The sequence below is a fragment of the Pseudonocardia yuanmonensis genome, assembly GCF_039542425.1.
GTDB classification, from domain to species: domain Bacteria; phylum Actinomycetota; class Actinomycetes; order Mycobacteriales; family Pseudonocardiaceae; genus Pseudonocardia; species Pseudonocardia yuanmonensis.
On record NZ_BAABIC010000001.1, the window covers coordinates 399,966 to 456,925 of the forward strand.

A 56,960-nucleotide genomic window follows, 5' to 3' on the forward strand; every position below is an offset into this window, starting at 1 on the left:
CAACCTGGTGAGCATCGCCGAGGAGGCGATGCACGTCGTCGTGGTCACGGACGAGCAGGGCATCGTGCTGTGGCGTGAGGGCGCCAACGCCGTCCTGCGTCCCGCGGACCGAGTGGGCCTGGTCGAGGGTTCCTGCTGGTCCGAGGAGGCCATCGGGACCAATGCGATGGGCACGACCCTCGCCGTCGGCAAGCCCGTGCAGATCCACTCGACCGAGCACCTCGTGCGCGCCGTGCACGCCTGGACCTGCGTGGCCGCGCCCGTCACGGACCCGGACACCGGCCGGATCGTCGGCGCCATCGACATCACCGGGCCGCGGCGCACCATCCACCCGGCGATGCTCGCGCTCGTCACGGCCACCGCGCAGCTCGCCGAGAACCAGATGCGGATGCAGCTGGCGATCGCCGACGAGCGGCTGCGCGCCCGCAACCAGCCCCACCTGCAGAGCCTGCGCGGCACACCGGGTGCGCTCGTCACCCCGACCGGCCGGATCATCGCCGGCGAGCCGTTCGGCGAGTGGCCCGAGCGGGTGGACCTGGAGCAGATCGCCGCCGGTGCCGACCGGGTCCGGCTGGCCGACGGGCGGGAGATGCACGTCGAGCCGCTGGCCGAGGGCTACCTGCTGCGCGCCGCCCGGCGCGGCGGCCGCACGACCGTCGTCGACGCGCCGCGGCACGCGCTGTCCCTGCGCTTCCTCGGCGACGGCAGCCCCACGGTGGTGCTCGACGGCGAGAGCCACGCACTCACCCTCCGCCCCGCCGAGATCCTCACCGCGCTGGCGCTGCACCCGGAGGGCCTGACCGCCGAGCGGCTCGCCTTCCTCCTCTACGGCGACGACGGCAACCAGACCACCGTCCGCGGCGAGATCCACCGGCTGCGCGCGCTGATCGGCACGGACGTGCTCAAGACCCGCCCGTACCGGCTCGACGCGGTGGTGGACACGGACTTCGGTACGGTTCGCCGCGCGCTGCGCGAGGGCCGGGTCGCCGACGCGCTGCGGGCCTGCGCGGGCCCGCTCCTCCCGCGGTCGGACGCGCCGGAGGTCCGTGGCGCGCGGGACGAGCTGGAGGTCGGGCTGCGCCGGGCCGTCCTGGAGTCGGACGACGTCGAGCTCGTCCACGCCTACGCCACCCACCGGCTCGGGCGGGACGATCTCGAGGCGCACGAGCTGCTCGTCGACATGCTGCCCGCCGGCGACCCGCGGCGCGCGGTCGCCGAGTCCCGGGCCGCGCGGCTGCTGGCGGAGTAGCGGCGACTGAGCGAGCGGCGCGTTCGTGCACTAGGTATGAGCGAGAGTGCCGCTCGCGCACCGGCCGCCCGCGACTCCACGTGTTGAGCGAGCGGCGCGTTCGGGCGCTAGGTATGAGCGAGGGTGCCGTTCGTGCGGGTGAGTTCCGCGTAGATCCCCGCGTGCACCTCGGCCGAGTGCTCCCAGGTGAACCGCGCGGCCGTGCGCGCGCCCCCCTCGACGAGTGACGCTCGCAGCTCCGGCTCCGTGATCACCCGGCGCAGGGCGGCGGCCAGCGCCTCGTCCTCGCCGACGGCCGGCAGCAGGGCGTCGACCCCGTCCGTGAGGTGCTCGCGGAAGACGGGCAGGTCACTGGCCACGACCGGCAGTCCGAGCGCCATCGCCTCGATCGCGACGAGCCCGAACCCCTCCGCGGTCGACGGGTAGCAGAGGGCGTCCGCCGCGGCGTACCAGCCGGCCAGCTCCGCGTCCGTGAGCGTGCCGAGCTCGACGACGTCCCGGCCGAGCTCCAGCCCCAGCCCGGGCAGCTCCGCGAGCGCCGCCGCGCGGTACGGGGCGAAGTCCTGGAAGGAGTGCCCACCGACGACGGCGAGCACCGGGTCGAGCCCCTCGCGGCGCAGCCGGGCGAGCGCGCGGAAGGCGTGCACCATGCCCTTGCGCGGCTCGATCCCGCCCACCGCGAGCAGGAGGAACCGCCCGTCCGCGGGCCGCGGCACGGGTACCGGGTCCGCGAACCGGTGCCGGTCCACGCCGTTGGGCACGATCGTCGTCCCGACACCGAAGTCCCGGGCGAGGATGCCGCGCCACTGGTCCGACACCACGAGCACCCTGTCCGGCTCGGTGATCGCCCGGCGCTGGCAGTCCACGAGGATCGGGGTGGTGAAGTCGTCGACGTGGTGGGCCGTGCGCAGCACCGTCAGGTCGGCCCCGGTGCGGGCCCGGGCGGCGAGCGCGGCCCGCGCGGCGATGCAGTCCTGCGCGTGCAGGACGTCGAACTCCCCGATCCGTTCCGCCAGCGCGGCCGCGAGCCGCTCGATGCCGTCGAGGGTTCGTCCGGTGAGCGTGGTCCCCTCGCGGCGCGGCCCCGGGACGATCGTGTGCGGCAGGTCGACGGGCCGGTAGAGCCCCTTCGCCGGGTCGCCGAGCGCGAACAGGTGCACCGGCAGGCCGGCGCGGTGCAGCGCCTCGCCCAGCCCGAGCGTGTGGACGTGCCCGCCGCGGGGCGACGTCGAGTGGGTCAGCAGGGCGACCCTCGTGATCCGGGACCCAGTCGCGTTGACCATGTTGCGCACTCGTTCACCATAGTGAATTCTCTGATGCGAGACGACCATGTCCGATAGTGGAGGAGCTCTCGCATGACCGTGACCGACGAGCGCAGCCCCGGCGAGGTCGTCGAGGCGCCTCCGGTCGACACCGCGGCCCTGATCATGGACCTGCAGAGCGTCGGACTGCGGGTCGAGACCGAGCTGGAGAACTCCCGCACGGGCGGCGCCGGCCCGTCGGACTCCGGGATGCTGTGGATCGAGGGCGTCCCGGTCACGGTGCCGCCCAACACGACCTCCCCGTACGCGCTCCGCGCCGAGGACGAGGGCCAGGGCATCTACCGCGACGGCGTGAAGGTCGCCTCGGTCTCCGGGACGCGGCGCCCGCGCTTCTACGACCTCGAGACCGCCGACGGCGTCCCCTACCACCAGATCGCCCTGCTGCACCTGGACTCGCTCGCGTCGACCGTCGTGCAGGCGTGCAACTACTGGGGCAACTCGGACCAGTGCGGGTTCTGCGGCATCGGCGTCTCGCTCGCCGCCGGCGCCACGATCGCGAGGAAGACGCCCGAGATGCTGGCCGAGGTCGCCGTCGCGGCCCGGGACCTCGACGGCGCCGTCGACGCGACGCTGACCACCGGCTCGTCGGTCGCGCCCGACCGTGGCGCGCTGTACGTCGCCCGCTGCGGACAGGCGGTCAAGGAGGCCGCGGGCCTGCCCGTCGAGGTGCAGTTCGAGCCGCCGCGGTCGCTGGACGTACTGCACCAGGTGCACGACATGGGCATCGACTCCGTCGGCATCCACATCGAGTCCTTCGACCCGGCGGTGCTCGCGAGGGTCGCGCCCGGCAAGTTCCGCACCGGCGTCGACACCTACTTCCGCACGTGGGAGCGGGCGGTGCACCTGTTCGGCGAGGGCCGGGTGTCGACCTACGTCATCCTCGGCATGGGCGAGGACCCGGATCTGACGGTGGAGATGTGCCGGCGAGCCGTGGACATCGGCGTCTACCCGTTCGTGGTGCCGCTGCGGCCGGTCGCGGGCTCGCTGATGGAGGACGTCCCGGCGCCCGCCCGCGAGTACACCGAGCCGATCTACCGCAAGGTCGCCGGGTTCCTCGCCGAGCGCGGGCTGGGTGCGCACACCGCTGTCGCCGGGTGCGCCCGCTGCCAGGCCTGCTCCTCGCTCGACCTGGTCCAGCAGTCGGGCGGGGCGACGCCGTGCGGGTCCGGCGGCTCCGTTGGCGGCGCACCGCTGCTGCAGATCGGGAAGCGCCCGGGCGCATGATGGCCGTGCTGCCGGAGCGGGCCCGGCCGGGCGTGGGCGACGCGGAGCGGGCCCACGTTCCGGGCGTGCGCGAAGCGGAACGGGCCGGGTCCCTCCCGGGCAACGGGGAGCCCGCCGGGTCCCTGCCGGGCGGCGCGCGGAGGCCGGTCCGGATCCGGCCCGTGCGGCCGGTCAACGTGCTCGTCGGCGTCGATCCCGTCGTCTGCCGGCCCGCCGCCGATCCGGCCGCCCGCGCCGCCCACCACGCGATCCGGCACGCGGTGTTCGTGGACGAGCAGGGCGTGTTCGCCTACTCCGACCTCGACGCGCACGACGCCCGCGACGACGTCGTCCACGTCCTGGCCACCCACCTCGGCCGCCCGGCGGGCACCGTCCGCCTCTACCCCACCGGCCGCCCCGGCGAGTGGCTCGGCGACCGCCTCGCGGTACTGCCCGGGTTCCGCTCCGCCGCGATCGGCGGCCCCCTCGTCCGCTTCGCCGTCGAGACCGCCGGTGCCCGCGACGGCCGGCGGATGCGCGCCCACGTCCAGCTGCCCAACGAGCGCTTCTTCCACCGCCTCGGCTGGACCACGGACGGGCCGGTCGAGACGTACGTCGGCCACCCGCACGTCCCGATGAGCATCACGCTCTCGGGCCCGGTGACCCCCTGGCTCGCGGGTCCCCGGGTCGCCTGACGCCCTCCCGGGAGAGAGCGGCGAACGACCTCCGATCCCGGCGGCGCGTCGCGACGCGCGGAATCGACGATGGACGAGAGAGCGATCTCATTGCCGCCCGCGCAACGCCCGCTCACCGCCCGGGCTCGACGGAGCCGGTGCTGCGGCACGGCGGACGGCTGAACGGCTGCTCGTCGAGGTGGTGCCGAACGCGCCCGCAGGACGGCCTGCTCACAGATGGCGGTCGAGGAACCCGAAGACCTCGGCCATGCACTCGTCACCCTCGGGGAGCCCCGGCACGCTCTCGAACGCGTGCCACATCCCCTCCCACACCCGCAGCCGGACCGGCACACCGGCCTGACGCAGCACACGGGTGAACCGGACGGCGTCGCTCTGCAGCAGGTCCCGCGTTCCGGTCGTGATCGTCGTCGGGACGAAGCCGCCGCTGAAGTCGGCGAGGAGGGGCGAGACCTGCGGGTCGACCGCGGACGCGGTGCCACGGTAGGCGGCCCACAGCTTCTCGGCGGTGTCCCGGGTGAGCAGGGGGTCACGGCCGTCGTTGGACACGTAGCTGTCGCCGATCCCGCGGAGGTCGGCGGCAGGGGCGAAGAATCCTGCGGCCGCGGGCCGACGCCCTCGGGCAGCGGCCCTCACCGTCCCGATCAGGAGGTTCGCACCCGCCGAGGACCCCGCCACCACCACGGTCCGGTGCCGCCTCGTCACCGCCTGGTAGGCCCGCTGCGTCTCCTCGAACGCCACCGGGAACCGGGCCTTCGGACTGAGGCTGTAGTCCACGGAGTAGACGACGATCCCGAGATCGTGCGCCATCCGGTACGCGTTGTAGTCGTGCCCGCTCAGCAGTGCGAACCCGCCGCCATGGGCGAAGACGCCGGCGACACCCTTCCGGTTCCGCCGGACCTTGCGCGGCTCGATCACCACGATCCGGGTCCCGCCGATCGTCTCCTCCCGCACTGCCAGGTCCAACTGTGCGCGGAGGCCGTCCAGGAACGGTCGGATCCGCGCCGCGAGCAGGTCGTTGACAGCAGCGGCGTACTCCTCCGTCAGCACGGCGTCGGGAACGACGAGCGGGGCGTTCGTCCGCAGGTGGGCCGCGGCGGCGGCGCTGATGGTCTGTGCCTGGATGTCGCTGACCTGGACCACGACCCCTCCGTCCCCTCGACTCCTCCGGGCTCGTTCGCCGTCCTCGAGGTGTTACCGACCGTCGCCGGAACGCGACGGAAGGTGCGTCCTTGTTCGCGAGCCGTGAAGGGGTTATAAGTGGGGTTATAACCCCACAGAGGGAGCAGCCCGTGCCGAAGATCAACGTCTACCTGCCCGACGACCTGGCCGCCGCCGTGAAGGAGGCCGGGATCCCGGTGTCGTCGGTGTGCCAGCAGGCGCTGGCGGAGGCGGTCGCGGCGGCGGGTGGCGCTCCCCCGGCCGGAGGAGCGGACATGAGCGGAACGCCGGGCTGGAACAGGTTCACCGCGCGGGCACGCACGGTGGTGCGGACCGCGCTGGAGAAGGACCGGCCGACCACGGTCGACCTGCTCGCCGCCGTCGTCGAGGAGGGCGGGAACCTCGCCCTGACCGTGCTGGCGACCCTCGACGTCGAGCCGCCGGACGTCCTCGCCGAGGCCCGCGGTCTCGGTGAGGGCACCGACCTGGCCGCCGCGCTCGAGCGGTCGACCACCGAGGCGCTCCGCCTCGAGCACGACTACATCGGCTGCGAGCACCTGCTCCTCGGCCTGGCCGCCGGCCCGGAGGACGACGCCGTCCGCCGCGCCCTCGGGTCGACCGGTGCGAACCTCGAGCGGCTGCGGATCGCGGTCGCGTCGGCCGTGGCCGGGGTGGCGTTCACGAGGAGCCAGCAGGCGACGTCGGGGCTGTCGGCGCCGGTCCGGACGATCCTCGAGGACATCCGAGCCCGGCTCAGCCGGCTGGAGCGGGGCACCACCCCCTGGGCGCCGCGGGGCACCGCCCCCTGAGCGCCGCGGGGCACCGCCCCCTGAGCGCCGCGGGGCACCGCCCCCTGAGCGCCGCGGGGCACCGCCCCCTGAGCGCCGCGGACTCTTCCCCGCACGCGGATGCGCGAGCATTGCAGAGGTCCCGCCACGACACTCCTGTCGGAGCGAGGGCCGGCGGGCAGGTTGACCACGATCGTCGTGTCTGGCCGGCGGGCAGGCTTACCAAGATCGTCGTGTGTGGCCGCCGAGCCACCGGAATCGTCGAGAACCGGCCACGAACAGCGATCATGAGGATGGGCGAACCCCCGACCACGCTCGCGCACGCGAATCCGCAAGCATTGCAAAGGTGCCGCCACAACAGCCCTGACCTGCGCACGTATGACGGCGGCAGATCCACGAGACGACAGTGCGCCCCGCTCGACGACCGAGCGGGGCGCACGTGAAGCGAGCGACTACTCCACCGTCACGGACTTCGCGAGGTTGCGCGGGCGGTCGACGTCCCGCTCCAGCGCCACCGCCGCGTGGTAGGCGAGGAGCTGGAGCGGCACCGACATCAGGATCGGGTCGAGCTCGGGCTCGCTGCGGGGCAGCACGACGGTGCGGTCGGCGAGCTCGGTGGCGAGCTCGCGGTGCGCCAGCGCGATCACCGGACCCTTGCGGGCGCGGATCTCGGCGAGGGTCGAGACGTTCTTCTCGTACAGGTCGTCGTCCGGCACGCAGGCGACGGTCGGCAGCTCCGGGCTGACCAGGGCGAGCGGGCCGTGCTTGAGCTCGGCGCTGGCGTAGGCCTCCGCGTGCACGTAGGAGACCTCCTTGAGCTTCTGCGCGCCCTCCTTCGCGACCGGCCAGCCGCGGCGGCGGCCGATGAACAGCACGCTGTGGTGTTGCGCGATCTCCCGCGCGACCGCCTCGATCGTGCCCGTGCGCTTCTCCGTGTCGAGGATCTCCTCGATCTGGCCGGGCAGGGCGACGAGCCCGTCGAGGATCCGACGGCCCTCGGTCGGCGCGAGGTCCCGCATGCGGCCCAGGTGCACCGCGAGCAGCGCGAACGCCACGACCGTCGAGGTGAAGGACTTGGTCGCGGCGACCGACATCTCCGGGCCGGCGTGGATGTAGATGCCGCCGTCGACCTGGCGCGCGATCGTCGAGCCGACGACGTTGACGATGCCGATCACCCGGCCGCCCTTGCGCTGCAGCTCCTGCACCGCGGCGAGGGTGTCGACGGTCTCGCCGGACTGGCTGACCGCGACGTAGAGCGTGTCCGGCTCGACGACCGGGTTGCGGTACCGGAACTCCGACGCCGACTCCGACGTCGCGGGCATCCGGGCGAGGTCCTCGATCAACTGAGCGCCGAGGTCGCCGGCGTAGCAGGCCGAGCCGCAGCCGAGGATCTTGACGCGGCGGAACTCGCGGGCCTCGCGGACGGTGAGGTTGAGCCCGCCGAGGTGAGCGGTGTTGAAGCGCTCGTCGAGGCGCCCGCGGAGCGCCCGCTCGATCGAGCGCGGCTGCTCGGCGATCTCCTTGACCAGGAAGTGGGCGTGGTCGCCGATCTCGGCGCCGACGACGTCCCAGTCCACCTCCGACGGGGTCTTCGCGGTGGAGCGGGCGTCGAGGGTGAAGGTCCGGTAGCCGCCGGCGGTGATGGTGGCGAGCTCGCCGTCGTCGAGGTAGACGACCTGGCGGGTGTGCCCGACCAGCGCGGCGACGTCGCTCGCAACGAACATCTCCTTCTCGCCGATGCCGAGCAGCACGGGCGAGCCGTTGCGCGCGACGACGATCCGGTCGGCGTGCTCGGTGTCGACGACGGCGATGCCGTAGGCCCCGACGACCTGGCGCAGGGCGATGCAGACGGCCTGCTCGAGGTCCTCGGCGCCACCGGTCGCGAAGGCCGCGGCGACCAGGTGGGCGACGGTCTCGGTGTCGGTCTGCGAGACGAACTCGACGCCGTTGGCCTGCAGCTTGGCCCGCAGCTCCTCGGCGTTCTCGATGATCCCGTTGTGCACCACGGCGATGCGGCCCGCGGTGTCGACGTGCGGGTGGGCGTTCTCGACGGTGGGCTCGCCGTGCGTGGCCCAGCGCGTGTGCCCGATGCCCGGGGCGCCCTTGAAGCGCGCGGGCAGCTCCGCCTGCAGGTCGGCGACCCGGCCGCTGACCTTGCGCACCTTGAGCTGGCCGCGCTGGATCACGGCGACGCCCGCCGAGTCGTAGCCGCGGTACTCGAGCCGGTTGAGGCCCTCGATCAGGATGGGCGCCGCGTCCTGCGCGCCCACGTAACCCACGATGCCGCACACAGTGGTGTTCCTCCTCGCTTCTCGCCGACGGCTCAGCCGTAGACCAGCCGCCGGAGCTGACGCGCGGACAGCGGCGGGGGCGCCACGCGTCGCGCGTCGAGCTCGTCCCGGATCTCGGTGAAGATCCGGTCGTTGCGGAGCCCGCGGGTGCGGAGCTCGGCGTGCCGCCGCCGCACGAAGTCCTCGGTCGACTCCGCGAAGTAGGCGAGCACCTCGTCGACGACGCGGGCGGCCTCGCCCGGGCCGAGCGCGGTGCTGCGGACCAGGTGGTCCACGAGGTCCGGGTGCGGGCCGGCGTACGCGTCGGGGCGCGTCGAACGGTCCGGGGCGGCGGGCACGGCCGAAACTGTGCCCGATCGACCCTCGGAACGCCAAATTCCTGCCCGATTTCGGGCAGGAAAGCGGCGAACCGCGTACCGAGCGCGCCGCAGGACTCACCCACCGTGGGAATCGGACGGCGAGGGGCCGTCCGTTACGCGTGCCGCACGGTCCCTCAGGCCGAGCGGACGGCGGACAGGTCCTCGATCTCGGCGTCGGCCGCGGGCTCCAGCTCCCCGGCACGCCACAGCGCGGCGTACCGACCGTCCGCCGCGAGCAGCTCGGCGTGCGGCCCCTCCTCGACGATCCGCCCGCCGTGCAGCACGACGATCCGGTCCGACGCCGCCGCCGTGGCCAGCCGGTGCGCCACGACGAACGCGGTGCGACGCGCGGTCAGCCGGTCGCCGGCCGCGAGCACCGCCGCCTCCGTGGCCGGGTCGAGCGCCGCGGTGGCCTCGTCGAAGATCAGCAGGTCCGGGTCGACGAGCTCGGCGCGGGCGAGCGCGACGAGCTGGCGCTGCCCCGCGGACAGCCCCTGCCCGCGCTCGCCCACGGCGGTCCGGAACCCGTTCGGCAACGCGCGGATCATCTCCAGCGCGCCGACGGCCCGGGCCGCCGCCTCGATCTCCGCCTCGGTGGCGTCCGGCCGGCCGTAGGCGATGTTGGCCGCGACGTCCCCGGTGAACAGGTGCGGCTCCTGCGGCACGAACCCGAGCCGGCGGCGGTACCCCTCGAGCGGGTAGCGCCGCACGTCGACCCCGTCGACGAGCAGGGCGCCCTCGCCGACGTCGTAGAACCGCGCGAGCAGCTTGACCATGGTCGACTTGCCCGCGCCGGTGGCGCCGACCAGCGCGATCGTCTCGCCGGGGCGCACCCGCAGGTCCACCTCGGCGAGCGCCGGCCGCTCGACGCCCGGGTAGCGGAAGGTGACCCCGCGCAGCTCCACCTCGCCCCCCAGCCGCCCGGGGACTGCGGCCGCGTCCGACTCGGGCGCGGCCGGCACCGAGGTCGGGGTGCGCAGCAGGTCCGCGATGCGCAGCAGGCCGATGCGGGCCTGCTGGTAGCCGTCGAACACCTGGGACAGCTGCTGCACCGGGGAGAAGAACAGCCCGAGGTAGAGCAGGAACGCGGTGAGCACGCCGGGCGTGAGGTCGCCCGCGGCCACCCGTGCGGCGCCGACGCCGAGCACCGCGGCCTGCGCGACGTCCGACAGGAAGGCGACGCCGGGGAAGTAGGTCGCGATGTAGCGCTGGGCACGGATGCGGGTGCGCCGGTAGGCGTCGCTGCGCGCGCCGAACGCCTCGGCGCTGCGCTCCTCCCGGACGAACGCCTGCGCCACCCGCACGCCGGTCACGTTCTCCTGCATGTCCGCGTTGACGACGCTGACCCGCTCCCGCGCCTCCGCGTACGCCCGGGACGACAACCGCCGGAACACCACGGTGGCCACGAGCAGGACCGGCAGCACCGCGAGCGCCACCAGGGCCAGCTCCGCGTCGGTGACCAGCAGCGCGACCGCCACGCCGACGAGGGTGAGCAGGCTGACCACGGCCTGGGCGAGCCCGGTCTGCAGGAACGTCGACAACGCGTCGACGTCCGTGGTCATCCGGGTCATGATCCGCCCGGACAGCTCCCGCTCGTAGTAGTCCAGCCCGAGCCGCTGCAGGTGCGCGTAGCTGCGGGTGCGCAGCAGGTAGAGCAGGCTCTCGCCGGCCCGCGCGGTGACGACGGTCTGGAACGCGACCACCACGGCGTCGGCCAGCACGATCCCGATCCCGATCAGCGTCGCGATCAGCAGGATCCGCGTGGAGCCCGCGGTGATGCCGCCGTCGACCGCGAACCGGGCGACGGACGGGAAGGCCAGGGTGGCCAGCGCGTCGAGTGCGACGAGGGTCATGCCCAGCGCGAGCGTCCACCGCACCGGCCCGAGCAGGCGGGCCAGGCGGAAGCCCGGGTCCGGCGCGGTCGGGTCCACCCCGCCCAGCCGCGGGGTCTCGGTCGCGGGTCTCAGCTTCGCGACGGCCTCGAGGAGCTCCGGGGTGGCGGCGATCCCGCCGACCATGCCCGACGCGCCCGGCCCCGACCGGCCGGGCGGGCCGCCCGAGCCCGTGCCCGCCTGCGCCGCCGCGGCGCGCACCGCCCGGTCCGACTCCACCTCGGTGACCGGGGCCGCCGCCCACAGCTCGGGGGTGACGCCGCCGGTCGGCACCGCCACCGCCGGCGCGGCCGCCGGCAGGGGGACCGCCTCGAGCTCCGGATCCGGGGCGGCGAGGCCGTCCGCGGCCGGGTCCCCGTCGACGTCGGCGGCCGCCTCCGCCCCCGTGGCCAGCAGCTCGCGGAACAGCGCGCACCGCCCGCGCAGCTCGTCCTCGGTGCCGACGTCGACGACCCGGCCGGCCTCGAGCACCGCGATCCGGTCGGCGAGGGCGAGGGTGGAGCGCCGGTGGGCGACGAGGATCGTGGTCCGCCCCGCGGTGAGCTCGCGCAGGGCCTCGTGGATCGCCGACTCGGTGGTGGTGTCGACGGCGGAGGTCGCGTCGTCGAGCACCAGGACGCGGGGATCGGTGAGCAGCGCGCGGGCCAGCGCGATCCGCTGCCGCTGGCCGCCGGAGAGCGTGAGCCCGCGCTCGCCGACCTGCGTGTCGTAGCCCTCGGGCAGCGCCTCGACGAACGCGGCGACCTGCGCCGCCGCCGCGGCGGCCCGGATCTCCTCCTCGCTCGCGTCCGGCCGGCCGTAGGCGATGTTGGCGCGGATGGTGTCGGAGAAGAGGAAGGCCTCCTCGAACACCACGCCCAGCTCGGCGCGCAGGTCCCGCAGCCGCAGCTCCCGGACGTCGACGCCGCCGATCCGCACCGCCCCGTCCCACGGGTCGTAGAAGCGCGGCAGCAGCAACGCGACCGTGGACTTGCCGGAGCCCGCGGTGCCGACCACGGCGAGGGTCTCCCCCGGCTCGGCGCGCAGGGACACCCCGTCGAGCACCGGCCGGCCGGGCTCGTAGCCGAACCGCACCCCGTCGAGCTCCACCCCGACCGGGCCGGCGGGCAGCGCCTTCGGTGCGGGCGGGTCCTGCACGTCCGGCTCCGCGTCGACCAGGTCGTACACCCGCTCGACGCCGGCCCGCGCCAGCTGCGCGCTGACGACCAGCGAGCCGACCAGCCGGGCCGGCCCGACGAGCTGGGCGACGTAGGTGGTGAAGGCCAGGAAGGTGCCCAGCGAGATCGATCCGCGCAACGCCATCAGGCCGCCGATGCCGATCACCGCGACCTGGCCGAGCGTGGGCAGCGCGAGGAGCACCGGGTTGAGCCGGGCCGTCATCCGCGCGGCACGCATCCGCTCGCCGAACAGCCGCCGGGCCAGCCCCTCGAGGGTGCCGACCTCGCGGGTCTCCTGGCCGAAGCCCTTGACCACGCGGACGCCGGTGACGGTCTCCTCGACCTGCTGCGCCACGTCCGCCGCGCGCTGCTGCGCCGACCAGGTGGCCGGGAAGAGCGAGCGCCGCGTGCGGCTGGTGATGTAGGCCGCGAGCGGCAGCATGATCAGCGACACGACGGTGAGCAGCGGGGACAGCCACAGCATCGCGGCGACCGAGGCGACCACCAGCGCGACCGTGCCCGCGGCGAGCGGCACCATCGACAGCAGCGACTGCACCTGCTGCAGGTCGGTGATCGCCCGCGAGGCGACCTGGCCGGTGCGCAGCGCGTCCTGCCGGCGCCCGTCGAGCCGCTGGACGGCGGCGAACACCTGGCGGCGCAGGTCGTGCTGCACGTCGAGCGCCATCCGCCCGGCCAGGTAGCGGCGCAGGAAGGAGGCGGTGAAGCGGACGACCGCCAGCCCCAGGATCGCCAGCACGATCGGGAGCAGCACGTCCGTGACGCCCCGCACCGCGTCGTCGACCGCGACCCGGGTGAGCAGCGGACCCGCCGCGTCGAGGCTGACCCCGAGCACCGACGCGACGAGCGCGCCGATCGTGACCCCGCGGTGCCGCAGGCACTCGCGGGTGAGCCGGCGCAGCCATCCGGTGGGCCGGGTGCCCTGGTCGGGCGGGGTGGTGGGGAGCGGGTCGGGCACGGATCCAGGTTAGGACGCGGGTCCGACACTCCGCCGCCCGACGACGTCCGCCCTGGTCGGCGTGGGTCTCAGGTCACGTCGCGGCGCCCGCCGACCACCCACGCGACCGCCAGGCCCGCCCCGGTCCACACGACGAGCACGAGCAGCGCGCCCCAGCCCGGCGGCGGCGCGGCGACTCCGGCGAGCCCCTCCACGACCGACGGCGCGTACCGGCCGCCGAGCTCGCGGGCGGGCAGGTCGTAGAGGGCGACGTCCCCGGCGTTGGCCGGCAGGAGCGAGGTGACCCGGGCGGCCGCGCCCGGCGCCTCCCCCTCCTCGGTGCCCGACCGCAGGACCAGCGAGACCAGGTTCTCGGCCGCCAGCACGTAGACGAGCAGCGCCACGACCGCGCCCGCCTGGTTGACGACCAGGGTCCCGAGCGCGACCCCGAGGACCGACCACAACGCGCACACGAGGATCCCGGCGCCGCTCAGCGACACGATCCCGCCGACGGACGGCAGCGGCGCCGCCCCCTGCCCCAGCAGCCCGGCCAGCAGCCCGAGCACGATCGCGAGCAGCGCGTACGCGGCCCCGACGCCGGCCGCCACGGCGGCCTTCGCCAGCAGGGTCGGCACCCGCCCGGCCAGCAGGTAGGTCGTGCTCACGGTGCGGTGCCGGAACTCCGCGGTGGCCAGGACCACGCCGTGCAGCGCGGCGAAGACCGTGCTCAGCGACAGCGCGTAGGCCAGCGAGGCCAGCAGGATCCCGGGGATGCCGTCGTCGCCGGCGACCCCGGCGACGGCCGAGCTGAACAGCCCGCCGAAGAGGTTGACCATCACCGCGAGCAGGCCCACCGGGATCGCGAGCGCCCACCAGGTGCGCACCGACAGCGCCTTGAGCGCCTCGGCCCGCAGGACGCCGGTGCCGGGCAGCAGGTCGGCCCTCATGCCACGCCTCCCCCGGTCAGCCGCAGGAACATCGCCTCGAGGTCCGCGCGCTCCTCGGTCAGCCCGTAGACCGCGACCCCGGCGGCGAGCGCGGTGTCGCCGACGAGCACCGCGTCGGCGGCGACGGCGAGCCCGCCGTCGGCGACGTGGTCGATCTCCAGCACCCCCCGGGCGGCGAGCGCCTCGGCCAGCCGGACGGGATCGGAGCAGCGGACCCGGACCGCGGGCCGGCCCTGCAGCCCGTCGGCCGCGCCCTGGTAGACGCAGGTGCCCGAGGAGATCACCACGAGCCGGTCCGCGGTCTGCGCGATCTCCGCGAGCTGGTGGCTGGACACGAGCACGGTCCGCCCGGAGCGCGCGAAGCCGCGCAGGAACTCCCGCAGCCAGGCGATGCCCTGCGGGTCGAGGCCGTTGCCCGGCTCGTCGAGGACGAGGATCCGCGGGTCGCCGAGCAGCGCGGCGGCCAGGGCGAGCCGCTGGGCCATCCCGAGCGAGAAGCCGCCCGCGGGCCGGTCGGCGGCGTCGACGAGCCCGACGAGCGCGAGCACCTCGCCGACCCGCTCCTCCCCGACCCCGATCGCCGAGGCGCACACCTGCAGGTGCCGGCGGGCGCTGCGGCCGGGGTGGACGCCCTGCGCCTCCAGCATCGCGCCGACCACCCGGCCCGGCGCCGCCAGCTCGGCGTACGGCGCACCCTCGACCACCGCCGAGCCGGCGGTCGGGGTGACCAGCCCGAGGATCGCGCGCAGCGTCGTCGTCTTGCCCGAGCCGTTGGGGCCCAGGAAGCCGGTCACCGCGCCCGGCCCGACCGTGAACGACAGCCCGCGCACGGCCTCGACCGTGCCGAACCGCTTGGCCAGGCCGGTCACCTCGATCCGGCCGCTGCCGTCGGGTTCGCGTCCCACACCTCTCCTCACGCCTGCCGGACCCCATCCTGCCCCCGGTTCCCGCACGTCGGGCCCTGGGGTGCGGCCGTACCGTTCGTCCCTCGATTCCGGGTTGTCCCGACGCTAGAGTGACGGCCGCCGTGATCCACCTCACGCCCCGCAACCCCGTCCCGCAGGAGCACCGATGACGCTGTCCCCCGACCGACCCGCCGCCCCCGCAGGAGCCCCGACGGACGTCCCGGGCCTGCTCGCGCGCTGGGCCGCCGAGCGGCCCGACGCCGAGGCGCTGCGGTTCGCCGAGGTGCGCCGGACCTGGGCCGAGCTCGACGAGCGGGTGCGCCGGCTGGCCGCCGCGCTGCGGGCCGAGGGCGTCGGCGCCGGCGACCGGGTCGCCGTGCTCGACCTGAACCACCCCTCCTGCCTGGAGATGACCCTGGCCTGCGCGCGGATCGGGGCGGCCAACGCCGTCGTCAACTTCCGGCTGGCGCCGCCGGAGATCGTCTACGTGCTCAACGACGCCGGCGCCGCGTTGCTGCTGGTCGGGCCGGAGTTCGCGCAGGCGGCCGAGGCGGTGCGGGACAAGGCGCCGACGCTGCGCCGCCTGGTGCGGGTCGGCGGGCCGGACGACGAGTACGAGGCCTGGCTCGCCGCCCACGAACCCGAGCAGGGCCCGGCCGAGGTCGATCCGGACGCCTGCTTCGTACAGCTCTACACGTCCGGCACGACCGGGTTCCCGAAGGGCGTGATGCTCACCCACCGGGCGATGCTGGCCCACTCGTCGAACGTGGCCGAGACCTTCGAGGTGGACCACGACGCCGTCGTCCAGGTGGCGATGCCGCTGTTCCACGTCGGCGGCACGAGCTACGCGCTGCTCGCGATCCACTTCGGCGCCCGGATGGTGATGCTGCGCGTCCCCGACCCGGCCGCGGTCGTCGAGCAACTGGAGGGCGAGCGGATCACGCACACCTTCCTGGTCCCCGCGCTGCTCGCCGCGGTCGCCCAGGTACCGGGCGTCGCCGAGCGGGACCTCTCCGCGATCGAGGTGCTCTCCTACGGGGCGTCGCCGATACCGCTGCCGGTCATGCGGGCCTGCCTGCCGCTGTTCCCCGGCCGGATGCACCAGGTCTACGGCATGACCGAGGCGTGCGGCGTGGTCACCGCGCTCGGAGCCGCCGACCACGAGGACCCGTCCGTGGCGCACCGGCTGGTGTCGGCCGGCACGCCGATCCACGGCGTCGAGATCGAGGTCCGCGACCCCGCCACCGGCGAGCCGGTGCCGACCGGCGAGCCCGGCGAGATCTGGGTCCGCACCGCACAGCTGATGAAGGGGTACTGGCAGCAGCCCGAGGCCACCGCGGCCGCGATCACGCCCGACGGCTGGCTGCGCTCCGGCGACGGCGGCCACCTCGACGCCGACGGCTACGTCTACGTGACCGACCGGGTCAAGGACATGATCGTCAGCGGCGGGGAGAACGTGTACCCGGCCGAGATCGAGCGCGTGCTGGCCGAGTACCCGGGGATCGCCGACGTGGCGGTGATCGGCGTGCCGGACGAGCGGTGGGGCGAGGTGCCCCGGGCGGTCGTCGTCGCGGCGGCCGGGACGGAGCTCGACGAGGAGGCCGTGCTCGCGTACTGCCGCGAGCACCTGGCCTCGTACAAGTGCCCCAAGGGCTTGGACGTCGTGACGGAGCTGCCCCGCAACCCCACCGGCAAGATCCTCAAGAAGGACCTGCGGGCCCCCTTCTGGGCGGGACGGGAGCGCCGGACGGTGTGAACCCGGGCGCTGATGTGACAGTCTCACTGTCGTGAAGCTCTCGACCCAGCTGCCGTACAGCGACGACCCGGTGGCGGGCGCGGCCCGCATCGTCGAGCTCGAGAAGGTCGGGCTCGACGTCGTGTGGGTCGCCGAGGCCTACAGCTTCGACGCGGTGTCCCTCATGGGCTACCTCGCCGCCCGCACGGAGCGGATCGAGATCGGCTCGGGGATCCTGCCGATCTACAGCCGCACCCCGACGCTCACGGCGATGACCGCCGCGGGCCTCGACGCGCTGTCCGGCGGCCGGGCGATCCTCGGGCTCGGCACCTCGGGGCCGCAGGTGATCGAGGGCTTCCACGGCGTGCCGTTCGACAAGCCGATCGGGCGGACCCGGGAGGTCATCGAGATCTGCCGGGCCGTCTGGCGGCGCGAGCGCATCGAGCACGAGGGCATCTACACGATCCCGGTCCCCGAGGGCCGGGGCACCGGGCTCGGCAAGCCGCTCAAGCTGATCAACCACCCGCGGCGGCCGGACATCCCGATCTGGATCGCGGCGCTGGGCGACAAGAACGTCGAGATGACGGCCGAGCTCGCCGAGGGCTGGCTGCCGCACGCCGTCGTCCCCGAGCGGATGCAGCAGGCGTTCGGCGAGCCGCTGGCCGCAGGTCTGGCCAAGCGCTCGCCCGAGCTCGGGCCGCTGCAGATGACCGGCGGCGGCTTCCTCGCGATCGAGGAGGAGATGTGGGAGCCGGCCCGGCAGGCTGCGCGGGCGATGTTCGCGCTCTACGTCGGCGGCATGGGCGCGCGCGGGAAGAACTTCTACAACACCGTGATGCAGCGCCAGGGCTGGCCGGACGCGGCGCGGCTCGTCCAGGACCTGTACCTCGACGGGCGCAAGGAGGAGGCGGCGGCCGCGCTGCCCGACGAGTTCATCGACCGGTCGACGCTCATCGGCCCGCCCTCGTTCGTCAAGGAGCGGATCGCGGCGCTGCACGAGGTCGGCGTCACGCACCTGCAGGTCAACCCGATCACGAACGACGCACCCAAGATCCTCGCCCAGGTGCGGGAGTGGCTGCCCTGAGCCACCGCTGACCAGCCCGCGGTCACGCGAACCGGGGGTGGCGTCACGGGCCGTGTCGGGCCCGTTCCACAATGCCGGGTGAACCTGCCGACCCCCGGGAGCTGCGTGGTGCCCGACCTGCCCGTGCGCACGTCCGACGAACCGATGGAACCGGACCAGTACCGGTACATCGCGACGCACGCGTGGTGGATGGGCACGTTCATGGGCCCCGACCCGGCCGAGCCGGTGCACGTGCACCTGTCCGAGCACCTGCTCCAGCAGTGGACGCCGGCCGTCCAGGACGCGGACTGGCTGCTCGACCGGGAGCTCACCGGGCGGATCACCTGGCTCGCCGGCTCCGGCGAGAAGGCCGACGAGGCCGGGTTCGACCTGCGGGACGCCTGGCCCACCGGCCGGTTCCGCGCCAAGTACGGCGACTTCTACGCCGAGCTGCACGACACCACCCCGACCCGGCCCGCGGGGAACTGGGCCACGCCCACCCCGGAGTTCCTGGCCCTGCTGCCCCGCGAGCCCGGCGAGCTGCTCGCCCGGCTGCTGGCGGACGCGCCGCCGCGGCGCACCTACACCGGCCCCTTCCGCAGCGCCGTCGACGCGCTGCGCACGTGCTCGGTCCCGGCCGACCTGCGCGCGCCGCTCTACGCCGCGCTGCTCGAGCTCCCGGCCGTCTCGCTCGTCGACGAGGTCAAGGACCTCGACGGCAACCTCTGCCTCGCCCTGGTGCACGACGCCGGGCCCACCCGCACCGAGCTGCTCGTCGACCCGGTCGACGGGCAGTACGCCGGCGAGCGGGACACCCTGCGGCGCGACTCCTCGTGCGGGCTGGTCGAGGGCACGGTGATCGCGGAGACCTCCGTGCGCACCGCCGTGGTGCCCGCGATCGGCGCCCTCCCGGTTTTCTGACCGGGCCGGACGGGCACCCGTCGGACGGACGTCACAGCGCCGTACCGGCACCCTCCCCGGGAGGACTACCCTGGGAGGGCGGTCATCGGCGACTGAAGAGCTTCAAGCGAACCAAGGCGGTTGAGAGCGCGTGTCCACCAGCAGTACGACCGGCCATACCGGCGAATTCGGGGCCAACCAGTTCGGCCCGAACGAGTGGCTCGTCGAAGAGATGTACCAGCGGTTCCTCGAGGACCCCTCGACCGTCGACCCGGCCTGGCACGACTTCTTCGCCGACTACAAGACCGGCGGCTCGCTGTCCGGCGCCGCGCCCGCCGAGGACAGCCCGACCGCGCAGGGCGAGGCCGAGCGCGCGGAGGCCCAGCAGGCCGACCGCGACGCCGCCGCCGCGGCGAGGACCGCCACCACCACCGACTCCTCGCCGGGCGCCACGGACGCCGACCCCGCCGCGGCCCCCGACCGCACCGCCCCCACCACCAACGGCTCCTCTCGCACCGGAAAGCAGGACGTGCCCCCCGCCAGCACACCCACCACCAGTCCCGCCGAGCCGACCGAGGTCCGCCGCGCCGGCGACCGCGCCGCGAGCAACGGCTCCGCCACCGCCGCCAAGCCGGCCGCCGGCACCACCTCGAAGGCCGCCAAGCCCGCCGCCGAGAGCCGGGACGAGGTCCTGCCGATCCGCGGCGCGGCCAACGCCGTCGTCAAGAACATGAACGCCTCGCTCGCCGTGCCCACGGCGACGAGCGTGCGCGCGGTCCCGGCGAAGCTGCTCGCCGACAACCGCATCGTCATCAACAACCAGCTCAAGCGCACCCGCGGCGGCAAGATCTCCTTCACCCACCTCATCGGCTACGCCCTGGTGAAGGCGCTGGCGGACTTCCCGGTGATGAACCGGCACTTCGCCGAGACGGACGGCAAGCCCACCGTCGTCCAGCCCGAGCACGTCAACCTCGGCCTGGCGATCGACCTGCCCGGCCGCAACGGGCAGCGCTCGCTCGTCGTGGTGTCGATCAAGGGCTGCGAGCGGATGTCCTTCGCGCAGTTCTGGTCCGCCTACGAGGGCATGGTCCACAAGGCCCGCACCGGCAGCCTGCAGGCCGAGGACTTCCAGGGCACCACGATCTCGCTGACCAACCCGGGCACCCTCGGCACCAACCACTCGGTGCCGCGGTTGATGCAGGGGCAGGGCGCGATCATCGGCGTGGGAGCCATGGAGTACCCGGCCGAGTTCCAGGGCGCCTCCGAGGAGCGGCTCGCGCAGATCGGCGTCAGCAAGATCATCACGTTGACCTCGACCTACGACCACCGGATCATCCAGGGCGCCGAGTCCGGCGACTTCCTCCGCCGGGTGCACCGCCTGCTGCTGGGCGACGACGGCTTCTACGACGACGTCTTCACCTCGCTGCGGGTGCCGTACGAGCCGGTCCGCTGGGTGCAGGACTTCCCCGAGGGCGAGGTCGACAAGACCGCGCGCGTCCTCGAGCTGATCGAGTCCTACCGCACCCGCGGCCACCTGATGGCCGACACGGACCCGCTGAACTACCGCCAGCGCCGGCACCCCGACCTCGACGTGCTGTCCCACGGCCTGACCCTGTGGGACCTCGACCGCGACTTCGCCGTCGGCGGGTTCGGCGGCGAGGCGCACATGAAGCTGCGGGACGTCCTCGGCCTGCTGCGGGACTCCTACTGCCGCACCGTCGGCACGGAGTACATGCACATCGCCGACCCCGAGCAGCGCGCCTGGCTGCAGGAGCGCATCGAGGTGCCGCACCAGAAGCCCTCGGTCGTCGAGCAGAAGTACATCCTCTCGAAGCTCAACGCCGCCGAGGCGTTCGAGACCTTCCTGCAGACCAAGTACGTCGGGCAGAAGCGGTTCTCGCTGGAGGGCGGCGAGACCGTCATCCCGCTGCTCGACGCCGTGCTGGACAAGGCCGCCGAGAACGAGCTCGACGAGGTCGTCATCGGCATGCCGCACCGCGGCCGGCTCAACGTGCTGGCCAACATCGTCGGCAAGCCGATCAGCCAGATCTTCCGCGAGTTCGAGGGCAACCTCGACCCGGGCCAGGCGCACGGCTCCGGCGACGTCAAGTACCACCTGGGCGCCGAGGGCAAGTACTTCCGGATGTTCGGCGACGGCGAGACGGTCGTGTCGCTGGCCTCGAACCCGTCGCACCTGGAGGCCGTGGACCCGGTCCTCGAGGGCATCGTCCGCGCCAAGCAGGACCTGCTCGACAAGGGCGACGGCGGCTTCACCGTCCTGCCGATCATGATGCACGGCGACGCGGCCTTCGCCGGCCAGGGCGTCGTGGCGGAGACCCTGAACCTCGCCCTGCTGCGCGGCTACCGCACCGGCGGCACCGTGCACGTCGTGGTGAACAACCAGGTCGGGTTCACCACCGCGCCCGAGCACTCGCGCTCGTCGCAGTACTGCACGGACGTGGCGAAGATGATCGGCGCGCCGGTCTTCCATGTGAACGGCGACGACCCCGAGGCCTGCGTCTGGGTGGCCAAGCTGGCCGTCGAGTACCGGCAGCGGTGGAACAACGACGTCGTGATCGACATGATCTGCTACCGCCGCCGCGGCCACAACGAGGGCGACGACCCCTCGATGACCCAGCCGGCGATGTACGACGTGATCGACGCCAAGCGCTCGGTGCGCAAGATCTACACCGAGTCCCTGATCGGCCGGGGCGACATCACCATGGAGGAGGCCGAGCACGCGCTCAAGGACTTCTCCAACCAGCTCGAGCACGTGTTCAACGAGGTCCGCGAGCTGGAGAAGACCCCGCCGGCCGTCTCCACCTCGGTCGAGAAGGAACAGCTCGTGCCGACCGGCCTGGACACCTCGATCCCGCTCGAGGTCGTGCACCGGGTCGGCGACGTGCACGACCAGCTGCCCGAGGGCTTCACCCCGCACCAGCGCGTCAAGCCGGTGCTGGCCAAGCGCAAGAAGATGTCCCGCGAGGGCGACATCGACTGGGCCTTCGGCGAGCTGCTCGCCTTCGGCTCGCTGGCGATGGACGGCAAGCTGATCCGGCTCTCCGGCCAGGACTCGCGGCGCGGCACGTTCGTGCAGCGGCACTCGGTGCTCATCGACCGGAAGACCGGCGAGGAGTACTACCCGCTGCGCAACCTGGCCGAGGGCCAGGGCCGGTTCCTGCCCTACGACTCGGCGCTGTCGGAGTTCGCGGCGGTCGGCTTCGAGTACGGCTACTCGGTCGCCAACCCGGACGCGCTGGTCATGTGGGAGGCGCAGTTCGGCGACTTCGTCAACGGCGCCCAGTCGATCATCGATGAGTTCATCTCGTCCGGTGAGGCGAAGTGGGGCCAGTTCTCGGACGTCGTGCTGCTGCTGCCGCACGGCCTCGAGGGCCAGGGCCCGGACCACAGCTCCGGCCGCATCGAGCGGTTCCTGCAGCTGTGCGCCGAGGGCTCGATGACGGTCGCGCTGCCCTCCGAGCCGGCGAACTACTTCCACCTGCTGCGCCGGCACGCGCTCGACGGCGTCCGCCGCCCGCTCGTCGTCTTCACCCCGAAGTCGATGCTGCGGAACAAGGCCGTGGTCTCGCCGATCTCGGACTTCACCGGCGGCCGCTTCCGCCCGGTGATCGACGACCCGGAGTTCCGCTCCGCGGACGGCGCCGCCACCTCGGTCAAGAAGGTCCTGCTGTGCAGCGGCAAGATCTTCTGGGAGCTGCACCAGCAGCGGCAGAAGCGCGAGATCACCGACACGGCGATCGTGCGCGTCGAGCAGCTGTACCCGGTGCCGGACCGCCAGCTGGCCTCGATCCTGGAGCGCTACCCGAACGCCCGGGACATCCGCTGGGTCCAGGAGGAGCCGGCCAACCAGGGCGCCTGGCCGCACATGGGCCTCGAGCTGCCGGACAAGCTGCCGGAGCGGCTCTCGCGCCTCAAGCGGGTCAGCCGCCGCCGGATGGCCGCGCCGGCCGCCGGGTCGTCGAAGGTGCACGAGGTCGAGCAGCGCGAGCTGATCGACAAGGCCTTCGCCTGATCCCGTAGGGCGATGTACTTCACCGACCGGGGCATCGAGGAACTGGTCGAACGCCGAGGGGACGAGGCGGTCAGCGTCGAGTGGCTGGCCGCCCGTCTCCGGGCCTTCGTCGACTCCCACCCGGCCTACGAGGACGCCGTCGAACGCCTCGCCACCTTCCTCGCCCGGGACGACGAGGACGACTGACCTCAGCGGCGGAAGCCGAAGCGGCGGCGGGCGACCAGGTCCAGGAGCTCCGTGTAGGTCTGCTCGACCTCGCGCAGGTAGCGGTCGAGCCGCGCGGGGTCGGCGTCGAGGTCCGGGCGGGGGAAGGGGCGGACCGTCATCCACGGCTCCGCCCACAGCGCCTCGAGCACCGACTCCCAGTGCAGTTCCACGGAGAACCGGGTCAGGGCGGCACGCTCCCCGGCCCGCTGCATGCGGTCGTCGAAGCGGCCCAGGGCCTCCTCCAGGCGGGTCGCGCGGACCTCGTCCTGCCGGCGGACGGCGCCGACCACGGAGTCGATCCCGCTCGCGATCCGGCGGTACGCGACGGCCGGGGACTCCGGCTCCTCCGCGGTGCTCATGCACCCTCCTCCAGCGGTCCCGGCACGATCACGACCTCGGGCCGCGCGTGCGTGGCGCGGTCGAAGAACAGGCCCCGGCCCGGGCGCGGCGCCCAGGTCGTGCCCAGCCCCGGCGCGAGGGCCCCCAGTTCGGAGCCCTGGACGTCCAGCCCGATCCAGGCACCGACGTCGTCGACCCCGGCCGACAGGGTCAGCAGCTGCCGCAGCCGGGTCGCCGAGCGCCACCACCCCACCACGTGCAGGCCCACCTCCGGCCCGAACCGCAGGACCGTGCGCAGCGCCTCCGTGCCGGACCGCTCGAGCAGCGGATCGGCGGTGTCGGCGCCGAGCAGCAGCACGAACACCGGCCGCCGGTCCCCGCTCGCGACCCGCTCCTTCACCTCGCGCGCCAGGTCCTCGATCCGGGCGCGGATCCCGTCGAGCCCGACCGTCTCGACCTCGCGCCCCGCCAGGGCCGCGGCCGGCAGCCCCCCGACCAGCGGCGCGACGACGAACCGGGCCTCCGGCGGCGCCGTCGCGGCCAGCGAGGCCGCCGCGGCGCCCATGACCCGCAACCCCTCGCCCGACGCCGACGCGAGGACGGCGACGTTGCGGCCCGGCGCGTCCGGCAGCTCGACGGCGGCGGCGCTGCCCGCCATGTCGATCACCTGCCCGAGCAGGGCCCGGGGCGTTCCACCCGCGGGCAGCCCGGCGAGCAGGTCCCGGACCGCGGGTGACCGGGCGCCGTCGAACAGCCGGGGCGGCGGGCCGGCGTAGCGCTCGTACGCCGCACGCTGCACCTCGTCGAGGTCCGACCCCGCGCCGGCGTCGGGGATCCGCGCGATCTCGTTGCCGTGCCCGATCCCCGACTCGTGGTTGACGATCGCGTGCCAGCGGGGCAGGGCGAGCGCGGCGTCGTTGAGGTTGGCCAGCACGCGCCGCGCCCGGGGCAGCGCGATCCGCAGCACGAACTGCTCGAAGATCGCGGGACGACCCCAGAACGCCTCGATGCCGGAGACGTCCTGGCTGGCGAACACGAGGTGGATGCCCTGCGAGCGGCCACGCCGGGCGACGTCCTCGAGCAGCGCCGTGGCCTGCCTGGTGACCTGGTCCTTCTCCGCGAACAGGTACTGGAACTCGTCGACCACCGCGACGATCCGCGGCCAGTGCCCCTGCGGATCCGCCCGGCGCAGCTCCTCGAGCTTGGTCACCTCGAAGGACTTGGCCGCCTCGGCGCGCCGGCGCATCTCGTCGGCGAGGAACTGCAGCAGCGCCAGCCCGAACTCGCGGTCGGTGTTGACGTTGATCCCGATCAGCCGGGCGTGCGGCAGCCAGCTCGCGTCCCGCCGGCCGGGCGCGAACTGGGCGAAGGACACGCCCTCCTTGAAGTCCAGCAGGTAGAAGTGCAGCTCGTCCGGCCCGTACCGCGCGGCCATCGACCCGATCATGGCGAGCAGCAGGTTGGTCTTGCCCGAGCCGCTCGGACCGCCGATCAACGCGTGCGGGGAGGCGTCGTCGAGCGCCAGCTCCACGTGCATGCCGTCCGTGAAGCCGATCGGGGCACGGACCCCGGACCGCGACGACTGCGTCCCCTCCCGGTCCTGCGGCAGCAAGTCGGCGAAGGTGGAGACCTTGGCCCGCCAGGCCTCGTGCGCGCGGCTGATCGCGCTGCACGCGTCCGTGACCTGCTGGCGGGGCAACGGGGGGTCCGGGTCCACCCGCACGTGGGGGCCGGTCATCGAGCACCGCACGCCCGCGCGGGTGAACCGCACGGTCTCGACGGTCGCGGCGACCGTCACCGGGACGTCCAGCATCACGAGGTGGATGCCGCAGGCCAGGCCGCTGCGGGCGATCCGCTGCAGCTGCCGCTGCTGGTCCTCGGGCAGCGCGGTCCGGTTGCCCGCCAGGACCACCACGACCCACGGCTCGCTGCGCCGGCCCTCGTGCGCGGCGTGCGCCCGCAGCGAGGGGAAGCCGCCGACGAGCACCCGGCTGTGCACCTTGCGGATCCGCTCGGACAGCTCGTCGAGCAGGTCGCCGAGGCGGTTGGGGTCGTGCGAGGTGACCAGGCCGGTGCGCGCGAGCGGGTAGAGCGCGGGCATCAGCCCGTACTGGCCGACGTCCCACACGTCGACGGTCAGGATCCCCGGCCGGAAGCACGCGAGCATGCGCATGAGCAGCTGCTCGACCAGGGCCTCGGCGGCGGGCCGGGACTCCGGCACCGAGTCGATGCGCAGGTGCGCCTCGTCGAGCAGGGGCACCGCGACCGGGAACGCGTCCCCGATGTCCAGGTGCCCGGCGCCGATCCGCCACAGCTCCGGGTAGTCCTTCACGCCCTCGTTGCGCAGCAGCTCCGGACCCGACGCCGTGGGGTCGGCGGCGCCGACCACCTCGTCCAGCCAGGCGGTCCCGCGCGCCCCTGCCGGCCCGTGCGCGGCGTCGGCCACGACGTCGGCGAGCGCCCGCGGCCCGTCCGGCAGCCAGCCCGACAGCCCCGCGCGGTGGTCGCGCTCGGCCCGCTCGACGGCCGCGGCGAGCAGGGCGGACCGGAACGCCGGCGCCATCGACGGGTCCGCCCGCACGGCCGCGACGCCCTCGCGGCGCAGCCACAGCTCGAACATGGCCTCGGCCTGCGCGCGGACGGCCGCCTCGCGCTGCAGCTCGGCCGCGCCGAGCGCACGCGCCACGGCCGCGTGGAACGCGTCGAACGCGGCGCTGACGCGCTCGCGCCGCGACCTCCTCCCGGGTGCCACGGCTAGAGCCGACCGCCCAGGTCGGCGATCGCGTCGCCCGCCAGGCCCACCGTCGCCACCAGCTCGTCGACCTCCTCACGCGCCTTCTGCATCGCCGCCACCGGCAGGTCCGCGCCGGTGCGCTCGGTGAGCTCGGCCAGCAGCGCGGCGGCCTCGCCCAGCCGCTCGGCGGCGCGCGCGGCGTGGGCGCGGGCCTCACCGGTGGCGCCGCCGACGCCCTCCAGTGCGGCGCGCAGCTCGGCGATGCTCACGGGGTGCTCCTCCGGCCGGGCACCGGTGCTACAGCCGGGCGGCGACGCCCTCGGCCGCCTCGATCGCCGCGTTGATGGCCTGCTGCACGTCGTCGATCTTGCTGGCCGCCTCGGCGTAGTACGCGTTGGCCTGCTCGACGTCGCTCTGCGAGCTGCCCTCGGTCACCTGCTGCAGGGCCCGCTGGGCCTCCTCGATGCTCGAGCGCGCCTGGTCCAGCGCGCCCATGCTCTCGGAGGCCTTGTCGTTGGCCTGCGCGATGCCGTCCCTGACCTCTTCGATGCTCGCCACGGCCGCTTCTCGCCTCTCTCGTTGAACCCGCTACGACGGTAACGGCGGAAACCTACAGTCTGCACGCGGGCACGATCGGTGAGCCCGCGCACGCACCGCCCCCGTCCGGCGCTGCGGGACGGAGCGGACATCCCTACCGTTCCCCGTACGGGGTCAGCGCAGTCGCCGAGCGGGAGGTCGCCGTGAGCACACACCAGGGAACCGACCGGACCGCGGAGCTCACGCCACCCGTCGGCGTCGGCGCCAAGGTCCGCCAGGTCGGCCCCGGCCTGCTCGCCGCCGCGACCGGCGTCGGCGCGGGCGACCTCGTGGCGACGATGGTCGCCGGCGCCCGCTTCGGCACCGTGCTGCTCTGGGCGGCGATCCTCGGCACCGTGCTCAAGCTCGCGCTGGGCGAGGGCGTCGGGCGCTGGCACCTGGCGTCCGGCACGACCCTGCTCGACGGCTGGCGGCGGCTCGGGCGGTGGGCGACCGTCTTCTTCGGGGTCTACATCGTCATCTGGGGCTTCGTGTACGGCGCGACGGCGATGTCCGCGGTCGGGCTGCCGCTCAACGCCCTGTTCGGCGGGTTGTCGGTGCGGTACTGGGCGATGATCGCCGGCGTCGTCGGGCTGGCGCTGGTGTGGACGCAGCGCTACGCCTTCTTCGAGAAGTTCATGACGGTGCTGGTGCTGATCAAGTTCTGCACCGTCGTCGCCGTCGCCGTGCTGGTCGCGCCCGACCTGGGCAACCTCGCCTCCGGGCTGGTCCCGCGGCTGCCGGAGGGCTCGACGATCTACGTCCTCGGCCTGATCGGCGGCGTCGGCGGCACCATCACGATGGCCGCCTACGGCTACTGGATGTTCGCCAAGGGCTGGCGGGGCACCGGCTGGCTGTCGATGATGCGGCTGGACAACGCCGTCGGCTACGTCATGACCGGCATCTTCGTCATCGCGATGATGATCGTCGGCTCCACGCTGTTGTTCGGGCAGAACCTCACCGAGTCCGACAGCGGCCTGCTCGTGCTGGGCACCGCGCTCGACGAGCGCTACGGCGCCTGGGCCCGGATCCTCTTCCTGGTCGGGTTCCTGGCCGTCACCTCGACCTCCCTGCTCGGCGTGTGGAACGGCGTGTCGTTCATGTTCGCCGACTGGACCCGCGCGATCCGGATGCCGCACGGCAAGGAGGCGGAGACCGGCCCGAGCATCGAGCGGTTCGCCTCCGGCGAGGCGGAGCGGTCCCTGCCCTTCCGGGGCTACCTGCTGTGGCTGACGCTCCCGCCGATGGCCCTGCTCTTCATCGACAAACCCTTCGGCCTGACGCTCGTCTACGGCGTGCTCGGCTCGGTCTTCATGCCGTTCCTGGCCATCACGCTGCTGCTGCTGCTCAACTCGAAGCGGATCAGCGGGCAGGGCCGCTCGGGGTGGCTGTCGAACCTGTTTCTCGGCGCCGCGTCCGTGCTCTTCCTCGCCCTGCTCGTGACGGACGTGGTCAACCGGTTCTGATCCCCTAGATCATCCCGAGCAGCATCACGGCCATCGACCCGGCCATGACGAGGTGGGCGACGGCGGCGGCCTGCGGGGCGCGCAGCGCGCCGAGCCGGCCCTCGACGCGGCCCTCCCCGTGGCCGCACCCCGCCGTGTCCGCCGCGCTGGGCGCGATCTCGACCGGCACCCCGGCAGGGAGGGGCTCCCCGAGCGCGATGCGCGCCCGCCGCGCCGCGGCGAACCGGTCCCCGCAGCGCATGACGTGCCACGCGAAGTAGCCCGCCAGCACGATCGCGACGACCGAGGTCCAGGCGCCGGGCCCACCCGGGGCGGCCGCGTGGTGCGCGTGCCCGCCCCCGGACGCCGCCGTCTCCTCCAGGCCGAGGGACAGCATGAACAGCATCGCGACGCCGCACACGACGTGGTGGCCCGCGTCGTCCGCCGCGGGGCCGGCGCGCAGGGCGAGGGCCGCGAACCAGGCCGCGCTCAGCCCGAACGCCGCGATCCAGGCCACCGACGGGAGCGGGTCGCCGACGGGCGAGAACATCGCCGCCATCCCGAAGCCCATCACGGCGTGCGCGGCCTCCCCGGCGACCGGGCGGCCGTCGCGGCGCGCGGTGGCGAGCCGGACGAGGTGCAGCAGCCCGAGGCCGAGCGACACACAGGCGAGGAGGGCGTTGAACCAGGCCATGAACGGTCGACTCCCTCGCGCACGTCAACTCATCGGTCGTCCGGAGCCTAGGCAGAACGGAGCAGCGGAATCCATACCGTGCACGGGTACCCACGCGGGGTGACGACCGCCGGCGTGACCCGGGCCGGGCGGCTCACGCTCCGTTGGCGACCGTCCTGATCGTCGCCATCATCGCCATGTCCTCGTGCTCCAGGTTGTGGCAGTGCAGCACGAACCGGCCCGCGTGGTCGGTGAACCGCACCGCGACGTCCACGATCTCCCCCGGCCGCAGGTCCACCGTGTCCTTCCACCCGGCGTCGGACGGCCCGGGCCCGCGGCCGCCGCGTGCCAGAACCTGCACGGGGTCGAGGTGCAGGTGCACGGGATGGTGGACGTCCGTGCGGAAGCGCCAGGTCTCCGTCGCGCCGAGCGGGACGTCGGCCAGCGGGACGTCCGGGTCGAAGGACCGGTCGTTGATCGTCCAGCCGGCGTGGTCGGCGACGGCGCCGCGGCGGAACACGAACTCCCGGCGCACGGGTCCGGGCACCAGGGGCTCGATCTCCGACAGCACGGCCGGGACGGCACTGTCGTCGCGCGTGGCGCGGACCACCCGGAACCGCAGCACGTCCCGCGTCGACCCGGTGCCCAGCAGGTTGACGACCGTGACCTCGGTGTCGACCGGGACCCGCCCGAGGTCGACGACGACGTCGCACCGCTCCCCCGGCGCGAGCTCGACGGTCGGCCGCTCGACGGGTGCGGCGAGCAGGCCGCCGTCCGAGCCGATCTGCGTGACGGGCAGGTCGGGGCCGCCCGCGACCTGGAAGGCGAGGGCGAAGCGGCGGGCGTTCGCGCCGTTGAGGATCCGCAGCCGGTGCCGGACGGCGTCGACCTCGGCGACCGGCCACGGTGCCCCGTTCACCAGCACGACGTCGCCCAGCACGCCCTCCGTCCACCCGGCCTCCACCCCCGGGACGCGCCGCAGGCTGCGGTCGAGGGACGGGTAGGCGAACTGCCCGTCGGCGTCGAAGGACCGGTCGCAGAGCACCAGCGGGATCTCGCGGTCCCCGCGGGGCAGCGGCAGGGCGTCCTCCTCCGGGTCGCGCACCAGGTGCAGCCCGAGCAGCCCGCGGTAGACGGCCGGGCCGGTGAAGTCCATGCGGTGGTCGTGGTACCAGAGCGTGGCCGCGCGCTGGGTCATCGGGTAGTGGTGGTCGCGGGTGCCCACGGCCAGGTCGCCGGGCATGCCGTGGTGCCCGGGCGGGCCGCCGCCGACGGGGAGCAGCAGGTCGAGCGGCCAGCCGTCGGAGTCGGCCGGGGTGTGGCCGCCGTGCAGGTGCGTGACGGTGGGGACCAGCAGCTCGTTGCGGTGCCGGACGACGACGGGCCGGCCGGTCCGCGTCTCCAGGGTCGGCCCGGGGAGGGTGCCGTCGTAGCCCCAGATCGTGGTGCGGACGCCCGGCAGGATCTCGACGTCGGCGGCACGCTGGGTGATCTCGTAGAGGTCCGCGGCGGTGCCGTCCGGGAGGGTGACGGTGCCGGTCGGGCGGGCCGTGTGCGGACGCGGCAGCGGGACCCGGTAGGGCGCGGGCAGCGGTCGCGCGCTGAGCAGGGCCTCGCCGGTCTGGCCGGGTGGGGTGTCGAGCCCCAGGGCGCCGCAGCCGGGGAGTACGGTGGTGCCCGCGGCCGTGGCGAGCGCGCCGAGGAAGCCGCGGCGGGTGAGGTGGGGGCCGCGCGGTCCCCGCCTCATCGCCGGCCCCGGCGGGCCGCGGGCGCCCAGACCCAGGCGGCGAGCAGGACCGACACCGTCACGACCAGCACCCCGAGCGGGACGTGCAGGCCGAGCTGCCGGGCGTACCCGAACCCGACCTGCAGCCCCTCGGCGAAGAACAGCGCCACGGTCGCGGGCAGCACCCACCAGCGCCCGCGACCGGCCAGGACGTAGGCCGCGGCCCCGGCGATCAGCACCAGCCCGACCGCGGCCAGCGCCGACCCGACGGCCCCGTGCACCGCGATCGCGTCGACGTCGCCGGACAGGTACAGCCCGGCCAGCAGCGGCTGCCCCAGCACCGCCAGCACGTGCACGGTCAGCAGCACCCGCAAGGTCCAGAGCGTCCACGGGGCGACGCGCGGCCGGCGGACGCCGGGCAGGCGCACGGGACCCGGTGCCTGCGCCGGGCCGGGGAGGATGGTGTCCACGCCCCGGACGCTAGGAATCCGGCGCACCCGCCGGATCCGGGACGAACCCCGGCCCCTCCCTGAGCGGGCCGGTCAGGGTCTCGGGGTGGCTACTCCCCCACCCGCACCTCGTCCCCGGTCCGCACCGTCCCGCCCGTCACGACCTCGGCGTACACCCCCGCACACGGGAGCAGGCCGAAGCCGGGGACCTCGACCCGGTGGGCGAGGAGGGGGCGGACGGCGTCGGGGGCGCGGCCGAACGCGCCGTGCTCCAGCGTGGGCACGGAGCACCGCGGGGTGGACAGCGTCGCGCGCAGCCGCACCTCGCCGAGGGTGATCTCCTGCCCCGGCCAGTCGTTCTCGGCGAAGGCCGGATAGCCCTCGGGCGTCCGGATCACGACGTTGGGCCGGTACCGGATCGCCTCCGCCGCCTCGAACCCGATGGCCGCGAGCGTGGCGGTGGTGATCAGGTGCACCGGGGAGTGGTCGACGAACGCGCCGCCCGGGGTGCCCTGCGCGATCTCGAGGATCGCGTAGTCCACCTCGGCGTCGACGCCCTCGGCGAGCACGTCGACCGGGTCCGGGCGCTCGACCTCCGCACCCTCGGGTCGCTCGCCGGCCATCCGGACCCGCCGCCCGAGCAGCGCGGACAGCTCCTCGTCCGCCGCGCGGGCGTCCACGGAGCGCCCGTCCGGCAAGGTGACCCGCACGCCGTCGGACGACGTGGCGGAGCGGCACTGCAGCAGCTGCCGCCAGCGCCGCGGGTGCTTGGCCGTGGCCACCCGGCCGGTCTCCTCGTCGAGGAGCGCGAACCGCCGGTCCCCGGCGACGCCGAGCGGGCCGACCGCGATCTCCTCGACCGGCTCGCCCAGCATCGACTTGACCGGGTAGCGGTACAGCGCGGCGACGCTGCCTGCCGTCATCCCTCGAGCCTCCCTACAGCCCCTGCTGCGCGAGCCAGTTCTTGGCGACCGTGCCCACGTCCGGCTTGTCCGCGCCCGCCAGGGTGCGGTTGAGCTCGATGAGGCCCTCGGTCGTCAGCTTGGCCTGGACCGCGTTGAGCGCCTGCTTCACGGTGTCGGTCGCCTTGGTCGAGTTGATCAGCGGCACGACGTTCTGCGCGGCGAAGTTGTTGTCCGGGTCCCCGAGCACCACGAACCCGTTCTCCTCGATGGTGGGGTCGGTGGTGAACAGGTCCGCGGCCTGGACGGTGCCGTCCTTCAACGCCGCCACGGTGAGCGGGCCCCCGGTGTCCAGCGACTTGAACTCCTTGAACTTCAGTCCGTAGGTCTTCTCCAGGCCGGGGATGCCGTCCGGCCGGGTCTGGAACTCCGACGGTCCGCCGAAGGAGGCCTGCCCGGCGATCGGCGCCAGGTCGCCGATGTTCTTCAGGTTGTTCTGCTGCGCGAACGGCCCGGTGACGACGACGGCGTCCTTGTTCTCGGCGGAGGCCTTGTCGAGCACCGTGAGCGGAGCCGGGACGGCCTTCTGCAGGGCCGCGTACACGGCGTCGGACTCGGTCTCGGTGGCGTTCTTGTTGATGTACTGCAGCAGCACGCCGGTGTAGTCCGGGATGAGGTCGATGGACCCGTCCGTGAGCGCGGGGAAGTAGACCTCGCGGCTGCCGATGTTGAAGGTGCGCTCGACCTTCACGCCCTTGGCCTCGAGGGTCTGGGCGTAGATCTCGGCGAGCACCTGGTTCTCCGGGAAGTCCGCGGACCCGATGCGCACGGTGTCCGCCGCGGCCGGGGCCTGACTGTTCCCGGAGGCCAGCGGGTCGTTCGAGCCCCCGCCGCCACCGCAGGCGGCGAGCCCGAGGACCAGGGCCGCGCCGGCGGCGACGAGGGTGAGGGGACGGGAGAGTTTCACGGTTCGGCTCCTGCGGGCTCTCGGACGGGAACGGGATCGGGGTCGGCGGGCGCGGGGGCGGGACGCCCGACGGTGGCGGTGGGCGAGCGGCGGCCGCCGCCGCGCAGCCCGGGTGAGACGACGGCGCGCTGCAGCAGCGCGAGCAGCCCCTCGACGACGAGCGCGAGGACGGCCACCAGAACCGCCCCGGCCGCCATCTGCGGGTAGTCGCGGGTGCGCAGCCCGTCGATCAGGAAGCGGCCGAGGCCGCCGAAGCTGACGTACGCGGCGACGGCGGCGGTCGCGATGACCTGCAGTGCGGCGCTGCGCAGGCCGCCGAGGATCAGCGGCAGGGCGTTGGGCAGCTCGACCTTGAACAGCACCTGCGGCTCGCGCATGCCCATCCCGCGGGCCGCGTCGACCGCACCCGGGTCGACGTTGCGCACGCCGGAGTAGGTGCCGGCGAGCAGCGGCGGGATCGCGAGCACCGCGAGCGCGAGGGTGACCGGCAGCAGCCCGATGCCCATCAGCAGCACCAGCAGGGTGAGCAGGCCGAGCTCGGGCAGCGCGCGCAGGCCGTTGGCCGTGCCGACGACGAGGAACCCGCCGCGGCGCCCGTGCCCGACGAGCGCGCCGATCGGCAGCGCCACGACCGCGCCGAGCGCCAGCGCCAGGACCGAGTACCAGAGGTGCTCGCCGAGCCGGGCCGGGATGCCGGCCGATCCGCTCCAGTGCGCGGGGTCGGTGAGCCAGGAGAACAGGGCGTTCACGCGGTCGCCCCCACCCGGGTCCAGGGCGTGCTGATCCGCCCGATGAGCACGAGCAGCCCGTCGACGACCAGCGCCAGCAGCAGGATCAGCACGATGCCGGTGAGGATCTCGAGCGGGAAGTCCCGCTGGTAGCCGTCCGTGAACAGCTGCCCGAGCCCGCCGACGCCGATCAGCGCGCCGACCGAGACCAGGCTGATGTTCGACACGGCGGCGACCCGCAGTCCCGCGATCAGCACCGGCACCGCCAGCGGCAGCTCGACCGACACGAACCGCCGCCCGGGCCGGTACCCCATCGCCGTGGCCGCGGCGACCACCAGGGACGGGACGGCCGCGAGCGCGTCGGCCACCGAGCGGACGAGCAGGGCCACGGTGTAGATCGTGAGCGCGACCACGACGTTGAGCGGGTCGAGGATCCGGGTGCCGATGATCGCCGGCAGCACGATGAACAGCGCCAGCGACGGGATGGTGTACAGCACGCTGGCCGCGGGCACGAGCACGGCGCGGAGCACGCGGTTGCCGGCGGCGGCCCAGCCGATCGGCACGGCGAGGACCAGCCCGATCAGCACGGGGACCAGCGCCAGGACCACGTGCTCGACCAGCAGCCCGCCCAGCATGCCGAGGTTGCGCGGGATCCACTCCCAGGCCATCAGGCCGCCTCGTCCGCCCGCGAGGCGGCGAGCGCGCGCAGCACGTCGTCGGCGCTCAGCGCGCCCGCGACCCGGCCCTCGCCGTCGACCGCGACCCCGCGGCCGGACGGCGAGGAGAGCGCCGCGTCGAGCGCGCTGCGCAACGAGCCCGACCCGACCTCGTAGAGCGACCCGCCGGGCACGAGGGCCGACTCCTCGACCGTCCCGTCGCCGTGCACCCAGCCGAGCGGGCGGCCCTCGGCGTCGACGACCAGCGTCCAGCCCTCGGGCGCCCGGTCGCCCACGCGCACGGCCGGCAGCTCGGTGAGGGGCAGCTCGTCCGACAGGAAGCCCAGCTTGCGATAGCCGCGGTCGCGGCCGACGAACCCGTCGACGAACCCGTCCGCCGGACGGTCCAGCAGCACGCCCGGCTCGTCGTACTGGGCGAGGATCCCGCCGGTGCGGAACACCGCGACCTTGTCCCCGAGCTTCACGGCCTCGTCGATGTCGTGGGTGACGAACACGATCGTCTTGCCCAGGTCGCCCTGCAGCCGCAGCAGCTCCTCCTGCAGGCTCTCCCGCACCACCGGGTCGACCGCGCTGAACGGCTCGTCCATCAGCAGCACGGGCGGGTCCGCGGCCAGCGCCCGGGCCACGCCGACGCGCTGCTGCTGGCCGCCGGACAGCTGGGCGGGGTACCGCTCGGCCATCTCCGGCGCGAGGCCCACGACCTCCATCAGCTCGGCCGCCCGGCCCCGCGCCTTGCGCCTCGACCAGCCGAGCAGCAGCGGGACGGTCGCGATGTTGTCCCGGATCGTCTTGTGCGGGAACAGCCCCGCCTGCTGGATCACGTAGCCGATGCCGCGGCGCAGCTCGGCCGCGTCCCCGGACATCACGTCCCGCCCGTCGACGGTGACGGTGCCCTCGGTCGGCGTGATCATCCTGTTGATCATCCGCAGGGAGGTGGTCTTGCCGCACCCGGAGGGGCCGACGAAGACGGTCACCTTCCCGGCCTCCACGGTCAGGTCCAGCCCGTCGACCGCGACGGTCCCGTCCGGGAACCGCTTCGTCACGCCGCGGAACTCGATCACGCGGGGTTTCCCCTCGTCCCGGCGGCCGCCCTCCGGCCGCCATGGTGGTGCGAGGCTATCCGGGAGCACCGACGGGAGCGAGCCGGATGACCAAGTGTGATCGGCTCGCGACCCGTCCGGTCATTCGCCGGTCAGGCTCCCACCGACCGGGCGGGGGTCGGCAGCCGGCCGACGGCGAGCACCCGGTGGAGGTCCTCCGCCGGGAGCGGCCGGGCGAACAGCCAGCCCTGGTAGGCGTCGACGCCGAGGCCGCGCAGCACGTGGAACTGCTCGGCCGTCTCGACCCCCTCGGCGACGGTGGTCCGGCCCATCGCGCGGGCCATGTCGACGACCGCCCGGGCGACCGCGAAGTCCGCCGGGTCCGTGCCGACCCCGGTGACGAACGCCCGGTCCACCTTGACCGTCTGGGTGGGCAGCTCCTTGAGCCGGGCCAGCGAGGAGTAGCCGGTGCCGAAGTCGTCGACGGCGAACCGGACCCCGCGCGCGGTCAGCCCGGCCATCACCTCCCGCGCGGCCCGCGGCAGGGCGACCAGGCTGGTCTCCACCAGCTCCAGGATCAGCCGGTCCCACGGCAGGCCCGAGCCCGACACGATCCGGGTCACCTCGTCGAGGAACCCGGGCTCGCTCGGCAGCAGGCCGGCGAGGTTCACGGCCACCGCGGCCCGGCCGGGCCAGGACGCGGCCTCGTTCACCGCGGTCCGCAGCACCCAGAGGTCCAGCTCGCGCAGCATCCCCGCGCGCTCGGCGACCGGCAGGAACTCCCCCGGCGGGATCATCCCGCGCTCCGGGTGCGGCCAGCGGACCAGCGCCTCCGCCGAGACGACCGACCCGTCCGGCCCGACGACGGGCTGGTAGTGCAGCGTCAGCCGGTCCTCGGCCAGCGCCGCGCGCAGCTCGCCCTCCACCTCCAGCTGCCGGTCGGCCGACCCCACCACGGCCGGCGACGCGGTGGCGAACCCGCCCCGGTCCGTGCGCTTGGCCTCGTGCATCGCGACCTCGGCGTACCGCAGCAGGTCAGCGGCCTCGACGGCACCGTCGGGCCGGGCGTCCGGGGTCGCGACGCCGACGGTCGCGGTGACCTGCACCGGCCGCCCCTGCACGCTCAGCGTGCCACCCATCAACCCGGCGACCGTGCGGGCCAGGGCCTCGGGCCCGCCGACCAGGGCGTGGTCCGCGCACAGGACGACGAACTCGTCCCCGGACAGCCGCGCGGGCGTGCAGCCGACCGGGAGCTCCCGGCGCAGCCGCGACGCCGTCGCGACGAGCAGCTCGTCCCCGGCCTCGTGGCCGAGCGCGGAGTTGACCCGGGCGAAGTCGTCGAGGTCGCCGCAGACCACCGCCACCCGGTCCCCGTCGGGCCCGGCGAGCAGCCCGGCGACGAGGTCGAGCGCGGCCGCCCGGTTCGGCAGCCGGGTCAGCGGGTCGACGGCGGTGCTGCCGTCGCGCCGCGGGGCCGGCCCGGCCTCGGTGGCCACGACCAGCCAGAACGGGTCGCCGTCGTCCGAGGTCGAGGCGGTGACGGCGAGCGCGACGGTCACCCGGGAGCCGTCGCCGCGCAGCAGCGTGACGCCGGAGAGCCGGTAACCGTGCCCGCCGCCGGTCGGGATGCGGCGCAGCCAGCCGGGCAGCGCGGCGGGCGCGGCGTCCGGCTGCGGCACGGCGTCCGCGGTCAGGTCGAGCGCGGTACGGCCGCGCAGCTCCTCGAGCGGCCGGCCGAGGAGCGCGCAGAAGGACTCGTTGGCGTCGGCGAGCCGGCCGGCGGCGTCGAACAGCCCGACCCCGTCGGGCACCGTGGACAGCAGGTCCGCGAACCGGCGTGCGGAGTGCCGGCCGCCCTCGGCGAGCCGCTGCGCGGTGACGTCCCGGACCATTCCGGCGAGCCGCACGGGCACCCCGTCCGGACCGCGCTCGACGCCGGCACGGCAGCTCAGCACCCGGTCGTCGGGCAGCCGCAGCTCGACGTGGTGGTCGGTCGGACCCGACCCGGTCCGCAACGCCCGGCACAGCGCCGCCACCTGCTCGCCCTCGACCGGCCCGTGCGGGCCGTCGGGCACCACGCCGACGTCCCGGTAGAGCTCCTCGAGCGAGGGGCTGCGCCGGAAGGAGGCCGTGGCCAGGTCGAACGTCCAGGTGCCGACCCGGGCGAGGCGCTCCAGCTCGGCGGTCCAACGCCGGTCGCCGCGCTCCCGCTCGCCCAGCTCCACGAGGACGACGGTGTGCAGGTCCCCGGGCAGGTCCCAGCGGACCACCCGCACCCGGACCGCGCCGCCGTCGGCGCGCAGCAGCCGGGCGTCCGCGTCCGGCCCGGTGAGCAGCCGGCCCAGCCGCAGGCCCGACGGGCCGCTCACGGGGTGCCCGGCGAGCTGGAGGAAGGCGTCGTTGGCACGCAGGATCCGGTCGGCGCCGTCGCACACCACCGCGGGCGCCGCGGGGAGCGGCACGAGCTCGAGGTGCTCCCCGAGGAGCGTCGACGGCGGGAGGCCGGTCGACGGGACGGCCGACGGCGGGAGGGCGCCGAACGCCGCCGCCCGCACGGCGGGCGGGACCGAGGGCACCCCGTCGGGATCGGTCCGCTCGGACTCGGCCGGGAGCGCGTGCGGGCCGCTGACCTGCTCCGGCGGGGCGACGAGCCGGACCGCGCCGGGATCGGGGCGCAGCTCGGGCTCGGCCTGCTCCTCGCGCTCCGACACGCCGGCGAGACCGAGCGAGCCCGACGCCGGGCGCCGGGTCTGGCCCGGCACCTGGCCGCCCGAGGGCGCGGAGATCGCCCGCGCGAGGCGGTTCGCGAAGCGGGCCTGCTCGGGGCGCGGCGGGACGTTCCCCGCCCGCCGGAGATCGGCCCGCCGCACCGGGACCGGGACGTCGCCCGTCCCCGTCGCGTCCGACCCGCCGAGCCCGTCGGGACCCTCGTCGCCGAGGAGGTCCTCCTCGATCGGGTCCGCGACGCCCCCGTCCGGCACGCCCGACCGGGCAGGTTCGTCCGTCGCGTCGCCGCGCCCCCCGAAGCCGCTCACCGTGCCCCCCGCGTGCTCGCCGTGTCCCGGGGCCAGTGGGCCCCGTCACGGAGCACAACGAGCGACTGCTCCACTCGATCCGGGCACGCCGCTCGAACGGGCTACCTCGCCCCGCGTGAGTTACCGCACGTCGAGGCACGCTCCGTGATCAACTCAGCCGACCGACGGAAGAGCGCCAGGTAGGGGACCTACCGCTGGTCACCCTCCGTCACACCCGCCGCCGGATCGCGGCGCGCGGCCCCGGCGACGGCCGCCGCCACCTCGGGCGCGACGCGCGGATCGAAGGGGCTGGGGACGATCCGGTCGACCGCGAGGTCGTCGGCGGCGACGGAGAAGATGGCGTTCGCCGCGGCCAGCTTCATCGACTCGGTGATCCGGCGGGCGCCGGCGTCGAGCGCGCCGCGGAACACCCCGGGGAAGGCCAGCACGTTGTTGATCTGGTTCGGGAAGTCGCTGCGCCCGGTGGCAACCACCGCGGCGTACCGGGCGGCGATCTCCGGGTGCACCTCCGGGTCCGGGTTCGACAGCGCGAACACGAACGGGTCCGGCGCCATGGTGGCCAGGAGCTCCTCGGGCAGGGTGGCACTGGAGAGCCCGACGAACACGTCCGCCCCGCGCAGGGCCTCGGCCAGGCCGCCGGTGACCCTGCGCGGGTTGGTCCCGGCGGCGAGCTCGGCCTTGATCCCGCCGCGGGCGGCGTCGATCACCCCGCGCGAGTCGAGCACCACGACGTCCGTGGCCCCGGCCGCGACCAGGATCCGTGCGCAGGCCACGCCCGCGGCCCCGGCGCCGGAGACCACGACCCGCAGCGACGACAGCGGACGGACGGTGGCGGCGCAGGCCCCCTGCAGTGCGGCCAGCAGCACGATCGCGGTGCCGTGCTGGTCGTCGTGCATGACGGGGCAGTCCAGCGCCTCGACCAGCCGGCGCTCCAGCTCGAAGCAGCGCGGCGCGGCGACGTCCTCGAGGTTGACCGCGCCGAAGCTCGGGCGCAGCCGGACCAGGGTCTCGACGATCTCCTCGACGTCCGTGGTGTCGAGCACCAGCGGGATCGAGTCCAGCCCGCCGAAGGTCTTGAACAGCGCGGACTTGCCCTCCATCACCGGCAGCGACGCGCGCGGACCGATGTCGCCCAGGCCGAGGACGGCGGTGCCGTCGCTGACCACCGCGACCAGCCGGTCGGTCCAGGTGTAGCGGCGGGCCAGCGCGGGCTCGGCGGCGATCGCGCGGCTGACCTCGGCCACACCCGGAGTGTAGGCGACGGCCAGGTCGCGGGCGTCGCGCAGCGGTGCGGACAGCCCGGTGGCCAGCTTGCCGCCCTCGTGCGAGGCGAAGATCTCCTCGCGGGTGGGGGCGGTGGTGGACAGGTCCGAGGACAGGGTGCGCTCCGGGGAGACGGTCATGGCAGGACTCCGGGACGGGTGCGGTGGTGGACGCTCACGCGTCCCTACTCGCCGTGCACCGGGGGCAGGTCTCGCCGGATCGGTGCCGGACGGCCCCCTCGCCACGGCCCCGCGGGATGCGGCGGGGCGATGCGAGGGATCGGCTGTCGGGTACTGGCTGACGACCGTACCTCAGAGCCGCCGGGGACGGGGCCACAACCGCCGCGTGACGACGGCCACGACCTCGGCCGGGCCGAGCGTGCGGGAGTCCGTGGAGCCGAAGGGGTTGTCGCCCTCCACCCACCACAGCGTGCCCACCGGCCGCACCGCGCGCTTCACCGAGAGCAGCTCGGGACGGGCGGGCCAGCGCACCAGCACCACGTCACCCGGCCGGGCGATCCGGCCGAACCGGGCCAGCACGACGTCGTCGTCGGACAGGGTGGTGGACATGGAGGGCCCGCGGACGGTCACCGCGCGCCACCCGCGGGGATGGCGTGTGACGTGCGTACGGAACACCGTGTCCACCACACCTTCCGGCCTGCTGGCACCCCGCCCCGGGAGTAGGGTCGGGCACGCCAGAACGATCACCACCAGGGAGGACCCATGCGGCTGTCCCGCATTCTCCGCCCGCGGCTGGAGGCCACCGCGCACTGCGACCTCCCCTGCGGCGTGTACGACCCGGCCCAGGCGCGCATCGAGGCCGAGTCCGTCAAGGCCATCCAGGAGAAGTACCAGGGCAACGAGGACCCGGCGTTCCGGGAGCGGGCGCTCCAGATCAAGGAGCAGCGCTCCGACCTCGTGAAGCACCACCTCTGGGTGCTGTGGACGGACTACTTCAAGCCGCCGCACTTCGAGAAGTACCCGGAGCTGCACGAGCTGTTCAACAAGGCCACCAAGAAGGCAGGCGGCGGCCCCGGCGGCACCAAGGCCTCGGTCGACCCGAAGGACGGCCAGGAGCTGCTGGACTACATCGCCCAGATCGACAAGATCTTCTGGGAGACCAAGCAGGCCGCCTGAGCCGCGCCCTCGACAGCGGCGCCGACGCGCGGGGAATCTCGCCCCGTGGTCGGCGCCGCTTCTCGTCGTGGGGTGGTTCGCACGACCCGAGGAGAGTGCCCTGCCGGGCCGTCGGGACCCGGTGACCGCACCGGGCCCGAGTGCGCCCGGTCCCTGGCGCCCAGGGCTAGGTTCAGGTCGTGAGGCTCTGGCGTCGCCGCCCGCGCGAGGTCGACCTGTACCTCCCGATGAGGCGTATCGAGCACCTGTTCGTCGCTCCGCAGCTCGACCCGTTCGCGCCGGAGCTGGCGGACTACGACCCACGACCCGGCCTCGAGCGGATGGTGCGGGCGGTTCAACAGGCCAGGCGGAGGGCCACGCTGAGGGTCACCGTCGGGTTGCCGGCCGACGTCATCACGCCCGGCCTCGAGGAGCGCGCCCGGGCCGCCCTGTCGCGGGAGTGCCACCACCGGATCATCACGCTGGAGGACGACCTCGACGGCGTCCGGCGGCTCGGGATCCGCACGCTCCTGTGGGGGCTGCTCGCCGTGCTGTTCATCAACGGAGCGGTCGGCGCCCTCGGGACCACCGAACCGGGCTCGGTCGAGGACGCCCTGTCGACCGGACTGCAGACGGTCGCCTGGGTGGTCCTGTGGGTCCCGATCAACCTGCTGATCTACGACCTGTGGTACTACCGCCGCGACCGGCGCGCCTACCGCAGGCTGCGGGATCTCGCCCTCCGGGTGGCCCCCCTGCGCGGAGTGGAGGCCGACCCGGGCTCCGACACACCCGCGGGGGGCGCCGAGCGTCGGGAGTGAGCGCGATGAAGCTGCGCTGGTGGGCCGCGAGGCGCTTCATGTCCACGTCGTCGAGGTAGCCGACGAGCTCGGGGTCGCCGAGCACGCGCTCGTTGAACCGCTCGACGGCGGCGGCGACCGCGTCCGCGCCGCCGATTGACTCGTAGATGGTGGTTCGGGGAGAAGCCACGTGCGCGTTCTACGGACCAGCGGTTGCGCCCGGATGACGCAGCGGGCAGACCGCCGCACCGACTTCTCACGTCGCGGGAAACCTGCCCGTGAGGATCAGCGGCCGGCCCGGGCGCGGACGTGGGCGCGCTCGCCCTGCGTCCCGAACAGCGACAACAGCTCGACGGGCCGCTCGTCGGCGCTGCCGAACCAGTGCGGCACGTGCGTGTCGAACTCCGCCGCCTCGCCGGGCTTCAGCACCAGGTCCCGGTCGCCGAGCACCAGCCGCAGCCGCCCGTCGAGCACGTAGAGCCACTCGTAGCCCTCGTGCGTGCGCAGGTCGGGCTCCTCGTCGCGGCCGGGCGGGCAGATCATCTTGAACGCCTGCAGCCCGCCCGCCCGGCGGGTGAGCGGCACGAAGGTGCGGCCGAAGCGGTGCACCGGCTTGAGGTGCACCCGCGGGTCGCCCGTCTGCGGCGCGCCGACCAGCTCGTCGAGCGGCACGCCGTGGGCCCGCGCCAGCGGGAGCAGCAGCTCCAGGTTGGGCCGCCGACCGCCGCTCTCCAGCCGGGAGAGCGTGCTCTCCGAGATGCCGGTCTCGGCGGACAGCTCGGCCAGGGTCATCTGCCGGTGCGCGCGCAGCGCGCGGAGCCGGGGGCCGACCCCGGCCAGCACCGCCTCCAGCTCGTCGTCCATCCGACCAGCATGCCGGATCGGCACGGGAGCATGCCAGTCCGGCAGGAGATCAGCCGAGGACCGGCAGGACGATCCGGGACGGGTGGTCGGCGTCGTGCAGCACCTCGACGGCGCCCGGCTTGCCCCGGGTCGCGGCGCCGAACGGCTCGCCGGTGCCGACGTTGCGGGCGAACCGCGGGAAGGCGCCGCCGGCCACCTGCACCCGCAGCCGGTGCCCCGCCCGGAAGCGGTAGGCCGTGGGGAACAGCTCGATCGCGACGGCGAGCACCCCGTCCTCCCCCGCCGTGACGTCCGGGGCGGGCACGGTCCGCGGGTCCAGCCGCCGGATGCCGTCGACGACGTTGCGGGACACCCCGCGCTCGTCGACGTCGCAGACCCGCACGAAGACGTCGGCGTGGTCCAGCTCCGGCCGGACGTGCACGTGTGCGGTGACCGGCCCGACCACGTCGACGTCGGCGGGCAGCGGGTCACCGGTGAAGACGAGGACGTCCGGGCGCGCCTCGACCGGGGCCTGGTCCACCTGCTCGCCCGGCGGCTGCAGGAGCGGCCCGCCGACGCTCGGCGTGGGGTCGGCGGGGTCGTAGACGTAGGTGCTCACGCCCGTGCCCGGCTCCTCCCCCAGCCCGCCCCCGGCCTGCAGGTGCACCGCGCGGGAGGTCGCGGGCGGCGGCCACTCCTCGAACTCCAGCCACTGGTCGGCCTGCATGAGGTAGAGCCGCACGGGCGCGCCCTCGGGTTCCGGGCCGCCGCGCAGCTGGTGGTCCAGCCACGCGACGTCCGTCCGCAGGCTGGTCCGGACCTCCTCGAGGGCCCCGTGCAGCCACGGCCCGACGACGACCCGCGCCGGCACCCCGGCCGCGCGCAGCGCCCGGTAGTCCCGCATCTGCTCCGCGACGAACAGGTCCCACCAGCCGGTGACCATGCTGACCGGGGGCATGCCCGCGAGCGAGCCCGGGCCCGTGCGGTCGAACGCCGGCGACTCGCCGTAGGTGGCGTCCCAGTAGCCGTCGCCCGGCTCGGCGTGCTCGACGAAGTCCCGCCAGTAGGGCACGGGGGCCCCGGCGACCTCCACGTCGGCGGCCTGCAGCGGGACCCGGCGCAGGGCCCGGCGCAGCCTCGCCGCCCGGATCGGGTGCGGCAGCAGCGGGATCCCTCCGCGCTCCTGGGTGCCGATCATCGCGGTCCAGGCGAGCGCGTTGAGCAGGGCCGGCGCGCCCTGCGCGTAGAAGGTGTCCGTCATGCGGGCCGCGGTGATGTGCGGTGACATCGCGGCGAGCGGCGGGTCCGCGTACGGCGCGACGGCCCACTGCGTGTAGCCGAGGTAGCTGCCACCGGTCGTCGCGATGCGACCGTCGCACCAGGGCTGGGCGCGCAGCCAGTCCAGCATGGCCAGGCCGTCCTCGCGCTCGCGGGTGAAGGGCCGGAAGTGCCCGCCGGAGCCGAACGTGCCGCGGGTGCTCTGCAGGACGACCTGGAAGCCGCGGCGGGCCAGCGGCGCGGCGAACACGGGGCCGGTCGAGCGCGGGTCGTACGGGGTGCGGATCAGCACCACGGGGAGGGGTCCGTCGGCGCGGGTGGGCCGGTACCGGGTGCCGACGAGGACGGTGCCGTCCGGCAGGGGGACGTCGATCCGGGTGCGGTCGTACGGGACGGGCGGGGAGGTCAGGCCGAGGGCTCGGTCGGCCAGCGACCCGGCGGCGCGCAGCAGGGGGTGCACCTCCCCGAGGTTAGACACGCTCGGCCGGCGCGCCGTCCGACCGGTGCGGCGGCGGGCCCGCGGGTCTACCGTGGACCACCCGGCACGTGCCCGGACGGCAGCGATCGACGGCGAGGACGGCGACATGGACGCTCGACGCCCCGGCAGCGTCACCCTGGTGGTCGTGCTCACCTGGATCTCGGCGGTCCTCGCCGTGCTGGGCGGGCTGCTGCTGATCGTCGCCGGGAGCGTGACCGCCGGGGCCGCGGGGCTGACGCCGGGGGTGCTCGTCGGGATCGGCGTGGCCTACGTGATCCTCGGCCTGATCACCGGCGCGGTCGCCTCCCGGCTGGGGCGCGGCGGCAACGGCGCCCGGCTGCTGGTGTCGGTCCTCGTGGTGCTGCAGATCGCGGGCGGCATCGCCGCGATCAGCACGGTCGGCACCGGCTCCACGCTCACCCAGGCGCTGGTCAGCATCCTCGTCGGGATCGTGATCCTGCTGCTGCTCTGGAACGCCCGCGCCAACGCCTTCTTCGCGTCCCACTGACCCGTGAGCGGCGGCTGCCCCTCTGGCGGCAGTTGCCGTTCACGACCCCGTCCGGCCTGCGCGGAGCCGGCTGGGCGTGGTGTCGAACCAGCGCCGCACCGCGCGGGTGAGCCCGGACTGCGCCGCGAGCCCGAGCATCGCGGTCACCTGCACGAACGGCAGATCGGTCGTGGTGATGAGCCGGTGCGCGGCGTCGCGGCGCACCTCGTCGAGCACCCGTCCGAAGGTGGTGCCCTCCGCGGCGAGGTGCCGCTGCAGGGTGCGCGGGTGCAGCCGCAGCAGCCGCGCGACGTCGCCGACCTGCGGCGGTGCGGACCCCAGCGAGCGGGCCAGCGTGCCCCGCACCCGTCCGGCGACGGTCTGGCCGGGCTCGGTGAAGTGGCTCTCCAGGTAGTCCAGCGCGAGGGTGCGCAGCAGGCGGTCGCCCCCGGCCACCGGCGCCGCGGTGAGCGCCGCCGGCAGCCGCAGGACGGCGGCGGGCCGCTCGAATCGGACGTCCGCGCCGAAGAACTCGGTGTACCGCGTCACCGGGACGAGTGGCGGATGGGCCAGGTGCGCCGATCTCAGCCCGTACGGGCCGCCGTGCAGGAGCAGGATGATCCGGTGCAGCAGCCCCAGCCCGAGGTCCGCGGCCTGCGGCGGCAGCGGCAGGGGCTCGGCGGTCCCGTCGACCGCCGCGCCGTAGCGCACCGCGAGCACCCCGCGCACCTCCTCCGGGTCCGGGACCTGGGCGATCGACAGCGCCGGGCTGTGCACGAACAGGAAGCGCGACGCGCTGTCCAGGGCCTCGCCGAGGGTCCGCGCGTTCTCGATCGCGACGGCGAGCGGGCCGAGCACCCCGGCGTCCTGCCGCTCGGCGAGCAGCAGCCCGAGGTCCGGCCGCTCGAGCTCGACCGCGGCGGTCTCCAGGAGGAGACCCGCGCTGCGCACGCCGATCACGGCGTCGTCGCTCGCCACGGCCTCGCGGGTCACGCCGAACCGGGCGAGCAACCCGGCGGAGTCGCCGCCCAGCGCGTCGACCAGCGCGGGGAGGCCGCGCAACGACGCGGCACGCACCACGGGACCCATGTCGCGCGAGGATAAATCATTGTCGCGCAGGGGTAAGCGCACGCCCGCGCCGCCCGACCACACTGGGACCGGTCACCAGCATCGAAGGGGAGCTGACATGAACGAGACCGACGTGCTGATCGTCGGCGCCGGCCTCTCCGGCATCGGCGCCGCCTACCGGCTGCAGCAGGACCGCCCGCACGACTCCTACGCGATCCTCGAGCAGCGCGACGCCATGGGCGGCACCTGGGACCTGTTCCGCTACCCGGGCGTGCGGTCCGACTCGGACATGTTCACCCTGAGCTACCCGTTCCGGCCGTGGCGCGGCGAGAAGTCGATGGCGGACGGCGAGAGCATCCGCACCTACATCCGCGACACCGCGCGCGAGGCCGGTATCGACCGGCACATCCACTACGGCACCACGGTGCAGAGCGCCTCCTGGTCGTCGGACGACGCCCGGTGGACGGTCACGACCTCCCGTGGCACCTGGACCTGCAGGTTCCTCTACCTCTGCGCCGGCTACTACTCCTACGAGAGCGGCTACCAGCCGGACTTCCCCGGCCTCGCGGACTACGCCGGCACCTTCGTGCACCCGCAGGCCTGGCCCGAGGACCTGGACCACACCGGCAAGCGGGTGGTCGTGATCGGCAGCGGTGCCACCGCCGTCACCCTCGTCCCGGCGATGGCGGAGAAGGCCGCGCACGTCACCATGCTGCAGCGCTCGCCGTCCTACCTGACCGCGCTGCCGCTCGAGGACAAGCTCGCCGACACGCTGCGCCGCCGGCTGCCCGCCGGGCTCGCGCACAAGCTCGTCCGGGCCAAGAACATCGCCGTCACCCAGGGCTTCTACCAGCTCGCCCGACGCCGGCCCGAGGCCGTGAAGAAGGTCCTGCGCGGGATCGCCCTGCGGTTCCTCGACGAGCAGGCCGTCGACGAGCACTTCACGCCGCGCTACGAGCCGTGGGACCAGCGCCTGTGCGTGGTGCCGGGCGGCGACTTCTACCGGTCCGTCCGCGACGGCTCGGCGTCCGTGGTGACCGACCACATCGACCGGTTCACCGAGAAGGGGATCCTGCTGAAGTCCGGGCAGGAGCTGGAGGCGGACGTCGTGGTCTCCGCGACCGGGCTGCGCATGCTCCCGCTCGGCGGCCTGGAGCTGAGCGTCGACGGCGCGCCGGTGGCGGTGGGCGACACGTTCTCCTACCGCGGCCTGATGCTCTCCGGGGTGCCGAACCTGGCCTACTGCATCGGCTACACGAACGCCTCGTGGACGCTGCGGGCCGACCTGTCCTCCCGGTACGTCTGCCGGCTGCTCAACCACATGGAGAAGCACGGCTACGCGGCGGCCGCCCCGACCGCGCCGGCCTCGGCCGAGCGCCGCCCGCTGCTCGACCTGACCTCGGGCTACGTCCGGCGCTCGATCGACGCCTTCCCGAGCCAGGGCACCACCGAGCCGTGGCGGGTGCAGCAGAACTACGTCGCCGACGCCCTGAAGATGTCGCGCGCCGACCTCACCCGCGACATGCGCTTCACCCCCGCGACCGCCCGGACCCTGCAGGAGGCCTCCTGATGCGCACGACCCGGACGACACTGCAGCCCTACCGCTTTGCCGGCAACACCGCCGTCCTGACCGGGGCGGCGAGCGGTATCGGCGAGCAGCTCGCCTACGGCCTCGGCGACCGCGGCAGCGACCTGGTCCTGGTCGACCGGGACGCCGCCGGGCTCGAGGCCGTCGCCGGCAAGATCCGCGGCGCGCACCCGGACCTGACGGTCGGGACGCACGTCGCCGACCTGGCCGACCGGGCCGCGACGATCTCGCTCGCCGAGCGGATCGCCGCGGACCACCCGCGGATCGGCCTGCTGGTCAACAACGCCGGCGTGGCCCTCGGCGGCCGCTTCCGCCAGCTCACGCTCGACGAGTTCGAGTGGGTCATGGACATCAACTTCCGGGCGCCGGTGATCCTCACCCACCACCTGCTGCCCGCCCTGACCGCGACGCCGGGCGGGCACCTGGTCAACGTGTCCAGCCTCTACGGGCTGATCGGGCCGGCCGGGCAGTCGGCGTACTCGTCGAGCAAGTTCGCGATCCGCGGGTTCTCCGAGGTGCTGCGGCACGAGCTGGTCGAGACCGGCACCGGCGTGACCCAGGTCCACCCGGGCGGGATCCGCACGAACGTGGCCTCGAGCGCCCGGATCGGTTCCGGCGTCGACCCGGCGGAGATCGCGCAGCACCAGGCCGCGTTCGCCAAGCTGCTGAGCTACCCGCCGGAGAAGGCCGCCGCGGAGATCCTCGAGGGCGTCGAGAAGCGCAGGACCCGCGTCCTCATCGCCTCCAGCGCGAAGGTGCCGGACCTCCTGGCCCGCCTGATGCCCGGCTCCTACGGCCCCGTCCTCGAGAAGCTGACGGCCCTGCTGGCCCGCTAGAGCGAGACGGCGTCAGAGCGAGACGGCGACGTCCTCGAGGGCGTCGAGCGAGGTCTGCATGCCGCCCTCCATCCCGGACTGGATGTGGGCGTCCCGGTGCTCCTTGTTCTGGTGCTGCACCAGCATCGTGAGCGTCGTGCGCCCGCCGGACTCGACGAAGTCGAGGGTGTTCACGGCGTAGGCGTCCGGAACGGCCTCGTACACCTCGGTGGTGACGATCCGCTCGGCCGGCGCCAGCTCGCGGTACTCGCCGTGGAAGGCGACCTCGAACCCTTCGTTCGCCTCCATCACCCAGCGCCAGCCCCCGCCGACCCGCAGGTCGATCTCGGCCGAGGTCACCGTGCCCATCGAGCCCGCCCACCAGCGCTTCACCAGCTCGGGCTCGGTCCAGGCGCGGTAGACGGCGGCCGCCGGCGCGGCGAACTCGCGCACGATCAGGATCTGGTCGTCGGCGGGCAGCGTGACGACGGCGCTACCCCTCGTGGTCGTTCCCATCGGTCCTCTCCCCCGTGAGCTCCTCCAGCACGGCGTCCAGCGCGCCGAACCGGTCCTCCCAGTGCCGCGCGAAGCCGGCCACCCAGTCGTGGATCGGCTTGAGCCCGCGGCCCTCCAGCCGGTAGAGCCGGCGCCGCCCGTCCTCCCGGACGGCCACCAGGCCCACCTCGTGCAGCACCTTCAGGTGCTTCGACACCTGTGGCTGGGCGAGGTGGAGCTCCACGACGAGGTCGCCCACGGAGCGCTCGCCCCTCGCGAGCACCTCGAGGATCTCCCTGCGCCGCTGCTCGGCCACCGCGGTGAACGCGTCGGTGGTGGTCGCCGCCCGTGCCACGCCCCAATCATATTCCCATATGGGAATACGTCAACCCCTCGTCGCGGACGGATCGAACACGGGAGGACTCAGTCGGCGACGAACGGGTCGTAGTGGATCTGCTCGGGCGCGGCGCCGGCGACCCGCAGCGCCCGCACCGTGGCGGTCAGCATCGCCGGCGAGCCGCTCACCACGATCTCGCAGTCGCCCCACGACCCGAACCCGGTGACGACGTCCGCGAGCCGCCCCACCAGCGGCCCGGGGTACGGCGGCTGCTCCTCGACGACGGGCACGACGTCGAGCCACGCGTTGCGGTAGGTCATCCGGCGCAGCTCGTCGAGCAGGTGGAGCGCGTCCCACGAGCGCGCCCCGTAGAACACCACCACCCGCTCGGGGCGCCCGCCCGCGCGCTCGAGCTGCTCGAGCAGGGCGCGGATCGGGGTGATGCCGGTGCCGCCGCCGATCATCAGCAGCTCCCGGCCGGGCCGGACGGCCCGGTCCAGCGCGCCCATCGGCGGTCCGAGCCGCCAGCGGTCCCCCGGCCGGGCGGAGGCGACGATGCCGCGGCTCACGCTGCCGTAGCCCAGCGCCCTGACGTGGAACTCCAGCACGCCGGACGGGTCCGGCGCGTTGGCCGGGGAGAGGTAGCGCCACAGCCGCGGGTGCTGCGGGGTCTCGACGCCGACGTACTGCCCCGCCCGGTACGGGATCGGGCCGTCCGGGCCCTCCACCTGTACCCGCAGGACCGCCGTGTCCCGGTCGACCCGCCGGTGGTCGACGACCACGCCCGGCCACCACGCGGGCCCGGGCTCGGCCTGCGCCGCCTTCTGCATCGTCCCGGCGAGGAAGGCGTAGGTGTACTCCCACGCCTCGGCGACCTCGGGGGTCCAGGCCTCGCCCGCGGTCTCGGCCAGCGCGGCGAGGAAGGCCTGCCCGACGACGGTGTAGTGCTCGTCCCGGACGTCGAACTTGCGGTGGTCGCGGCCGAGCTGGGCCAGGAAGGGCACCAGCGAGCCCGGGTCGTCCAGCCCGTCGACCAGATGCACCAGGGCCCGGCCGAAGCGGGCGTACTGGGTGGTCATCGACAGCGGGAACAGCGCGCGCAGGCCCGGGGCGTAGCCGAACAGGGTGCAGTAGAAGCGCGGGACGAACTCGTCGACGTCGAGCTCGAACTCCGCGGCACTGCGCCGGGCGCGCTCCAGGTGGGGCGCGAGCGATCCGGGCAGGGCGCGACTCTCCGTCGTCATCGCCGGAACCGGGGAGCCGCCACCACGGGCGGAAGCCTAGCCGCCGCCGCGGAACGGCCGAGCCCGGCCTGCCCTGTCCGGCGGCGGGCCGGGCTCAGGCCGCGCCGGGATACGCGGCTCCCGTCCTCGGGCGCGCCGGCCGGGCAGCATGATCGCCGATCGGGGAGCGGGACGGTCGGAAAACGACCCTGCCCGTCCCCGATGCGCGATCACGGTCGGAGAACGACCCCGCGGGTCCACGAACGGCGATCGTGAGCTTTCGCACCGCGGGCAGGGCGCAAGCACGCTCGTCCCTCACGGAGCAGGAACCGCGGTGAGCGCGGAAGCTGCTCCACACTCCGCGATCACGGGTCCGGCAGGTCTCGGTGAGCTGATGCGGTGCAGCACCGCGCGGGAGCGGCTCCTGCACCACGACACCGTCCCCACGGACAAGATCACCGGTCGAGGAGCGGGACGGTCCGAGATCGGCCCTGCCCGTCCACAGCCGACGATCACAACTCCGGCGACCGCGGCGCCTCGGCCCGGCCGTCAGACGCGGGCGGCGCGCAGGGCCGCGTTGCGCTCCTTGACGGCGACGTCCTTGTTGACCGGGTTCTGCGCCTGATCGGGCTCGGTGCAGCCGGCCTCGACGGCGATCCGGTTCATCGTGCCGAACATCCGGACGAGGTGGGCGAGCCGCAGCTCCGCCGCGTCGACGGGCTGCTGGTCGCCGCGCAGCAGGCCGAGCGTGGTGTCCACCCACAGCGCCTCGGACTGCATCCCCGCCTCGCGCAGCACCTCCTGCACGCGCCCGGCGAGCACTCGCGGCGACAGGCCGAGCCAGCCCTCGAGGGTCCGCGCGTCGAGCGGGAAGAGCCGGTCCCGGTCCCGCAGGTAGAGCAGCTCCAGGGCGTAGCCGTGTGCGTAGGCGCAGTAGTGGCAGCCGTTGTAGAGCGAGATGACCATGCCCGCCAGGTGCGTGCGCTGGTGGCCGAGGACCCGCAACGTGACGAGGAAGCGGGGGATGTTACCGGCGAACCAGCGCAACGCCCCGAGAGCACCCATCCGGGCGACGATGTGCGGGATCATCCGGGGCGCGAAGCCCCACATCGTGCGGCAACCCGCTTCGAGAACGCGGACCGTCGCGCGGTCGAGCACGCCTCCGGCCATCGTGGTTCTCCTAGCTCACTATCAGTGTTCGGATCATACCTCGCGGTGGCCGCCGCGCACAGCGCTCGTCGCCAGGTCGGGACGGAAGTGCTGCGTGATGTCCGCCGACGGGGCTAGCCTCCGGCGACGTGGGACGCGTCTTCCTCCTCCGGCACGGCGAGACCGAGTGGTCGGCCACGGGCCGGCACACCGGCCGGAGCGACATCCCGCTCACCGACCACGGTCGCGAGCTGGCCACGCAGGCCGGCCAGACCCTCGAGGCGCTGCGCCGCGGCGCCCCGCCACCCGTCCGCGTCGTCGTCAGCCCCCGCAGCCGCGCCCAGGAGACCGCGAAGCTCGCCGGCCTGCAGCCCGACGCGGTCGACGACCGGCTCGTCGAGTGGGACTACGGCGACTACGAGGGCCTGACGACGCCGCGGATCCGCGAGGAGGTGCCCGGCTGGACCGTGTGGACCCACCCCTGCCCCGGCGGCGAGACGGCCGAGCAGGTGGGCGCGCGGGCCGACGGCGTCCTCGCCGGGGTGCGGGAGCGGCTGCCCGAGGGCGACGTCGTGCTCGTCGGGCACGGTCACTTCAGCCGCGTGCTGATCGCGCGCTGGATCGGGCTGCCCGCCCAGGGCGGCGTGCACATCGCGATGGACGCGGCGGCGTGGGCCGTCCTCGGCGACGAGCGGGGCGTCCCGCGGCTCGACGCGGTGAACCTGCGCATCCCCTGAACCCCGTCCTAGTGGACCTGCACCTCGTCGCCGACCTGCAGGGTGTTGAAGAAGGCCACTGCGCCGTCGCGGGCGAGGTGCACGCAGCCGTAGGACGAGCTCTGCAGGCTGCCCTCGTGGAAGGCCACGCCGCCGTCGGCGAAGAACACCGAGAACGGCATGGGCGCGTGGTTGGGCATGTCGCTGACGTGGTTCTGGTCCTTCCACTGCACGTGGAAGGTGCCCACCGGCGTCGGGTCCGCCGCGTCGCCGGGCATCATCCGGACCGGGCCGCGGGTGACCCTGCCGCCGTCGAGCAGCCAGGCGCGGTGCGTGGCGAGGTCCACGCAGGCGTGCGCGGTCGCGGTGCAGGGGGTGCCGGCGACCGTGGCCGCCGGGCCGGTGTCGCCGCGCGGGGCCGCCTGGTCCGGTGCCTTCTGGGCCGGTGCCTTCTGGGCCGGTGCCTTCTGGGCCGGTGCCTTCTGGGCCGGTGCCTTCTGGGCCGGTGCCTTCTGGGCCGGTGCGTTCTGGACCGGTGCCGTCTGTACCGGCGCGGCCTGGGCGGGAGCGGCCACGAGCGCGCCGAGGCCGAGGACGGCGGCCGTCACCGATGCGGCACGCAGCCTGCCGGCCGGCGGTCGCTCCACGCTGTGTCTACCCACTCGTCACTCCTCGGTGCTCCTACCCCACACGAATGACGAGCGGGAGCAGGAAAGGTTGCTCCGTCCGCCGTAGAAGAGTGGGCCACTGAGCAGCGGATATCGTGCAGACGTGACGGAGCGGTGGACGAATCGGGTGCGGCGGGTCGAACCGGGCGACGTGCCGGCGGTGGTCGGTCTCGTGCGTGAGCTGGCCGAGTACGAGAAGGCCCTGGAGCAGTGCCTCCTGACGCCCGAGCAGCTGCGGACCGCGCTCTTCGGCGAGGCGCCGGCCCTCTTCGGGCACGTCGCGGAGGTCGACGGCGCGGTCGTCGGCTGCGCGCTCTGGTTCCTCAACTTCTCCACGTGGGAGGGCGTGCACGGGATCTACCTCGAGGACCTCTACGTGCAGCCCGCGCACCGCGGCTCCGGACTGGGCCGGGAGCTGCTCGCCGCCCTCGCCGCGACCTGCGTCGAACGCGGCTACGCGCGGCTGGAGTGGTCCGTGCTGGACTGGAACACGCCCTCGATAGGCTTCTACCGGTCCATCGGCGCGGTGCCGATGGAGGAGTGGACGACCTTCCGGCTCACCGGGGAGCCACTGGCCTCACTCGGAGCGTGAGCGCTCGTCCGCGCCGATCGACCAGCGCCGCGCGGGCTCGCTGACCAGCAGCAGGAAGGTCCCCACAACCAGCAGCAGGGCGACGACCCCGATCGCGAGCCGGCCCTCAGCGAGCTGGGAGTAGACGAACGGCACCAGCAGCAGCTGGGCGACGATCGAGGGCGTGCGGGCCCCGGGCCGGCCGCGCCACAGCAGAACCGCGAGGAACAGCAGCGCCGCCCCGAGCAGCACGAAGTACGAGGACTCGCCGAGCCGGGCGCCCAGGCCGCCCTCGGACGCCACCCCGAAGACGACGGCCGCGGCGAGGCCCACGAGCCCCTCCAGCGCCACGACGGCGGCCGCCGCGCGCACCTGGACCGGCGGCGCCCCTCGGGCGGGGCGACCCGCCTTCCCGCTCGGCTGCTGGCTCGGCTCGGACGTCACGACGACGAGGATACGGACCCGGTTACGCTCGCTCCCGTGCGCGCGCTCCTCGTCGTCAACCCTCGGGCGACGTCGACGACCCCGGCGGGCCGGGACGTCCTGACCCACGCCCTGGCGAGCGAGCTCAAGCTGGACGTCCTGGAGACCGCCTACCGCGGCCACGCGGCCGAGGCGACGGCGGCGGCCTGCGCCGCGGGCGTCGAGCTGATCGTGGCCCTCGGCGGCGACGGCACGGTCAACGAGGTCGTCAACGGCATGCTCGTGGACCGCGAGGCCACCGGCCCCCGCGCGCCCGACGGCCGGGACCCGTGCGCCCCCGCGCTGGCCGTGGTGCCCGGTGGGTCGGCCAACGTCTTCGCCCGGGCCCTCGGCCTGCCCCGCGACCCCGTGGAGGCCACCGGGGCGATCCTGGCGGCCCTGGAGCGCCGCAGCAGCCGCCTGGTGGGCCTCGGGCGGGCGGACGACCGCTGGTTCACGTTCAACGCCGGGATGGGCTGGGACGCGGACGTCGTCGCCGCGGTGGAGCGCGCCCGCGCGGCCGGGCGGGAGGCCACCCCGATCCGCTACGCCAACACCGCCATCGCGGAGTACCTGCGCCAGCGGCGCCGCCCGCCGTCGATGACGGTGGAGGTGCCGGGGGCCGGCCCGCTGGAGGAGATCCGGCTGGCGTTCGTGAGCAACACCGACCCGTGGACCTTCCTGGCGGGCCGCGCGGTGCGCACCAACCCGGGCGCCACGTTCGGCAGCGGGCTCGCCCTCTTCGCGCTGCGCCATCTGGGGCTGCCCACGATCGGACGCACGTTGCGTCACATCCTGTCCCCGGACGGCGATCCGCACGGGCGGAACATCGTGCGGCAGGACGCCGTTCCCTCCGTACGGATCCGCAGCGCGGAGCCGCTGGCCCTCCAGCTGGACGGTGACCACCTGGGGTCGAGGACGGACGTCGAGTTCGTCTCCGTGCCCGGAGCGTTACGCGTCGTCGTGTGAGAGGAGCCCCTCGTCGCAGTTCGGGCGGTGTCCCCACCCGGCCGAGTGACAGATGGTGGCCATTCACCGATGCTCGGCGACCACCGAGCAGCTAGGGGCTCGCACCTGCGCGGACCGTGATCCAAGGTAGGTCCTGCGAGAGCGAGGGACTACGTCGGGGTGACCCGGCATGGTCCGCGGGAAATGGGGTAACCCGGCTCCCGTTGGGCAGGGACACTGTCGATCGCACTCCGCGACGGCGTGCGGCACGGATCGATGCAGTAACCGAACGTGTCGGGCTTCGTTGCGAAGTGTGGGTGAGGCTCCTCACCCGGCCGGACCTTGTCCCTTGAAGAGCGACGGCGCTCGTGAAATCATTCACAAGCGCGGAAACACCGTGACAGACAGGCATGCGATCGGCGCGACCCCGATCGCGAAGTACGAGGAGTAGAACGATCATGGATTGGCGTCACCGCGCTATCTGCCGCGACGAGGACCCGGAGCTCTTCTTCCCCGTGGGGACGAGCGGCCCGGCCCTCCTGCAGATCGCCGAGGCGAAGAGCGTCTGCCGCCGGTGCCCGGTGGTCACCGAGTGCCTGGCCTGGGCGCTCGAGAGTGGCCAGGACGCGGGTGTCTGGGGCGGCATGAGCGAGGACGAGCGTCGCGCCCTCAAGCGCCGCAACGCCCGTACCCGCGCGCGCACCGCCTGAGCAACACCGAGCACAGCACCACCGGAAAAGACGCAGTACCGCAAGTCGCAGTACGGCAAAGACGCAGTACGGAAAGACGCAGCACCCGAGGGCTCTCCCCGCCCTCACAGCCCCGCAGAAGACTCGGAAGAGCGGGCCCGGAGCCGGACGCCACCGGCGCCGGGCCCGCTCTTCGTGGTTCCGGGGGATGTCACCGCACCGCCCCGCGAACCCGTGACCGTCGAGCACGGCACCGGCGCGACCTCGGCACCGGGATCGGCGATCACGCGTCAAGGCTATCGCGCCGTCATCGGCACCGTGATAAGGGCCTCGGTTCCGCCGCCGTCGCGCGGCCGGAGCGCCAGTGTCGAGTCCAGCTCGGCCAGCAGTGTGCGCACGATCTGCAGGCCCAGCCCGTCCGCCCGGTCGATGTCGAAGCCCTCCGGCATGCCCCGGCCGTCGTCGGCGATGATCAGTTCCAGGGTGTGCGCCGAGCGGTTCGCCCTGACCACGACCTCCCCGGCCTGACCGGGCTCGTAGGCGTGGGCCAGCGCGTTGTGCACCAGCTCCGTCAGCACGAGGACCAGCGGGGTCGCGAGCGCCGAGCCCAGAGTGCCCAGCGAGCCCTCGCGGCGGACCTTCGCCCGCACCTCCGCCGTGGCGCCGTCGCCGATCGCCGGCAGCACGGTGTCCACCAGCTCGTCGAGATCCACCATCTCGGCCACCGAGTAGGCCAGCGCCTCGTGCACCAGCGCGATGGACGTCACGCGGCGCACGCTCTCGGCGAGCGCCCGGCGGGCCTCCGGGATCTGGGTGCGCCGGGCCTGCAGCCGCAGCAGCGCCGCGACCGTCTGCAGGTTGTTCTTGACCCGGTGGTGGATCTCCCGGATCGTCGCGTCCTTGCTCAGCAGGGCCTGGTCGCGGCGGCGCAGGTCGGTGATGTCCCGGACGAGCACCAGCGCCCCGGCCGCGTCGCCGCGCGGGCGCAGCGGCAGCGCGCGCACCAGCATCGTCGCGCCCCGGGTGCGGATCTCCATGCGCAGCGACGTGCGGCCGTCGAGGGCCGCCTGGATGCGCGCGGCGACCTCGCTGGCGTCGAACGGGTCCCGGGTCAGGGACTTCGTCAGCGCACCCAGCGGCACGCCCACGAGGTCGGTGTCGTGGCCCATGCGGTGGTAGGCGGACAGCGCGTTCGGGCTGGCGTAGGCCACGAGCCCGTGCGCGTCGAGCCGGATCAGGCCGTCGCCCGCCCGGGGGCTGGTGTCGGCGCCGGCCGCGGCCGCCGTCGTCGGGAAGGTGCCGTCCGCGATCATCTGGCACAGGTCCGAGGCGCTGCCGAGGTAGGCGATCTCGAGCGGGCTCGGCACCCGCGGCATGGCCAGGTTGGTGTCCCGGGACAGCACGGCGATGACGCGCCCGTGATGGCGCACCGGGATCGTCTCCCGGCGGATCGGCACCTCCAGGTGCCAGCGCGGCTCCTCCTCGCGGCAGATCCGCCCCTCGACCACGGCGCGGCGCAGCTGCGGGTTGTCCCGCGGGTTCACCCGGGCGCCCACGGCGTCCTCCGAGTGGGCCGTCGGTGCCGTGGTCGGGCGGGCCTGGGCCACGCAGAGGAACTCCTCCGGACCGCCTGCCATCTCCACGTCGGCGTCCTGCGGGAGCGGGATCCAGAGCAGGAAGTCCGCGAACGACATGTCCGCCAGCAGCTGCCACTCGGCGACGACCCGCTGCAGGTGCTCGACGGCGTCCCCAGGGAGACTCGTGTGCTCGGCCAGCAGTTCGCTCAGGGTCGACACGGCCTCATCCAATCACGTGGGACA

Annotated in this window: 51 protein-coding genes and 1 pseudogene (1 of these 52 only partly in view); 19 read left to right on the forward strand and 33 right to left on the reverse strand. The window is 74.2% G+C overall.

The window, feature by feature from the left end:
* Positions 1 to 1,249 carry the 3' portion of a GAF domain-containing protein gene (locus ABD990_RS01805; protein ID WP_345377848.1) on the forward strand. 275 nt of this gene lie to the left of the window's left edge, so 1,249 of the gene's 1,524 nt are visible here — the last part of the coding sequence; the start codon falls outside the window, past its left edge; the stop codon is at positions 1,247 to 1,249.
* A 107-nt stretch (positions 1,250 to 1,356) separates the two neighbouring features.
* Here the strand turns inward: ABD990_RS01805 and ABD990_RS01810 are convergent, their stop codons facing one another.
* Positions 1,357 to 2,532, reverse strand: a complete 1,176-nt coding sequence (locus tag ABD990_RS01810; RefSeq protein WP_345377849.1) for an MSMEG_0565 family glycosyltransferase — start codon at positions 2,530 to 2,532, stop codon at positions 1,357 to 1,359.
* 72 nt (positions 2,533 to 2,604) lie between these two features.
* Between ABD990_RS01810 and ABD990_RS01815 the strand changes: the two genes are divergently transcribed.
* Together ABD990_RS01815 and ABD990_RS01820 are read left to right on the forward strand one after the other, a co-directional pair.
* Positions 2,605 to 3,795, forward strand: coding sequence for an MSMEG_0568 family radical SAM protein (locus ABD990_RS01815; RefSeq protein WP_345377850.1), 1,191 nt, complete (start codon positions 2,605 to 2,607; stop codon positions 3,793 to 3,795).
* Between the two features lie 65 nt (positions 3,796 to 3,860).
* A complete protein-coding gene (locus ABD990_RS01820) occupies positions 3,861 to 4,469 on the forward strand; it encodes an MSMEG_0567/Sll0786 family nitrogen starvation N-acetyltransferase (RefSeq protein WP_345377851.1) in 609 nt (202 codons plus the stop codon).
* Positions 4,470 to 4,679: 210 nt separating this feature from the next.
* On the opposite strand, the gene ABD990_RS01825 is transcribed toward ABD990_RS01820, so the two are convergent.
* Positions 4,680 to 5,609 carry an alpha/beta hydrolase fold domain-containing protein gene (locus ABD990_RS01825; RefSeq protein WP_345377852.1) on the reverse strand — a complete coding sequence of 310 codons (930 nt, stop codon included), beginning with the start codon at positions 5,607 to 5,609 and terminating at the stop codon, positions 4,680 to 4,682.
* 149 nt (positions 5,610 to 5,758) lie between these two features.
* On the opposite strand from ABD990_RS01825, the gene ABD990_RS01830 reads away from it, so the two are divergent.
* A complete protein-coding gene (locus tag ABD990_RS01830) occupies positions 5,759 to 6,436 on the forward strand; it encodes a Clp protease N-terminal domain-containing protein (protein ID WP_345377853.1) in 678 nt (225 codons plus the stop codon).
* 431 nt (positions 6,437 to 6,867) lie between these two features.
* Here the strand turns inward: ABD990_RS01830 and glmS are convergent, their stop codons facing one another.
* The 5 genes from glmS to ABD990_RS01855 all read right to left on the reverse strand — a co-directional run bounded on the left by glmS (position 6,868) and on the right by ABD990_RS01855 (position 14,921).
* Positions 6,868 to 8,706 carry a glutamine--fructose-6-phosphate transaminase (isomerizing) gene (gene glmS / locus ABD990_RS01835; RefSeq protein WP_345377854.1) on the reverse strand — a complete coding sequence of 613 codons (1,839 nt, stop codon included), beginning with the start codon at positions 8,704 to 8,706 and terminating at the stop codon, positions 6,868 to 6,870.
* Positions 8,707 to 8,738: 32 nt separating this feature from the next.
* A complete protein-coding gene (locus tag ABD990_RS01840; RefSeq protein ID WP_345377855.1) occupies positions 8,739 to 9,044 on the reverse strand; it encodes a hypothetical protein in 306 nt (101 codons plus the stop codon).
* 155 nt (positions 9,045 to 9,199) lie between these two features.
* Positions 9,200 to 13,090, reverse strand: a complete 3,891-nt coding sequence (locus tag ABD990_RS01845) for an ABC transporter ATP-binding protein (protein ID WP_345377856.1) — start codon at positions 13,088 to 13,090, stop codon at positions 9,200 to 9,202.
* 68 nt (positions 13,091 to 13,158) lie between these two features.
* Positions 13,159 to 14,016: a hypothetical protein gene (locus tag ABD990_RS01850; RefSeq protein ID WP_345377857.1), complete on the reverse strand. Its 858-nt coding sequence runs from the start codon at positions 14,014 to 14,016 to the stop codon at positions 13,159 to 13,161.
* A complete protein-coding gene (locus tag ABD990_RS01855; RefSeq protein ID WP_345377858.1) occupies positions 14,013 to 14,921 on the reverse strand; it encodes an ATP-binding cassette domain-containing protein in 909 nt (302 codons plus the stop codon). The genes ABD990_RS01850 and ABD990_RS01855 overlap by 4 nt, the downstream gene beginning before the upstream one ends.
* Positions 14,922 to 15,087: 166 nt before the next feature.
* On the opposite strand from ABD990_RS01855, the gene ABD990_RS01860 reads away from it, so the two are divergent.
* The 5 genes from ABD990_RS01860 (at position 15,088) to ABD990_RS01880 (ending at position 22,838) form a co-directional block, all read left to right on the forward strand.
* A complete protein-coding gene (locus ABD990_RS01860; protein ID WP_345377859.1) occupies positions 15,088 to 16,677 on the forward strand; it encodes a long-chain-fatty-acid--CoA ligase in 1,590 nt (529 codons plus the stop codon).
* 31 nt (positions 16,678 to 16,708) lie between these two features.
* A complete protein-coding gene (locus ABD990_RS01865; protein WP_345377860.1) occupies positions 16,709 to 17,740 on the forward strand; it encodes an LLM class F420-dependent oxidoreductase in 1,032 nt (343 codons plus the stop codon).
* A gap of 78 nt (positions 17,741 to 17,818) precedes the next feature.
* Positions 17,819 to 18,640 (forward strand): hypothetical protein, encoded by an 822-nt coding sequence (locus ABD990_RS01870; RefSeq protein WP_345377861.1) that lies wholly within the window; start codon positions 17,819 to 17,821, stop codon positions 18,638 to 18,640.
* 130 nt (positions 18,641 to 18,770) lie between these two features.
* Positions 18,771 to 22,652, forward strand: a complete 3,882-nt coding sequence (locus ABD990_RS01875) for a multifunctional oxoglutarate decarboxylase/oxoglutarate dehydrogenase thiamine pyrophosphate-binding subunit/dihydrolipoyllysine-residue succinyltransferase subunit (RefSeq protein ID WP_345377862.1) — start codon at positions 18,771 to 18,773, stop codon at positions 22,650 to 22,652.
* Between the two features lie 12 nt (positions 22,653 to 22,664).
* Positions 22,665 to 22,838, forward strand: a complete 174-nt coding sequence (locus ABD990_RS01880) for a DUF6104 family protein (protein WP_197040876.1) — start codon at positions 22,665 to 22,667, stop codon at positions 22,836 to 22,838.
* A 2-nt stretch (positions 22,839 to 22,840) separates the two neighbouring features.
* Here the strand turns inward: ABD990_RS01880 and ABD990_RS01885 are convergent, their stop codons facing one another.
* From ABD990_RS01885 to ABD990_RS01900, 4 genes are read right to left on the reverse strand one after another with little or no spacing between them, the layout of a single operon-like run.
* The gene (locus tag ABD990_RS01885; RefSeq protein WP_345377863.1) at positions 22,841 to 23,218 is read right to left on the reverse strand and encodes a hypothetical protein; all 378 of its coding nucleotides are present in this window, start codon (positions 23,216 to 23,218) and stop codon (positions 22,841 to 22,843) included.
* Positions 23,215 to 25,950 carry an FtsK/SpoIIIE domain-containing protein gene (locus tag ABD990_RS01890; RefSeq protein WP_345377864.1) on the reverse strand — a complete coding sequence of 912 codons (2,736 nt, stop codon included), beginning with the start codon at positions 25,948 to 25,950 and terminating at the stop codon, positions 23,215 to 23,217. Before ABD990_RS01890 ends, ABD990_RS01885 begins: the two co-directional genes overlap by 4 nt.
* Positions 25,951 to 25,952: 2 nt before the next feature.
* On the reverse strand, positions 25,953 to 26,201 hold the full coding sequence (locus ABD990_RS01895; RefSeq protein ID WP_345377865.1) for a hypothetical protein: 249 nt from the start codon (positions 26,199 to 26,201) through the stop codon (positions 25,953 to 25,955).
* 28 nt (positions 26,202 to 26,229) lie between these two features.
* Positions 26,230 to 26,490 carry a hypothetical protein gene (locus ABD990_RS01900; protein WP_037053182.1) on the reverse strand — a complete coding sequence of 87 codons (261 nt, stop codon included), beginning with the start codon at positions 26,488 to 26,490 and terminating at the stop codon, positions 26,230 to 26,232.
* A gap of 182 nt (positions 26,491 to 26,672) precedes the next feature.
* Here ABD990_RS01900 and ABD990_RS01905 point away from each other — a divergent pair, with 182 nt between their 5' ends.
* Entirely contained in the window at positions 26,673 to 27,974 is a 1,302-nt protein-coding gene (locus ABD990_RS01905; protein ID WP_345377866.1) for an Nramp family divalent metal transporter, read from the forward strand.
* Between the two features lie 4 nt (positions 27,975 to 27,978).
* Here the strand turns inward: ABD990_RS01905 and ABD990_RS01910 are convergent, their stop codons facing one another.
* From ABD990_RS01910 to ABD990_RS01960, 11 genes are all read right to left on the reverse strand, one after another.
* Entirely contained in the window at positions 27,979 to 28,647 is a 669-nt protein-coding gene (locus ABD990_RS01910; protein WP_345377867.1) for a DUF5134 domain-containing protein, read from the reverse strand.
* A 133-nt stretch (positions 28,648 to 28,780) separates the two neighbouring features.
* A complete protein-coding gene (locus ABD990_RS01915) occupies positions 28,781 to 30,373 on the reverse strand; it encodes a multicopper oxidase family protein (protein WP_345377869.1) in 1,593 nt (530 codons plus the stop codon).
* A complete protein-coding gene (locus ABD990_RS01920; RefSeq protein WP_345377871.1) occupies positions 30,370 to 30,822 on the reverse strand; it encodes a hypothetical protein in 453 nt (150 codons plus the stop codon). The genes ABD990_RS01915 and ABD990_RS01920 overlap by 4 nt, the downstream gene beginning before the upstream one ends.
* A gap of 89 nt (positions 30,823 to 30,911) precedes the next feature.
* Positions 30,912 to 31,724: an MOSC domain-containing protein gene (locus tag ABD990_RS01925; protein ID WP_345377872.1), complete on the reverse strand. Its 813-nt coding sequence runs from the start codon at positions 31,722 to 31,724 to the stop codon at positions 30,912 to 30,914.
* Between the two features lie 13 nt (positions 31,725 to 31,737).
* Positions 31,738 to 32,670 carry an ABC transporter substrate-binding protein gene (locus ABD990_RS01930; protein WP_345377873.1) on the reverse strand — a complete coding sequence of 311 codons (933 nt, stop codon included), beginning with the start codon at positions 32,668 to 32,670 and terminating at the stop codon, positions 31,738 to 31,740.
* Positions 32,667 to 33,419 carry an ABC transporter permease gene (locus ABD990_RS01935; RefSeq protein WP_345377874.1) on the reverse strand — a complete coding sequence of 251 codons (753 nt, stop codon included), beginning with the start codon at positions 33,417 to 33,419 and terminating at the stop codon, positions 32,667 to 32,669. The genes ABD990_RS01930 and ABD990_RS01935 overlap by 4 nt, the downstream gene beginning before the upstream one ends.
* Positions 33,416 to 34,066, reverse strand: a complete 651-nt coding sequence (locus tag ABD990_RS01940) for an ABC transporter permease (protein ID WP_345377875.1) — start codon at positions 34,064 to 34,066, stop codon at positions 33,416 to 33,418. Before ABD990_RS01940 ends, ABD990_RS01935 begins: the two co-directional genes overlap by 4 nt.
* Entirely contained in the window at positions 34,066 to 35,136 is a 1,071-nt protein-coding gene (locus ABD990_RS01945) for an ABC transporter ATP-binding protein (RefSeq protein ID WP_345377876.1), read from the reverse strand. Before ABD990_RS01945 ends, ABD990_RS01940 begins: the two co-directional genes overlap by 1 nt.
* Positions 35,137 to 35,267: 131 nt before the next feature.
* Positions 35,268 to 38,150: a putative bifunctional diguanylate cyclase/phosphodiesterase gene (locus tag ABD990_RS01950; RefSeq protein WP_345377877.1), complete on the reverse strand. Its 2,883-nt coding sequence runs from the start codon at positions 38,148 to 38,150 to the stop codon at positions 35,268 to 35,270.
* Positions 38,151 to 38,338: 188 nt separating this feature from the next.
* Positions 38,339 to 39,553, reverse strand: coding sequence for an NAD(P)-dependent malic enzyme (locus tag ABD990_RS01955; RefSeq protein WP_345377878.1), 1,215 nt, complete (start codon positions 39,551 to 39,553; stop codon positions 38,339 to 38,341).
* Positions 39,554 to 39,724: 171 nt separating this feature from the next.
* Complete coding sequence (locus ABD990_RS01960; RefSeq protein WP_345377880.1) at positions 39,725 to 40,183, reverse strand: S26 family signal peptidase; 459 nt, start codon at positions 40,181 to 40,183, stop codon at positions 39,725 to 39,727.
* Between ABD990_RS01960 and sodN the strand changes: the two genes are divergently transcribed.
* On the forward strand, positions 40,136 to 40,549 hold the full coding sequence (gene sodN / locus ABD990_RS01965; RefSeq protein WP_345377881.1) for a superoxide dismutase, Ni: 414 nt from the start codon (positions 40,136 to 40,138) through the stop codon (positions 40,547 to 40,549). The two genes, ABD990_RS01960 and sodN, sit on opposite strands and share 48 nt — an antisense overlap.
* Positions 40,550 to 40,728: 179 nt before the next feature.
* A complete protein-coding gene (locus ABD990_RS01970) occupies positions 40,729 to 41,346 on the forward strand; it encodes a hypothetical protein (RefSeq protein WP_345377883.1) in 618 nt (205 codons plus the stop codon).
* A 1-nt stretch (position 41,347) separates the two neighbouring features.
* Here ABD990_RS01970 and ABD990_RS34270 read toward each other — a convergent pair.
* The 3 genes and pseudogenes from ABD990_RS34270 to ABD990_RS01980 all read right to left on the reverse strand — a co-directional run.
* Positions 41,348 to 41,515 (reverse strand): annotated as a pseudogene (locus tag ABD990_RS34270) (globin domain-containing protein); the annotation flags it as partial.
* Positions 41,516 to 41,610: 95 nt separating this feature from the next.
* Positions 41,611 to 42,189: a helix-turn-helix domain-containing protein gene (locus ABD990_RS01975; protein WP_345377884.1), complete on the reverse strand. Its 579-nt coding sequence runs from the start codon at positions 42,187 to 42,189 to the stop codon at positions 41,611 to 41,613.
* A 49-nt stretch (positions 42,190 to 42,238) separates the two neighbouring features.
* On the reverse strand, positions 42,239 to 43,906 hold the full coding sequence (locus tag ABD990_RS01980; RefSeq protein ID WP_345377885.1) for a CocE/NonD family hydrolase: 1,668 nt from the start codon (positions 43,904 to 43,906) through the stop codon (positions 42,239 to 42,241).
* A 124-nt stretch (positions 43,907 to 44,030) separates the two neighbouring features.
* On the opposite strand from ABD990_RS01980, the gene ABD990_RS01985 reads away from it, so the two are divergent.
* Positions 44,031 to 44,432, forward strand: coding sequence for a hypothetical protein (locus ABD990_RS01985; RefSeq protein WP_345377886.1), 402 nt, complete (start codon positions 44,031 to 44,033; stop codon positions 44,430 to 44,432).
* A 39-nt stretch (positions 44,433 to 44,471) separates the two neighbouring features.
* Here ABD990_RS01985 and ABD990_RS01990 read toward each other — a convergent pair whose 3' ends face one another.
* Positions 44,472 to 45,500: an AraC family transcriptional regulator gene (locus ABD990_RS01990; RefSeq protein ID WP_345377888.1), complete on the reverse strand. Its 1,029-nt coding sequence runs from the start codon at positions 45,498 to 45,500 to the stop codon at positions 44,472 to 44,474.
* Between the two features lie 97 nt (positions 45,501 to 45,597).
* Here ABD990_RS01990 and ABD990_RS01995 point away from each other — a divergent pair, with 97 nt between their 5' ends.
* The gene (locus tag ABD990_RS01995) at positions 45,598 to 47,049 is read left to right on the forward strand and encodes a flavin-containing monooxygenase (protein WP_345377889.1); all 1,452 of its coding nucleotides are present in this window, start codon (positions 45,598 to 45,600) and stop codon (positions 47,047 to 47,049) included.
* Positions 47,049 to 47,903 (forward strand): SDR family NAD(P)-dependent oxidoreductase, encoded by an 855-nt coding sequence (locus ABD990_RS02000; RefSeq protein ID WP_345377890.1) that lies wholly within the window; start codon positions 47,049 to 47,051, stop codon positions 47,901 to 47,903. The genes ABD990_RS01995 and ABD990_RS02000 overlap by 1 nt, the downstream gene beginning before the upstream one ends.
* 12 nt (positions 47,904 to 47,915) lie before the next feature.
* Here ABD990_RS02000 and ABD990_RS02005 read toward each other — a convergent pair whose 3' ends face one another.
* The 4 genes from ABD990_RS02005 to ABD990_RS02020 all read right to left on the reverse strand — a co-directional run bounded on the left by ABD990_RS02005 (position 47,916) and on the right by ABD990_RS02020 (position 51,107).
* On the reverse strand, positions 47,916 to 48,398 hold the full coding sequence (locus ABD990_RS02005) for an SRPBCC family protein (RefSeq protein WP_345377891.1): 483 nt from the start codon (positions 48,396 to 48,398) through the stop codon (positions 47,916 to 47,918).
* Positions 48,376 to 48,732, reverse strand: coding sequence for an ArsR/SmtB family transcription factor (locus ABD990_RS02010; protein WP_345377893.1), 357 nt, complete (start codon positions 48,730 to 48,732; stop codon positions 48,376 to 48,378). Before ABD990_RS02010 ends, ABD990_RS02005 begins: the two co-directional genes overlap by 23 nt.
* A 68-nt stretch (positions 48,733 to 48,800) precedes the next feature.
* Complete coding sequence (locus ABD990_RS02015) at positions 48,801 to 49,958, reverse strand: globin domain-containing protein (protein WP_345377894.1); 1,158 nt, start codon at positions 49,956 to 49,958, stop codon at positions 48,801 to 48,803.
* A gap of 528 nt (positions 49,959 to 50,486) precedes the next feature.
* Complete coding sequence (locus ABD990_RS02020) at positions 50,487 to 51,107, reverse strand: carboxymuconolactone decarboxylase family protein (RefSeq protein WP_345377895.1); 621 nt, start codon at positions 51,105 to 51,107, stop codon at positions 50,487 to 50,489.
* 128 nt (positions 51,108 to 51,235) lie between these two features.
* Here ABD990_RS02020 and ABD990_RS02025 point away from each other — a divergent pair, with 128 nt between their 5' ends.
* Positions 51,236 to 51,823, forward strand: coding sequence for an acid phosphatase (locus tag ABD990_RS02025; protein ID WP_345377896.1), 588 nt, complete (start codon positions 51,236 to 51,238; stop codon positions 51,821 to 51,823).
* A gap of 8 nt (positions 51,824 to 51,831) precedes the next feature.
* Here ABD990_RS02025 and ABD990_RS02030 read toward each other — a convergent pair whose 3' ends face one another.
* Positions 51,832 to 52,464: a L,D-transpeptidase gene (locus tag ABD990_RS02030; protein WP_345377897.1), complete on the reverse strand. Its 633-nt coding sequence runs from the start codon at positions 52,462 to 52,464 to the stop codon at positions 51,832 to 51,834.
* Positions 52,465 to 52,573: 109 nt separating this feature from the next.
* On the opposite strand from ABD990_RS02030, the gene ABD990_RS02035 reads away from it, so the two are divergent.
* Positions 52,574 to 53,062, forward strand: a complete 489-nt coding sequence (locus ABD990_RS02035) for a GNAT family N-acetyltransferase (protein ID WP_345377898.1) — start codon at positions 52,574 to 52,576, stop codon at positions 53,060 to 53,062.
* Here the strand turns inward: ABD990_RS02035 and ABD990_RS02040 are convergent.
* A complete protein-coding gene (locus tag ABD990_RS02040) occupies positions 53,048 to 53,485 on the reverse strand; it encodes a hypothetical protein (protein ID WP_345377900.1) in 438 nt (145 codons plus the stop codon). The genes ABD990_RS02035 and ABD990_RS02040 overlap by 15 nt on opposite strands.
* A 36-nt stretch (positions 53,486 to 53,521) precedes the next feature.
* Here ABD990_RS02040 and ABD990_RS02045 point away from each other — a divergent pair, with 36 nt between their 5' ends.
* Positions 53,522 to 54,472 (forward strand): diacylglycerol/lipid kinase family protein, encoded by a 951-nt coding sequence (locus ABD990_RS02045; protein WP_345377901.1) that lies wholly within the window; start codon positions 53,522 to 53,524, stop codon positions 54,470 to 54,472.
* Positions 54,473 to 54,909: 437 nt separating this feature from the next.
* Positions 54,910 to 55,161, forward strand: a complete 252-nt coding sequence (locus ABD990_RS02050; RefSeq protein ID WP_037051753.1) for a WhiB family transcriptional regulator — start codon at positions 54,910 to 54,912, stop codon at positions 55,159 to 55,161.
* 275 nt (positions 55,162 to 55,436) lie between these two features.
* Here the strand turns inward: ABD990_RS02050 and ABD990_RS02055 are convergent, their stop codons facing one another.
* Complete coding sequence (locus tag ABD990_RS02055; RefSeq protein WP_345377902.1) at positions 55,437 to 56,936, reverse strand: sensor histidine kinase; 1,500 nt, start codon at positions 56,934 to 56,936, stop codon at positions 55,437 to 55,439.
* Between the last annotated feature and the right edge of the window lie 24 nt (positions 56,937 to 56,960).

What these genes read in the sequence shown, in the direction of transcription:
- ABD990_RS01810 (WP_345377849.1), bottom strand. Translation starts at nt 2,532, where the DNA reads ATGGTCAACGCGACTGGGTCCCGGATCACGAGGGTCGCCCTGCTGACC.
- ABD990_RS01815 (WP_345377850.1), top strand. Translation starts at nt 2,605, where the DNA reads ATGACCGTGACCGACGAGCGCAGCCCCGGCGAGGTCGTCGAGGCGCCT.
- ABD990_RS01850 (WP_345377857.1), bottom strand. Translation starts at nt 14,016, where the DNA reads ATGAGGGCCGACCTGCTGCCCGGCACCGGCGTCCTGCGGGCCGAGGCG.
- ABD990_RS01860 (WP_345377859.1), top strand. Translation starts at nt 15,088, where the DNA reads ATGACGCTGTCCCCCGACCGACCCGCCGCCCCCGCAGGAGCCCCGACG.
- ABD990_RS01880 (WP_197040876.1), top strand. Translation starts at nt 22,665, where the DNA reads ATGTACTTCACCGACCGGGGCATCGAGGAACTGGTCGAACGCCGAGGG.
- ABD990_RS01885 (WP_345377863.1), bottom strand. Translation starts at nt 23,218, where the DNA reads ATGAGCACCGCGGAGGAGCCGGAGTCCCCGGCCGTCGCGTACCGCCGG.
- ABD990_RS01910 (WP_345377867.1), bottom strand. Translation starts at nt 28,647, where the DNA reads ATGGCCTGGTTCAACGCCCTCCTCGCCTGTGTGTCGCTCGGCCTCGGG.
- ABD990_RS01915 (WP_345377869.1), bottom strand. Translation starts at nt 30,373, where the DNA reads ATGAGGCGGGGACCGCGCGGCCCCCACCTCACCCGCCGCGGCTTCCTC.
- ABD990_RS01925 (WP_345377872.1), bottom strand. Translation starts at nt 31,724, where the DNA reads ATGACGGCAGGCAGCGTCGCCGCGCTGTACCGCTACCCGGTCAAGTCG.
- ABD990_RS01940 (WP_345377875.1), bottom strand. Translation starts at nt 34,066, where the DNA reads ATGGCCTGGGAGTGGATCCCGCGCAACCTCGGCATGCTGGGCGGGCTG.
- ABD990_RS01955 (WP_345377878.1), bottom strand. Translation starts at nt 39,553, where the DNA reads ATGACCGTCTCCCCGGAGCGCACCCTGTCCTCGGACCTGTCCACCACC.
- sodN (WP_345377881.1), top strand. Translation starts at nt 40,136, where the DNA reads ATGCGGCTGTCCCGCATTCTCCGCCCGCGGCTGGAGGCCACCGCGCAC.
- ABD990_RS01975 (WP_345377884.1), bottom strand. Translation starts at nt 42,189, where the DNA reads ATGGACGACGAGCTGGAGGCGGTGCTGGCCGGGGTCGGCCCCCGGCTC.
- ABD990_RS01985 (WP_345377886.1), top strand. Translation starts at nt 44,031, where the DNA reads ATGGACGCTCGACGCCCCGGCAGCGTCACCCTGGTGGTCGTGCTCACC.
- ABD990_RS01990 (WP_345377888.1), bottom strand. Translation starts at nt 45,500, where the DNA reads ATGGGTCCCGTGGTGCGTGCCGCGTCGTTGCGCGGCCTCCCCGCGCTG.
- ABD990_RS01995 (WP_345377889.1), top strand. Translation starts at nt 45,598, where the DNA reads ATGAACGAGACCGACGTGCTGATCGTCGGCGCCGGCCTCTCCGGCATC.
- ABD990_RS02000 (WP_345377890.1), top strand. Translation starts at nt 47,049, where the DNA reads ATGCGCACGACCCGGACGACACTGCAGCCCTACCGCTTTGCCGGCAAC.
- ABD990_RS02005 (WP_345377891.1), bottom strand. Translation starts at nt 48,398, where the DNA reads ATGGGAACGACCACGAGGGGTAGCGCCGTCGTCACGCTGCCCGCCGAC.
- ABD990_RS02015 (WP_345377894.1), bottom strand. Translation starts at nt 49,958, where the DNA reads ATGACGACGGAGAGTCGCGCCCTGCCCGGATCGCTCGCGCCCCACCTG.
- ABD990_RS02020 (WP_345377895.1), bottom strand. Translation starts at nt 51,107, where the DNA reads ATGGCCGGAGGCGTGCTCGACCGCGCGACGGTCCGCGTTCTCGAAGCG.
- ABD990_RS02050 (WP_037051753.1), top strand. Translation starts at nt 54,910, where the DNA reads ATGGATTGGCGTCACCGCGCTATCTGCCGCGACGAGGACCCGGAGCTC.